Genomic DNA, 57,114 nt, shown 5'->3' with positions numbered 1-57,114 from the left:
GGGCGTGCTGGACCGGTGAATGCTTCGGCAACAGTCACGGGGGCGTTTGGAAACAACCCGGGGGAGGGCACTGTCCGGACATGCCAATTCCCACGAATGCCTACGCCCACGTCCGCCTGACCGTCACCGACATCGAGAAGTCAAGGGCCTTCTACGACGACGTCTTCGGCCTCCCCGTCGCTTTCGAACTACCGGCCGACGCCGATGAGGAGACGAAGGCCCAGCTGTGGTTCCTGTTCGGCGGCGTCATCTACAAGTTGGGTGATTCGCTCCTGGGCCTCCGTCCGGTGGGAGCCGACGAATTCGTCGAGGACCGCACCGGGCTGGACCACGTCTCTTTTGCCGTGCCGTCCCACGAGGCACTGACCGATGCCGCCGCCATGCTCGACACCCGTGGCGTCCAGCACGGCGGCGTGAAGGACATCGGCGCTGGCTACATCCTCGAGTTCCGCGACCCCGACAACATCGCCCTCGAGCTCTTTGCCCCGAAGGCCTGACCGGCCGCACGGCCTGACCCGCCGCCAGCCAGGTCGTCGACGCGCGCTCGCGGCGTCATCGGGTCCGATGACGCCGCGAGTACTCGTTCGAGGGCCCGGCTAGCAGGTCACGGTGATGTAGAAGTAGTAGCTGTTGTTGACTTCGAGGTGGGTGGTCCCGCTGATGTACCACGTGTACACGTAGACCGACGTCCCGGCGAAGGCGTAGGCGGATCCGTAGACACCCTTGCCGGAGTAGGTGTTGACCATCGGCGTGCAGTAGGAGACGTCGTTGTCGAAGGTAACCCTGTAGACGCCTGGGTTGATGACGGTCGCGGAGACGATGCCGTCGCTACCGGAGTACACACTGCCATCGGACCCGATCATGCCCTGCATCTGCTGGGTGTAGTAACCCGTCACGTCCATGAAGACGTCGGTCGGCCCACCGAAGTTGTAGATCCGGAGCGCCAGCGCGGAGTTCTTCTGGATGCTGATGTTCCCACCCGAGGCGATGCTCTGGCCCTTGGTGTAGTTGAGATTCGACGCCAGCGGCTTGGAGAGGTTCTGCGGCCAGGCGACGAGGTAGCCGTTTCGCTCGCTGTTGGTCGACCCGATGGACGCGGCTATCGCCGTTGCGCCGATCGGGATTCCGCAACCGCCGCTGGTCCCGCCCTGTGGTGCGAAGCCGAAAGTCCCCCCGACGTAATAGGTGCGGGTGGTGCCGTTGGTGAATTTGCCGCCGCCGAGCCGTGTGTCGATGATCCGGCACGGTGTGATGGCGACGTACACGGTCTCCGCCCGCGCCGGTGGCCGCGGCGAATGCGGTTGGACGGGTGGGGTCTCGGCCGGAGCAGCGTGGGCCACACGGGTCCCGCTGTCCGGCGGAGTCGGTCCGCCGTTCGGCGTTCCGGATGCCGATGCCCCGGTCAGGCCGACGGTCAGTGCTGTGGCGACTACAGCGATCACCACCGTCAGACGTGTCCACTTCTTCATGCGAACCTCCATCGTGTTGCGTTCCGGCCGGAGTCGGGACGGGCGGCCTGGACCGGTGTCTGCACCGGCCAATTCGGGCAGGTCGTGCCCACAGGGAGGGAGGACGCCAAAGCCTTGATACATGGCGCGAACAATTCGTTCGTCTACGCCTTTCATCGTTACCGGGCGTAACTATCGCCGGCGACCAGGGTGATGTTCACCCGTCGCGAGGACGCTGTTCACCGACGCCGGTGACCGAAGACCAGGGTGATCTGCCCCCTACACGTTGCGGGCGATCTCGGCGCCGATGCGTTCCAGGAGCGGCCCAGGGTGGGCCATCGATTCGTTCACATCCGGTTCGAGATCGGCGAGTGCATAGGCTGCTGTGAACCCGGCCCTGGTCAGCTGCCGTTGGCTCAGGGCCACCCGTCCGGCGACGGCGATCACCGGGACGCCGGCCGCCTCTGCGGCAGCGGCGACGCCGGCCGGGCCCTTGCCCTGCAGGGTTTGGGTATCCAGACTTCCCTCACCGGTGACGACCAGATCGGCCAGGCGCAGGTGTGCGGCGAAATCGACCATTTCCAGTACCAGGTCGATACCGGGCCGCGGAGTCGCGCCGAGCACGGCCATGGCAGCGAATCCGACGCCGCCGGCGGCACCGGCACCGGCGGTGCCGGCGAAATCTCCCGGCACGGTGTGCGCCACCACCTCGGCCCACCTGGCCAGGGCCTGGTCGAGCGCCGCAACCTGGTGCGGCTCCGACCCCTTCTGCGGACCGTAGACGGCAGCGGCGCCGGACGGCCCCAGCAGGGGGTTGTCGACGTCGCTGGCCAATACGATGCGGATTCCGGCGATGGACGGGTCGAGACCGGTCAGGTCGAGGGAGCGCGCGGACGCCAACCCGCGACCGCCGTCGTCGATCGGACGGCCGTCGCAGTCCAGGATCTGCGCTCCCAGAGCGACCAACATCCCAGCGCCCCCGTCGGTGCCGGCACTGCCGCCGACACCCATCACCACGCTTCTGGCGCCGGCGCGGAGGGCCGCCCGCAGCACCTCGCCGAGTCCTCTCGTCCCGGCTGTCATCGGAGCCGGGATCCCGCCGGGCAGGCGCGTCAGCCCACAGGCGTCGGCGAGTTCCACGACCGCCTGATCACCCCGCAGCGCGAAGGACGTCGCTACCGGCGCTCCCGTCGGACCGGCGACGATCACCTCCACCCTGCGGTAGCCGACCGCCACCGCGGCCGACACGGTGCCGTCGCCTCCGTCGGCGATGGGCAGAGCGGTCACCCTGAGATCCGGACGCACGCCCAGCAGGCCGGAGCGGAGCGAGGCAGCGACTCCGGCCGCGGAGATGCTGCCCTTGAACTTGTCAGGGGCCAAGAGGATTCGCGGCGAGGTCGTCACGCCCGGAAACCGGCGGCAGTCGGGAATTCTTCCCGACATCGGCAGGGGCAGCGGGTCATTCCTCGGTGCTGGTGACCTTCGATTCGGACAGCGCGGCGTCGATGACCAGACCGATCCCGATCCCCGCCATCCAGACATCCTTGGCGATGGCAGTTCCGCCCTGGGTCGGGCGCAGCTTTCCGTCGTGCAGACCGGGGGTGCGCACGTAGAGCCCGAGCATGCTGCCGGCAAATCCGGTCAGCGCCAGCCCGGCGAGCCCGGCCGGGGCGAGCGGCAGGAGAAGGATCGAGCCGACGGCGATCTCGCCGACGGCCAGCGCCTTCAGGAAGACGGTGGGGGAGAGCTTCGACAGGAAGGGGTATGCGCCGACAGCCATGCCGTGGATGCCGGCTGCGGTGGCCGCGTCGCCGTGCAGCTTCCCGAGCCCCGAGTTGAGGACGAACGCGCCCGCGGCGATGCGTCCCGGTGCTCGGCGGAGCTTGGCGGTCAATGACATGAGATCTCCTTCGCGGCGGCTGGACGTGCGGTCCCAGCTTGGCACATGGGTCCGCCGGCGGGGCGGGTGGTTTGCAGAGCTGCCGCCGTCTGCCGGGACCGCTCTCGGAGGCTCAGTACCCCACCGGGCTGCGCGCGACACACCGTTTCGCAGCCGCGGTAGGGGATCCGAGCGCTCAACCACCCTCGCCGGCGGCGACGGTGATGCCGATCTCATCGACGAACTGGGGCCAGAGCGGCGACGGCAGGTCGTGACCCATGCCGGCGATGGTGACGAGCCGTGAGCCGGGGATGGAGGCCGCGGTCGCCAGGCCGCCGGTGAGGTTCACCAGCGGATCGTTGGTGCCGTGGATGACCAATGTCGGAACCGAAACCCGTTTCAGTGCAGTAGTTCTGTCGGGAGCGGCCAGAATGGCGGAGAATTGACGCGTGCCGCCCGCCGGGTCGTACCGGCGGTCGTAGGCGACCCCGGCGATTGCCCTGATGCGGTCCTCCTCCGCCGGGAAGCCAATCGACCGGATCCTGCGGTACATCGCCATGCTGTTGTTGACGGCCTCCTCGCGGTCGGCGGCCGGCCGGGCCACCAGCATGGAGGCGAGGACATCGGGTCGAGGTTTCCCGACCAGCAACGATCCGGTGGTGGACGACATGGACACGAGGCTGCGCACCAGATCCGGCCGGAGCAGGACGACGTTCTGAGCGATCATCCCGCCCATCGACACCCCGACCAGGTGGCAACTCTCCCAGCCGAGGGCCTCGATCAGACCGACCGCGTCCCTGGCCATGTCGACCAAGCGGTAGGCGGGTTTCGCCAGACCGAACAGGCTCCGAAAAGGTTGAGCCGGCGCGGTGTCGAAATGGGTGGACAAGCCGACGTCCCGGTTGTCGTACCGGACCACGTGATGGCCCTGTTGCGCCAGTCCGATGCAGAAATCGTCCGGCCAGGCGAGCATCTGCGTGCCCAGCCCCATCACCAGCAGCACTGGAATGTCAGCGGGTTCGCCGAATGACTGGTACGCGATCTGAATGCCGTTGACCGTCAGGGTATCGACCGAAGGCCAAGAAGTGATGCTCATGTCTGCCAGGGTAGACATTTCGCACTGACAGGGGTTCGGGTTCCGGGGCCACGGCGTGCAGGGTGGGTTGGTCCCTGACGTGCGGCTCTGCGGAAATGCTTGGTGTCCCAATCATTGGTACACTCTGAGTATGGATGAACCAGCCACTGCCACCCAGGACGACCCGCTCGCCCTCGAGCGCCAGGTCTGCTTCGCCCTGGTGGTGGCCGCCCGCAGTGTGGTGGCGCTCTATCGTCCGCTGCTGGAGCCCATGGGACTGACCCATCCGCAGTACCTGGTGATGCTCTCGCTCTGGCAGCAGGCGCCGCTGTCGGTGAAGGGCCTGAGCCAACTCCTGCAACTGGACCCCGGCACGCTGTCCCCGCTGCTGAAACGGATGGAAGCGCAGGGACTGCTGATCCGGGCGCGTGACGGCGACGACGAGCGACTCCTGTCCGTTTCGCCGAGCGCAGCCGGCCGGGCGCTGCGCACTCGCGCCGAGCTGATTCCGGGCGCGGTGGTCGACCGACTGGGCATGGATCTCGAACAGCTGCAACAACTTCACTCCACACTGACCCAGTTCATCATCGCCGCGAACGCGGTGGAGGAGGACCTCCCGTGAATGTCGGCACCCTACTGCTGTTCGTCGGCGGGGCCATTCTGCTGGCGTTCTTCTGCAGCCTCGGGCTGATCGCCCGCATTCGCGAACACCGCATCGAAGAACGGAAAGAATTGGCGCGCAGGTCCGCGGCCGACCAGGTGATCGACCGGGTGGACGACCCCGAGTAAGCGGTACTCCGTTCGTCAGGACCCGCCCGAGGCCGCGCTGGTCGCACTGGACGTGGTGGTGGTCGGCGCGGCGGTAGTGGTGAGGGTGGCATTGCTGGTGCCTGCCGTGCTCGCTGTCGCCGCCGTGGTGGTGGCCGCCGTCGTCGTTGCCGTGATCGTCGTCGTCGTGGTGGCGGGCGTGGTGGTGGCCGCCGCGGGCGTGGAGAGAGCGATCGTGGTCGCGACCGAGGCGGCTCCGGCCAGCCCCACCAGGCCAGCGGTCAGCAGGCGGACCCTTCTTCGAAGTCGCGGACCGGTGGCGGTCCCGGGAGGCTGCGTCATGTCGATGGTCCTTTGCTCTTCTGCGTTCTCGGTCTGTTCGGCCTGACGGCCGCCCACTTGTCGTTCGCGCCGACGACTTCACCATCGGCGATCGGGCTATGCGGTAGCTGTGCGCCTGCTGAGACTCGGGTCCGGGTTCTTCGCTCCGGTTGCGATCGGTCCCGCCGAAGTGATGCCGGCCGAAGCCACGTCCACCATCGACCCACCAGGTGCCGGCGCTGCGGGCAACCGATTCGGGCGTCGCCGTGCGGCTCGCCCACGCGCAGAGTTCACCCGCCTGGACCGTTTTGCCCCCGAACGCAGGGGCATTGACAAGCGTGCCCACCGCCCGATCGCTCTCGACAGCCGCCGGTTGTCAGCTGAACCACCGGGTGTTCGTCAGGGAGGCATTCGAGGACGGTGCCGTCGGGGGACCGGTCCTCGCGTGCCGGCGCGGCACTGATCTCCTATCGCGGTGGCTTCCGGGCTCAGACGCACTCGGACTCTGGCGACATCGTCGTGACGACGGCCCCCGCATGATGGAGGCATCGTGACGGAGACCCGGCCGGAGGTTTCGGAGGTCGGGGTGCCGGACTCCACCGAACAACGTCTGGCCCAGGCCTTCTCGACCAGCGACGCCTGGACGCTGCGCGAGGTCTACGACCGGTACGGGACTCAGGTCTACCGGGTGGCGATCGCGTGCGTGAGCAACGCCGGGGATGCCGAGGAGATCACCCAGACCGTGTTCGTGGACGCCTGGCGAGCGCGGGAGACCTTCGACCCGTCGAAGGGTTCACTCGGTGGCTGGCTGATGGCGATCACCAAGCGCCGCTGCATCGATCGCCTCCGCTCGCGGGACCGCGCCCGTCGCGACGTCGCCGCAGTGGTCGCCAGGGGGGACCACGACCACGAGACACCGGGGCCGGATCAGGTGGTCGAACGGATCGTGGTGGCCGACCAGCTGGCCCGGCTTCCGCAGACCCAGCGGGCCGTGCTGCAGCTTGCCTTCTACGACGACCTGACGCACACCCAGATCGCCTCCCTGACAGGCTTGCCCCTGGGCACGGTCAAGAGCCATCTCCGTCGTGGCCTCGAACAACTTCGTCGCCGATGGGAGGTGGACGGTGGAGCATCTGGATCCTGATCAACTGGTCCTGCTCGCGCTCGGCGAGTGGAATCCCCGGAGTGCGGGGTCCGGTCGTCCGGCGCTCGGCGATGACGTCGCTCCGGACGCGCATCTCCTCGCGTGCGTCAGATGCCGGGACGAGCTTGCGCAGTTGGAGTACACCGTGCACCTGGCCCGCGAGGCGGGGGAGCTCGGTCTGCAGGCCGATGTGGTACTGCCGCAGTCCATCTGGTCCGGCATCGCCCAGGAGCTGGGCATCGGATCCTCACTGGCCGGCGAGGCCGGCGCACGCAACCCCGTCGTCGACGGCAGCACTGTCGTCGGGGCTCAGGCGATCGCTCCGGGACGTCAGTCGACGAACCGGCGGGTGTATTTCGACGAGACCGGACCGAGGAACGCCGCACGGGAGTCCACTCCGCGGTCCTACCAGGACGGGTCCGGGAGACCGGGAGCCCGGGGGAAATGGCGAACCCGCCGCGTGGCGATACGGCGCGGGCTGGTGACGGCCGCAGTGGTGGTGGCCGTCGGGATCGGGATCGGGACCGGGCTGGCCATCAACGGCCGCGACACCCCGGCGGCCGCTGTGCAGTCGCAGGCCCAGCTCGCGCCGATCGATTCCGGGTCGGCGACGTCACATGGGACGGCGGTCGTCACCCAGGGCACCAGTGGGTTGTCGCTGCACGTCACGGCTCGTCAGCTGCCACTTCGGCAGGGCTACTACGAGGTGTGGCTCTACAACCCGACCGCCGATCAGATGGTGGCGGTCGGCACGCTCGGCGCGGGCGGTGACGGCGTCTGGTCGCTGTCCTCCGCGATCGACCTGCAGGCCTACAGCGTGGTGAACGTCTCGGCCCAGGACTTCGACGGCAACCCCGCCCACAAGTCCAGCGTGCTGCAGGGCCCGCTCACCCAGTAGCCGTACGGGCAGGGCGACGGGGGCTGAACGTGGCACCTGGCGGGCGTCGGGAGACCGCCAGGTGCCACCCCCGTGTAACACGCCTCCCTCTGGAAGGCCTACTTCTAGAAGCGGCCACCGATTCCGCCGCCCCCGCCACCTCCGCCGCCGCCGCCAAATCCTCCGCCCCCGCCGAAGCCCCCGCCGCCGCCGAAACCGCCGAACCCACCACCGTGCGAGCCGCCGCCGCTCAGCAGCCCGCCGAGGATGCCGCCCAGCACCGCCCCGGTGAAGTTCCCGCCGCCACCGCCGCCACGCCCACCGAACCCGCTGCCGCCGGGACCATTCCAGCGGCCGATATCGTTCTGCGCCAGGCGCGATGCCTCGTCGGCCAATGATTCGGCCTGACGGGATTCGGCCAGCGCAGTTGCGTCATCGCTGCCGGCCAGACTCTGCGCGCTCGAGAGGTGCCGCTGCGCCTCGGCCAATCGGGTCCGCGCCTCGCTGCCGACGGCACCCCGTCGGGTGGCGATGAAGTCCTCGGCACCACTGATCTTCGCGTTCGCCGAATCGAGCGACTGACGCAGTGCGGCAGCAGAGCGCTGCTGCGTCTCCTGGGCCGAGCGGGTCGCCTCCAGGATGTCGTCCAGGGTGGCATCGGCCTCCCGAATCCGTTGCGTCGCAAGGATCGGGTCGCGCAGCCCATTGGGTCCGGCCACCGCCGCGAGGGCCGTCTCGACCTGACCGAGACGCTGCGAGATCGAGGAGCCGGCGCCCCCCGTGCCGCCCTCGCCGAAGGCTGCTTTCGCGGTGGCCAGCTCCGTCTGCACGGGAGCCAGCCGCGCCGGCAGCTGTGCTGAGGCGTCGTCCAGGTCCTTGGCCAGCATGTCGATCGCGTCGAGGAGCGTTCGGGCCTGGGTCACCGCCTCCTGCGCGCTGCGCGCCGCGATGACGGCGGGTGTGGTGTCGGCGGCGGTCGACTCCTGCGTGGCGGTGGCCGACTCCGACCGGGCGAAGTCAAGGCGATTGGTCGCCTCCGACGCGTTGGTGATGACGGTGGTGAGCGCGCTGGGCGCGTAGGTCGAGCTCAGCCGCGCCAGGGTTCCGGTGGCGTCGGCCGCGCGGGTGTCCTGGGCCTGGATGTCGCCGCTGAGTCGAGTCAGGGCGGCCGGCAGTCCGCTCTTGAGGTCGAGCATCGCGTCGAACCGATCGCTCTGGGCGTCGAGGGCGTTGTCGGCCTCGGTGCAGCGCTTGATGATCTCTTCCATCCACGCACGACGGGTGGCCTCGTCCTCGGGGATGTCGTCATCGATCTGCTGGCGGAGCTGGAAAGCCGCGGCCAGCGAGGTGCGGGCGCTCTCGAACGCCTGCCGGAACTCGGCCGTCGCAGCCACCCCGAACGTGCCCTCGGCCAGGTTCAGCTGCTGTTCGCTGCTTCGGACTGCGTTGTCCGTGGCGATCAGCAGCTGCACGCTGCGGTCGGACACCGACTGGAGCGGCTCGAGCGGTTCGGCCGGTGGGCCGGCCTTGTCCCCCGAATCGCCACCCTTGCCGCCGGTACCGGCCGGACCGTCGGCGGTCTTGGCCTTTCGGGCTCTACGGAACCACAGGTACCCGCCGACCAGCAGCACAACAAGGACGACCCAGAGGATCCAGGACTTGCTGCCGGAGCCCGAGGATCCGCCGACGGTGTTCCGTATGCCGTCTGCCGCGGCGACGGCGGCCCCGGACCAGTTGCTGGACTTCAAATCCGGGATGACGCTGTTCTGCGCAATGGTGGTCAGCTGGGCGTCGGTAGGGACCGTGCCTGCGCCGCGAAAGAAGCCGTACGCGCTGTCCTGTGTGGCGACGGCGAGCAAGACCGTGTCTGCGCCGAATCCGGAAGCCGTTGATGTTGCCTTGGCCCAGGCTTGCCCGTCCTGACCGGAGAAGGTGTCGACGTAGACCACCCACAGCTGAATCTTGTCCTCGCTGTAGAGCTTGTCGATCGCGCTCTGCACCAGGCTCGTGTTGTCGCCCAGGCTGGAATTCCGGTCGGTGATCTGGCTCGGCAGCCGGAAGGGATCGTCCGCCGAGGACGCGCCCGATCCGATCAGGAGGCCGAACAGGGCGAGCAGGACCACCAGACCGGTGCGGACTCCTGACCGGAATGACCATGATGGCAACGACATACGAGGAATCCTTCGTCAGGCTGCAGGCGGACCGTGTGGGTGCAGCCTATCGGCGCACCCGCGCTGCCGTGGGTCTGCTGACGACCGGACGCACAGTGACCGCTCCGGTGGGTTCCCGCCGCCGGTCGTGTCCGCCGGCCGCGCGTCGCCTCGACCGAACGGGTGGCCAAAAAATGCGACACGCAGGAGTATCGGCGCCGCTCTGGCTGTTCCTGATGGTCGTGCCGACGGTGTACCCGCATCAAGCCGTACTCGCCGATCCTCGCGGTGGCGACGAAGGGCAGGTACTACCTGCGTCGCACCGACGACGGCATCGACCTGCCGATGTTCGACGAGCACGCCAATCCGTCCGACGTGCACCTGAACTGCCACGTCTGCCGGATCGACTACGAACGCCCGGATATGTGCGCTTGCAAGATCCACGACGCGCACGTCTGCTCGCTGTGCCTGAGCACGACAAGGTCGGTGACCACGTGTTGCCCGCGCAGGTCTAGCCGAAGAGGCCGCTCTTGGGATTCTTGCCGGGGGCGACTGATCTGGCCCACTCGGCGAACGACTCCGGGTTCCGGGTCTGCAGCAGAACCCTTCCGGGGCCGGTGAAGTCGAAGACGAAGCCCTCGCCGGATTTCATCGACTGGATGGACCGGCCCTCCACCGCACGCCGCATGCGGAACTGGATGCCCAGGTCGTAGGCGACGACGTGCCCCGTGTCGATGACCACGGGTTGTCCAGGCTCCAGATCGAAGACGTCGATCGCGCCGTAGACGCTGACCAGGGCCTGCCCGCTGCCGGACGCCCTGATCCCGAAGCCGCCCTCACCGCCGAACAGGCTGGCCATGCCGCCCCACTGCGTGTCGATGCTGACCCCGGACGAGTTGGCGATCCAGTTGCCGCGGGCCAGGTAGTACGGCCGCTCCGGGGTGATGTCGATGGCGGCCACATCCCCGGGGAGAACGCCGGCGACGTCGACCCAGCCGCCGTCGGCCGGGGCGGTGTAGGTGGTGACGAAGAACGACTCGCCGCCCAGCACCGAGCGCCGGAGCCCGGCCATCACACCACCTTCGGCCTTCGCCGCCAGGGTGACGCCGCCCGAGTGGGCGATCATCGCGCCGGACTCGACGCGCACGCTCTCGCCCGGGCTGAGGAACATGCGGCCGACGGTGAACGACGGGTTGTGCCTGAGCTGGATCTGCATTCGTGAACGGTAACCACTGCCCGGCATCCGCCGCAGCCCACCCACCATTCCGGCGCATACCGAACTGCGCTGCGCATACGGTCCGGCCCGAATACGGGCCCCGGAGCCCAGATTCGGTCGGTTCCAGATGCGCAGGGCACTTCTGTATGCGCACAAGGGAAGGGCACGGGGGAAGGTCAGGCCCAGGGGTCGGGGAGGTGGAGCAGGACGTTGCGGTCGGTCGGTGTCCCGACCAGCACGTGCCGGGCGAGGTCCTCGGGCCGGAACTGCCAGTCGTTGGCGGCCAGCTGACGGGACAGACCGGCCATCGCCGTCGTCGACCGGAGCGACCCGGACCAGGGCAGTTCGCCGGAATGATCGACCATCGTCACCGCGACGGTCAGCGTGCCGCCGGGCGAGCGGAGGAGCTCCACGATGCGGCCCTGCTGCGGGAAGTCGATCAGGGACGGGGCTGTCACCTCCCACCAGCTGTGCCGGCCGGTGTGCGGGGTGACCCGGGTGAGGTGGGTGTGGCCGTTCAGCCACAGCACGACACAGGGGTGACCATCGAGGATCTCGGTCAGCTCCGCGGTGAGCACCCGCCTTGCGGCGGCCGGCGCCAGGCGGTCGTTGACCAGGTCGGCCAGCGTGTGGTGAGAGGCCAGCACGACGTGGCGACGCTCGCGGTCGGCGTCGGTCAGTTCGGACTCGAGCCAGACCAGCTGCGGTTCGTCGAGGCTGCCCTGCCAGCCGCCGTGCTCGTTCACCGCATCGAGCACCAACACGGTGACGCCGTCGTGGTCGTAGCGGTAGTACGCCCGCCCGCCGTGGTCCGCCGCGAAGCCATGGCCCGCTGGACGGGCGCGGGGGCCGAAGTGCGCGTCCAGGAATTCCTCGCGGGTGATGGTGCGCCGCAGCGCATCCGGCGTGATCGTCCGGACGAGCATCTCCCCCCATGCGTCGAGCCCGATCTGCTCCGTCGAGTCGACGGCGCCGCAGAACCGGGCGATCTGCTCGAGCGTCCAGTGGGCCGGTACGTCGATGGCCTTCGTGTCCGCCATCGAGGCGAGGGCGAAGTCGCCGACCGCCGGGATGTTGCCCTGCACCAACTGGTCGTGGTTGCCATGGACCGCGATCCACGGCATCGACAGGCCTGGCGAGTCGAAGGGTGCCCGGAGCGCGTCGAGCAGTCCGGGGGCATCCGGGAATCCGAACAACCGGTGCGGTCGGTCGGAGCGTGCGGACCCATCGGCCCTGACCGACGGGTCGGGGTGCCAGAAGGCCTCGTGCCAGTACCCGTGATCCGCGACACCCTCGTACCGGTCGAGGGCTCCGGAGTCGGGCACGATCCGGCCGCCGTCGAGAAGACCGATGTACCAACCCAGTTCGTTGGTCTGCGCGCTGTCGACGACGTCGCCGGTGGTGATCGCCCAGTCGATCTCGGCGCCGCCGACCGGGCCACGCCCGACGGCGTTGATCGCGTCCACCATCGCGGCGCCCACCTGCACCGTCAAGCAGTCCTGGGCGCGGTAGCTCCCGATGTGGCCCAGCGTCGGGCGGAGCGGGGAGTCCGGATCCGACCAGCGGTCGAGGAACTCCCCGCGGGCCGGTGACTGCGAGTCGCACAGGTGCAGATCCGAGAGGTGCGCGACCGTCAGCAGGGGCGCGCTGTCGGCCGGACGGCCCGCTCCCCGGATCAGTTCGGACCGCGCCACGTGCGGCTCGCCCGGCCCGGCAGCCAGCGGCCAGTACCCGAGATCCGACCGGGTTCCGCCGGTGATCGAACTGCGGTGCGTCAGGGTCACCACGGGATTATCACCGAGCGGTTCACCGCCCCCGGCAGCGCCTCAGGATGTGGTTCACCACCGTGCCGCCGTCCGAAAATTCAGTGGCAGCGCTCCGGGGTGTAGTTGCTACGGTGCCGCATGCGCATCCGTGACGAACAGCCTGCCGATCATGACGCGGTCCGTCAGCTGCACCGGGCTGCCTTCGGTGACCACGGCCCATCGGTGGCGCCGTTGGTCCATGCTCTCCGCACCATCGTCGCTGCGGGGCAGGGACTCTCGCTGGTTGCGGAACAGGAGGGGCTGATCCTCGGGCATGTGATGTTCACCCGCAGCCTGCTGGACGCCCCGGCCGCGCTCGTCCCGGTGCAGGTGCTCAGCCCGGTGGGAGTGCTACCCGCGCACCAGCGGCAGGGGATCGGCGGTGCGCTGATCCGGCGAGGTCTGCAGACCCTGAACGACAGAGCCGTCCCGCTGGTCTTCCTGGAGGGATCGCCCGACTACTACCCGCGGTTCGGCTTCCGGCCGGGCGGACCGCTCGGCTACCGCAAGCCGTCGCTCCGGATACCCGATGCCGCGTTTCAGGTCATCCGTCTGCCGGAGGCCCGGCCCTGGATGACCGGAACGCTGGTCTACTCCGAGATCTTCTGGCAGCACGACTGTGTCGGGCTGCGGGACCAGTGACTCACGGCCGATCGTGCTCCGCCACCATCTCGAGGAACAAGCGGTGGATCCGGTCGTCGGGGGTGAGTTCCGGGTGGAAGGCGGTCACCAGCACGTGCTCCGTACGGGCCGCGACCGGGCGTCCGTCCACCTGCGCCACCACCTGGACGCCGTGCCCGATGCTCTCGATCGCCGGAGCCCGGATGAAGGCGGCCGGGAACGGGCCGCCGCCCAGTCCCTGCACCTCGAGCTCGCATTCGAACGAATCCGACTGACGGCCGAACGCGTTGCGGCGCACGGAGAGCGGAATCGCGGCCAGCGGCCGCTGGTCGGCCCGGCCGTCGAGTACCCGGTCGGCCAGGACGATCATTCCGGCGCAGGAGCCGAAGGCCGGCAGCCCTGTGGCCAGGGCTGCGGTCAGCGGTTCGCGCAACTCGAAGGCGTCGAGCAGCCGGCAGATGGTGGTCGACTCCCCGCCGGGGATCACGATCCCGTCGAGATCGGCCAGGTCCGCCGGACTGCGCACCGGCCGCGTCCGCGCGCCGATCGCGTCGAGCCGGTCGAGGTGATCGCGGAAACCGCCCTGGAGCGCCAGCACGCCGATGAGCGACGCCCCGGTCACCAGCCGCGCTCGGCCAGCCGGTGGGGCACCGGGATCTCGTCCACGTTGATCCCCACCATGGCTTCGCCGAGCCCGCGGGAGACCTTGGCGATGACATCGGGGTCGTCGAAGAAGGTGGTGGCCCGCACGATGGCCTCTGCGCGGGCGAGCGGAGAACCGGACTTGAAGATGCCGGACCCGACGAAGACACCCTGGGCCCCGAGCTGCATCATCATCGCCGCGTCTGCGGGGGTCGCGATGCCGCCCGCGGTGAAGAGCACCACGGGCAGCGCGCCGGCCGCGGCGACCTCCGCGACGAGATCGTAGGGCGCCTGCAGTTCCTTGGCCGCCGCATACAGCTCGTCGGGCGAAAGGCTGGACAGACGACGGATCTCGCCGCGAATCGTCCGCATGTGGGTGGTCGCGTTCGAGACGTCGCCAGTGCCAGCCTCGCCCTTGGAGCGGATCATCGCGGCGCCCTCGCTGATCCGCCGCAGCGCCTCGCCCAGGTTGGTCGCGCCGCAGACGAAAGGCACGGTGAACCGCCACTTGTCGATGTGGTGGGTGTAGTCGGCCGGGGTCAGCACCTCGGACTCGTCGATGAAATCGACGCCGAGCGACTGCAGGACCTGCGCCTCGACGAAGTGGCCGATCCGGGCCTTCGCCATCACCGGGATGGACACGGCCGCGACGATGCTGTCGATCATGTCGGGGTCGCTCATGCGGGAAACGCCGCCCTGGGCGCGGATGTCGGCCGGAACCCGCTCGAGGGCCATCACCGCGACGGCGCCGGAATCCTCGGCGATCCTGGCCTGCTCCGCGGTGACGACGTCCATGATGACGCCGCCCTTGAGCATCTCGGCCATGCCGCGTTGCACGCGGGCCGTCCCGACGCGCCGCGCGGGCGGGTCGTCCAGTGGCGTTCGGAGGGTGGTTTCTCCCGGTAGCGATCGGGAGATTTCACCAGTAGCGCTATCATTGAGCTTCATGTCCAACGATAGCAGTGTCCAGCGGGTCGTGCGGCGGATCGACGATCTGGCTCGCGAGGCTCCCGCCGGGACGCGGCTGCCGAGCAGCCGCGAGCTGGTGGCTTCGCTGGGCGTCAGCGCGACCACCGTGCAGCAGGCGATCGCCCGGCTCTCGGCGGACGGGACCATCACCACCCGTCCCGGAGCCGGCACCTTCGTGGCGGAGCGGCGAGCGCCGGTCCGCGCCGATACCACCTGGCAGGACGTGACTCTCAGTCAGAGTCTGGTGGACACGGCCGGTCTCGACGACGTGCTGCGGTCCAGCGATCCGGGAGTGCTGCCGATGGCGGTGGGCTATCCGAGCGCTCAACTCGGTGGTGATCTCGGTCTGTCGCCGGCCCTCGCGCGGGCGTCGCGTCGACCCGGCGTCTGGGAACCACCGCCGGCCGACGGGCTGCCCGAGCTCCGCACCTGGTTCGGTCAGCAGATCGGGGTCGCCGGAGACGATGTGATCATCAGTCCCGGTACCCAGTCGGCACTCTCGACCATCTTCCGGGCGCTCGTCCCGGGCGGGGAGTCGATTCTCTTCGCCACGCCCACCTATCCGGGCGCCCTGGCCGTGGCGCGCAGTGCGGGGCTGGTCCCGGTCCCCATTCCCGGCGACGAGAACGGCATCCGCCCGGATCTGCTCGAACGTGCGCTCGAGCGGACGCACGCCAGACTCCTGTACGTGCAGCCCACCTACGCCAACCCGGACGGGAGTGTGCTGAACGACGAACGGAGGCGCGAACTACTCGAGATCGCCCACCGCCACGGGCTTTTTGTGGTCGAGGACGACTGGGCCCGGTGGCTGGGGCACGGTGATCCGGTTCCGCGGTCGTTGATCTCCGACGACGAGCACGGTCACGTCATCACGGTCTGCTCGCTGACCAAGGCCGGTGCCCCCGGACTGCGGATCGGCGCCATCGCGGCCCGCGGGCGGGTGGCCGGTCGGCTGGCCGCCCTGCGGATGGTCGACGACTTCTTCGTCTCGGGTCCGCTGCAACACGCTGCCGTCGACATCGTCACGGCCACGGCCTGGTCCACCCACGTCCGCCGGACGGCGATTGCTCTCGGCGGGCGGGCGAGGGTGCTGGTCCGCGAACTACGGGCCACCATGCCCGACTGCGCCTTCGTGCCACCGGCCGGTGGCTTGAGCCTGTGGCTGGAATTGCCTGACGCGCTGGACGAGGCCGTCTGCGTCAGAACGGCTCTCGATCACGGCGTGGCGGTGGCGCCCGGTCGCTACTACTCCATCGGGGACCAGCGGGCGCCACACCTGCGGCTGTCGTTCGCGAATCTCACGGAAGACGAGCTACCGGAGGCGGTTCGCCGTTTGGCTACGGCGCTGGGGGAGGTCGGTCAGCCGCGCCCGCTGCGCTGAGCGGACGTCTCCGTTGCTGACCGAGTGTCTCCGTCGCCGGCCGGACGCATGCAGACCAGGTCAGTCGGTGCTCCGGCCGCTGAGCACGCTGACCGTGCGGATCGGATCCTCCTCGTCACTGCCCTGCAGGGCGAGCAGCGCCTCCGTCAATGCACGTCGCGACGGTGGGACCAGCACCGATCCGCCCGGTGCCGCGAGCGTCGGCCCGGCCGCGAGGAGGCGCACACATACGAGATCGCCGACCGTGGCGCCGACCGGTGCCAGCGGTAGGGTGACGACCGCTCCGCTGTCGAGATCTTCGATGATGCAACCGGTTCCGAGTCCGGTGACGGTCGCCAGGCTGCGACGAGACGTCTGCCAGTCCACCAGCAGTTCCCGCTCGTCGTCCGGCAGGATGGTGGCCCTGGTGTCGATGAACTCGTCGAGGAGCCCGCCCTCGAACATGGCGACGTCGATCATCAACGGATCCTTCACCGCGACGAACAGAGCCTCGGGCCCTACGGCCGGGTCAACCGCGGTGGCCGCCAGTTCGATGACCAGTTCGCGCCCCGGTCCGTTGCGCACCCAGTTGGCGACCTTGTCGTACAACCAGTCCCGGCGGGCGGCCAGATCGAAGTCCGACCGGCCGAGGTGGCACTTCTTGTACTTTTTCCCGGACCCGCACCAGCAGACGTCATTGCGCCCGATGTCGGCCCTGGTCTCGCCGACGTACCGGGACACCATCGCCAGCTCGGCGTCGTCGGAAGGCACCATCGCGCGATTCAGCAACGAGACAGCCTGCGCCGCATCACCTCGGAGCGAGGCCAGCGACGCCAGCTCCCGCATGGCGGGATAGAAGTCGGCGTCCAGGTCCAGGGCGGTCCGATAGCCCGCCTCGGCGTCCTCGAAGGCCGAGAGCAGGTCGTCGCACCGCGCCACCAACCAGTGCCAGCCGGCCATCGAGCGGCGCGGGACCTCCGGCTGCAGCAGCATCAGCATGGACTTCAGCACGGTCCCGAGATGCGGGTCGCCGCCCAGTTTCTCGTCCGCGATGGCGACCACCACCATCGGCTCGGCAAGCATCATCATCGCCGGCAGCAGGTCCATCAGATCGAACTCGGGGAATTCGTCCTCGTTCTCGCCGTCGTCGGCCCAGTCGTGCAGAGCATCGTGCAGTTCGTCGACCTTGTCGATGACGAGCAGCACTGCCGCGGCCTCCCCGTTCGACAGGTCGTAGGTCTCGCAGATCCGTTCGAGTTCGCTTTCCGCGTCGGCGATCTCGGCCGCCCCGGCGAAGTCGAACCCCGCAACCGCTACCATGCCGTCCTCCTGCTCGAGTCCGATCTCCTCCAGGATCTCCGACAGCAGCGGGCCCGGTGTGGTGAAGGCTTGCGGATCACGAGCACAGACGAGGAGCAGGAACTCCTCCAAGGGCACGTCGCCGAGCACCACCTCGTCGTCCTCGAGTCCGGGATCATCCGGATCCATGATCAGTTGATCGTTCGCGAACACCTCCTGCCGGACGAGCAGCAACTCCGTCAGCCGGGGGATCACGTCGTCGGGCTCGACCGCCGCGGCCAGGTGCAGGCCGTCCGGACCGACGGAAAGCGCGACCAGAGAATCCACCGCGTATGCGTCGAGTGCGCCGTCGGACAATCGGATCACCGGGTCGAGGGTGTCGGGGTCGATGCTCTCCTTGATGGGCCGCGCGTCCAACTGGTCGAACGGTGCCGTGTCGAGCAAGGTCCAGATGCCGGCCAGATCCGGAAGGATCGAGAGCTCGCCGCGTTCCACCTCCTGCTCGTCCAGCCGATGGGTGAACACCCGGCCGGTCAGCACCCGGCTGACGTCGACCACCAACTCCGGGTCGACGATGTCGATCCGGGCCAGGGCGCTCGACGACTGGTCCCGCCAGGCCTCCTCGAACTCCTCCTCGGTCATCGGCGAACCGGCATGGCGGAGCCGGTCGAGCAGCTCGGGCACGGGCAACGAGAGGTCGTTCTGCAGGGCGCGGACGATGGCGTCGCCGTCAGGTCGAGTGGTCACGGGACCATCCTGCCGTCATCGAGAAGTCCTCGATCACCGGCCCGAGCATCGGGCCGAGACTCTCGGGAACAATCTGCCGCTGCCATCAGTTGGAAGCATCAGTAAAGTTGAGCCTGACCGACTCAAGGTGGTTTGACAGCCAGCCGGAGCCTGTCGCATGCTGGGAATCAGTACCTCAATCACCACATCACGGGCGTGCACCAACCGGCGCAGGTCCACAGGAACCCATAGCAGGAGGAACGCATGTCGCGTGCCGTCGGTATCGATCTCGGTACCACCAACTCGGTCGTCTCGGTCCTGGAAGGCGGCGAGCCCACCGTCATCGCCAACGCCGAAGGCGCCCGCACCACCCCGTCGATCGTCGCGTTCGCCAAGAACGGCGAGGTTCTCGTCGGCGAGGTCGCCAAGCGTCAGGGCGTCACCAACGTCGACCGGACCATCCGGTCCGTGAAGCGCCACGTAGGCACCAACTGGACCGTCGACATCGACGGCAAGTCGTACACCCCGCAGGAGATCAGCGCCAGGGTGCTCGGCAAGCTGAAGCGTGACGCGGAGTCCTACCTCGGCGAACCCGTCACCGACGCCGTCATCACAGTCCCCGCGTACTTCAACGACGCCCAGCGTCAGGCCACCAAGGAAGCCGGCGAGATCGCCGGTCTGACCGTGCTCCGCATCGTCAACGAGCCGACCGCGGCCGCCCTGGCCTACGGGCTCGACAAGGGCGACAAGGAGCAGACCATCCTGGTCTTCGACCTCGGTGGTGGCACGTTCGACGTGTCCCTCCTCGAGATCGGCGACGGCGTCGTCGAGGTCAAGGCCACCGCCGGTGACAACAAGCTCGGCGGCGACGACTGGGACGAGCGCGTCGTCAACTGGCTCGTCGACAAGTTCAAGGCGGCCAACGGCATCGACCTGACCAAGGACAAGATGGCCATGCAGCGCATCCGCGAGAACGCGGAGAAGGCCAAGATCGAGCTGTCCTCGAGCCAGTCCACCTCCATCAACCTGCCGTACATCACGGTCGACGCGGACAAGAACCCGCTGTTCATGGACGAGAGCCTGACGCGAGCTGAGTTCCAGCGGATCACCTCCGACCTGCTCGACCGCACCCGCACCCCGTTCCACCAGGTCATCAAGGACGCCGGCGTCAAGGTCGGCGACATCGACCACGTCGTGCTCGTGGGTGGTTCCACCCGCATGCCGGCCGTCACCGAACTGGTGAAGGAGCTGACCGGTGGCAAGGAGCCCAACAAGGGCGTCAACCCCGATGAGGTCGTCGCTGTCGGCGCTGCCCTGCAGGCCGGTGTGCTCCGCGGCGAGGTCAAGGACGTGCTGCTGCTCGATGTCACCCCGCTGTCGCTGGGGATCGAGACCAAGGGCGGCATCATGACCAAGCTCATCGAGCGCAACACCACCATCCCGACCAAGCGCTCCGAAATCTTCACCACGGCCGAGGACAACCAGCCCTCGGTGCAGATCCAGGTCTTCCAGGGCGAGCGGGAAGTGGCCGCCTACAACAAGAAGCTGGCCATGTTCGAGCTGACCGGCCTGCCGCCGGCGCCGCGCAACGTGCCGCAGATCGAGGTCACCTTCGACATCGACGCCAACGGCATCGTGCACGTCACCGCCAAGGATCTCGGCACCGGCAAGGAGCAGTCGATCAAGCTCACGGGTGGCTCCGCGCTGTCCAAGGACGAGATCGACCGGATGATGAAGGACGCCGAGGCGCACGCGGAGGAGGACAAGCTCCGTCGCGAGGAGGCCGAGGTCCGCAACCAGGCCGAGGCCCTCGTCTTCCAGACCGAGAAGTTCATCAAGGACAACGGCGAGAAGCTCCCGGACGAGCCGAAGGAGCGGGTCACCGCGTCCATCACCAAGGTGAACGAGGCCCTGAAGGGCACCGACCTCTCGGTGCTGAAGACGGCCGTCGAGGAGTTGGCGACCGAATCCCAGCAGCTGGGCGCCGCCCTGTACTCGCAGACCGCTTCCGAAGGTTCCGGCGACGCCCCCGCGGCCGACGGCTCGTCGGGCCCGCAGGAGGAAGAGATCGTCGACGCCGAGATCGTGGACGACCCGAAGCCGGACATGAACAAATGAGCCAGCAGGACGACAACAACGCAGGCCGGCCGGGAGGTGAGGAACCAGTCGTGATCAACGACAACCGCCGCATCGACCCGGAGACGGGCGAGGTGCGCAGTTCTGGTGGGTTCTTCTCCTCACCGTTCGGTCGGAAGTCCGACCCGGGAAACCCGGAGGAGGCTTCGCAGCCGATCTCGATCCAGACGGACGCCGATCTTGCGTTGGAGGCCGCCCAGCAGGAAGCTGCCGAGCGCACCTCCGACCTCCAGCGGGTGACGGCGGAGTACGCCAACTACCGCAAGCGGGTCGACCGCGATCGGGATCTGGTCGTCAAGAACGCGAAAGCTTCGGTCCTGACCGAAATGCTGACCGTCATGGACGACATCGACAACGCCGACCGTCACGGCGATCTCACGGGAGCGTTCAAGGCCGTGGCAGATCGCCTGACGGGCGTGCTGACCAAGGCCGGCCTGACGCAGTTCGGCGTGGTCGGCGACGAGTTCGATCCGGCCCTGCACGAGGCGGTCCAGTTCGCCACCTCCGCCGACGTCGCGGTGCAGACCGTGACAACGGTGATGCGGCACGGGTATTCACTGGGCGATCGGCTGGTGCGGGCGGCCGTCGTCGGGGTCACCGGCCCCGGCGAGGAAGACGAACCGGCTCCGGTTCCGAGCGACGACGCCGACGAGATCGTTGATGCGGAAGTTGTCGAGTAGCAGCACCCCCGCCACAACGTCCTTCAGAGTGGTCGCTATAGCGCGCACTTTGCAGGACGTTGCTTGGTCTACCTACAAGAAGGGAGGTTCCTGGTGAGCGCCAAGGATTACTACGAGAAGGACTTCTACGCGGCGTTGGGCGTGAGCAAGACAGCGACCGCCGCGGAGATCAAGAAGGCCTATCGGAAGCTCGCCAGGGACCTGCATCCCGACAAGAACCCGAACAACAAGCAGGCCGAGGAGAAGTTCAAGACCGTCTCCGAGGCGTATGACGTGCTGTCCGACGACGCGAAGCGCAAGGAGTACGACGAGGCGCGGGCGTCCGTCGGGTCCGGGGCGTTCCGCGGATTCGGTGGCCAGCCCGGCGCCGGTGCCGGCGGATTCGACATCAACGATCTCCTGCGCAACAGCGGCGGCGGCTCGGGTGGCGGCGGCGGGATCGGCGACATCTTCGGTGGCCTGTTCAACCGCGGCGCCACGAATACCAGGGCGTCCCGCGCCAAGCGCGGCGGCGATGTCGAGACCGAGGTGCGGATCGCGTTCACCGAAGCGGTGTCCGGAGTGACGGTTCCGTTGCGGTTGTCCGAACGCAGCACCTGTCCCACCTGCCTCGGCACCGGTGCCAAGCCGGGCACGTCGCCGCACGCCTGCCCGGTGTGCAACGGCACCGGCCTGACCACTCGCAACCAGGGCTCGTTCGCCTTCTCCGAACCCTGCACCAATTGCCGCGGAACCGGTTCCATCACTGACGACCCGTGCCCGAACTGCCACGGCGAGCGAACGGTGCAGCAGTCCCGCACCCTGACGACCCGGATCCCCGCCGGTGTCTCCGACGGCCAGCGCATCCGGCTGGCCGGCAAGGGTGACGCCGGGACCGGTGGTGGACCGCACGGCGACCTGTTCGTCGTCATCCACGTCAGCGCCCACGAACTGTTCGGCCGCAACGGCGACAATTTGACCCTGACCGTCCCGGTGACCTTCCCGGAGCTGGTGCTGGGTACCGATCTCACCGTCCCGACCCTGTCCGGGTCCGTGCGCCTGCGGGTCGCGCCCGGGACGGCGTCCGGCCGCAAGCTCCGCGTCAAAGGGGCAGGCGTCAAGCGCAAGGATGTCATCGGGGACCTGATCGTCACCGTGGAGATCGCTGTTCCGCAACGTCTCTCGCCAGAGGCCACGGCGGCGATCGAAGCTTTTGCAGCCGAGCAGACCGAGGACCCCAGGGCTGCGATCACCCGTGCGCTGCAGGCCTCTGCGGACAAGTCATGACCGGGCCGGGCGGAGCAGATGAGGGCGACGCCGGCACCCGGTCCGGATTGAAACCCCCTGGCACCAGCGGCTTCCAGGCGTTCGACATGGTGGGATTCGAGGTCGACGCGCCGCTGTTCGTCATCTCGGTGGCCGCCCAGCTCGCCGGGATGCACGCCCAGACCCTGCGTTCCTACGACCGCGAAGGCCTGGTCTCCCCTGGCCGCACCTCCGGTGGTGGGCGGCGGTACTCGCGTCGCGACATCGAGTTGCTCCGCGAGGTCCAGAAGCTCAGCCAGGACGAGGGCGTCAATCGCGCCGGGATCCGCCGGATCATCGAGCTGGAGGCCCAGGTCGACGCGCTTCGTGCGCGGGCGACGGAGCTGACCGACGAAATCCGCGCCCTGAACGCCGATCTCAACCAGTCGCAGGCCGACGCGGCGAACGCCGCAGCCAACGCCATCGCGGGATTGCGGCGAGATCTGGTCCCCTGGCAGAACACCACCACGGCCATGGTCACCTGGCGCCCCCAACGCCGCCGCGGCTGACGCATTCCATACCGCGCACATCAAGGTGCCCGGCGCATACGAAAGTGCCCGAAACTCGCTCCTCAGAGCTAGTTTCGGGCACTTTGGTATGCGCAGCCCGCCTGCAATTCGGCCGCCGCAGCTCACCCGCCGCAGCTCACCCGCCGCGGATCACCCGCCGCGGATCAGCAGGTCACGGTGAAGGTGAAGCCCCCGTCGACCAATGGCGCTGATGCCGTGCTGATGTCCCGGACGTACACGTAGGCGTAGTCTCGAAACCCATTGAAATTGGTACTGACGCTGGTGGTGGTGACGGTGCCCGTTGCCACGAGGACGCAGCCGATGACGGGCTGGTTGAACTGGACGTAGTAGTGGCCGGTGTCGATCGTCGCGTAGATCCCCGAGGTCATCACCTGGCTCGAGTGGGTGCCCAATGATCCGTCGGCGTTGACAGTGCCGGCGATCGGTTCCAGGTAGTAGCCGGTGATGTCGATGATGACGTTCGTCGTCGACCCGTGATTCCTGATGCTCAGCGACGGCTCGGTGCCGGCCGATTGCAGCGTGAACGTCGGGTTGCCGCTGATCGTCTGATGCACCGGATAGGTGATGAAGTTTGTATGCGGTTCGACAGTTCCGGCCGGATAGCCCGACAAATAGCCGGTGTTTGCGGCAGCGGTCACGGTGACGTTCGTGGTCACGCTGCTTGCGCCCGCCGGCACTCCGCAACCCCCGGAGGTTCCGCCCTGGGGAGCGAATCCACTGGCGCCGCGAATGGTGAAACTCCGGATGGCGCCGTTGACGAGCGCTCCGCCGCCCGCCCGCGTATCGGCCACCCGGCAGGGCGTCACCGGAATGTACTGCGCCTGGACGATGGCGCCGGCGTTGGTGAAGGGCTGACGAGCGCCGCCCGGTCCGTTGCCAGTGGGTCCGTTGCCGGTCGGTCCGGAGGCGGCGAAGAGGGTTTTGCCACCAACACTCTGCTCCGGCCGACCCCCGGATGCGGACGACAGGCAACTCACCCCCAATGTGACAGTGGTGGTGGAGATCAGCAGCCAGCGGTCAAACGGTTCATGAGGTGCTCCAGACGTGCGCCACTCGGGCGGCGGCGCATCCGGAACCAGAAGCGCGCTGGAGCCGGACGTGATACATCATCGGCCAGCATGTGACCGTCAGGAAGAAGTAGTTGCTGGAGTCAGCGGGAACGGCATCTCCGGTCTGGTTGATCGCCAACCGGGACACCCGCCCGTTGATGCTGACGAGCCCTTCGATCGCGAAATGTAGTAGCCGGTGACCTCGAGAATGCCGTGGGTGTTGCGACCGTGTCAATGGCCACGTCAGCGTTCCTGAATGGCCGAAGACGAACCGGCGCATACGGCTTGGACCGAAAGCCGTTCGATGGAGGCAGATTCGGCCGATTCCGTATGCGCCGGGACTTTCTGTATGCGCCCAGGGTGCGGGCGTCAGCGGCCGACTATGCCGAATATGCCGGAGAGGGTCGCTGTCCTCCACCCGGTCCCAGGCGTCGGAGAAGTCGTCCACCGTGCCGCGGGTCACGGCCTGCTCGAAGGCGTGGAGCCGGCCGAAGACAAGCCAGGTAGGCGAGCGGCGACGGCCACGAACAACGGCCACCGGTCACAACGGCAACACCGGCAACAACGGCCACCGGGCAACGACGAAGGCCACGGTCGAGGACAACGGCGGTACCGAAGATCTCGGGTACCGCCGTTGTCGTCGGACGTCTTCGCTCACGTCGGTGGGGGCCGTCAGCAGAGCCGGAGGATCAGCAGGACACGCTGACCTGGGTCGCGAAATCGGTTGGCGTGCCGGCCGGGCTGTACGTCCTGATGATGGTGTAGACGGTGTTCAGGTTCTGGGAGGTCGCGTAGCCCGGGAGGCCTCCGTAAACGGTGACCATCGGGGCGCAATTCGCGACGTCGGTGTCCCACTGGACCCGGTAGGACCCCGTGCCGAGCTGGGTGGCGCCGAGCATCCGGCTGGTTCCGGCGTAGGTGGCACCGGCGATGTTGACCAGACCTTCCAGCTGTGGAATGTAGTAGCCGGTGACGTCGACGACGACGTGGGTGTTGCCACCGTGGTTGGCGATGGTCAGTGGTCTGGCGTTACCGGCGGCCAGCGCGAAAGTCGGGTTGGCGGTCAGGTTGAAGTTCCTGTGGGTGGTGATGAAGTTGGTGATGGGAGCAATCGATCCGGTCGGATAGCCCGTCAGGTAGCCGTCGGAGACGGTGCCGGCAGCCGTGACGTTGGCAGTGACTCCGGTTGCGCCAGTGGGGATGCGGCAGCCGCCGCTTTTTCCGCCCTGCGGCGCGAAGCCGGTGGTGCCGGTGACGTAGAAGGCGCGGGACGCATTGTTGGCCATGAATCCACCGCCCTTTCGCGTGTCGGCGATCCGACAGGGAGTGACCGGTACGAAGAGGGCCTCCGACACGAGGGGTGGTCGCGGCGTCATCGGGATCACCTGTCCCACCCCGGCCGCCGACGCATGGCCGGACGACGATGGATCATCGGGGGTACCGGGTGTGGCCGCTGAAGCGGCAGAGAATGTCAGAGCCGCAGCAGTGATCGTGCCGACGACGATACTGCCGAGTCGAAACCAAGCCTTCATTGCAAACCTCCGGGTGCATCGGTCGTCGCAGCGACCGAGGCCCGGCTGAGTGCTCTTCACACTGACGTTGGACGGGCCCGAAGCACAGGAGTAGCCGACTCGCTTCTCGATACATGTAAATCAGTATTAATAATCGAGAAGCACCGCTCTTTACCCGGCAGGTCAACGGCCGAAGACGCCGGCCAGGATGTCGCCGTCCTCCACCCGGTCCCAGGCGTCGGAGAAATCGTCGACGGTGCCGTGGGCCACGGCCTGCTCGAACGCGTGCAGCCGACCGAAGACGAAGCCGGAGACGCCATCGGTGTCCGGCTCCAGGGCGAGCGCGGCGAGCCAGGCGGCAGCGGCAGCGGCATCCTGGTGCTCGCCGAGCACCTCCTGGATCTCCTCGATCGCAGCGGCGAAGACGACGGCGGCATCACCCAGGGTCGCAGAAGCCGCCTCGGCGGCATAGCGCAACGCCTTGGCGCTCTTGCGCACGTCGTGCAGACCCGGACTGCCGAACGGGTCGCCGAGAGCCTGCTCGACGAGCCCGTCGAGGTCGCGCCAGGCAGCCGACAGGTGCAGCGGCAGTTCGGTCGACGCGGACTTGGTCGCGCGGCGGGAGAACGGGGGGGTCGCGATGAAGGCGTCCAGCTCCCGGAGCATGTCCAGGTAGGGCTGCGACCGGATCAGTTCGGCCACGTCAGCCAGTGCCACGGGCAGTGCAGCCGCGAAGGCGGCGTTCATCCGGGCGGCGGCCGCGGTCGCATACTCGGTCGGTTCCTCGACCAACTGCCCGACGAGCCGTCGCTGCAGGACCTCCAGATCCCGCGCCCGGCCCAGCACCACACCGAAATCCCGGAGAGTGGTGCGCAGCGAACGGGTGGCGCCCGGTTCGAAGACGGGACTGTAGACGCTCAGCACCGAGCGCACGCGCCGGGCGGCCGCCCGGGCATCGTGCAGCGCCACCTCGGTGCCCTCACGAAGTCCCCGGTCCGCTCCGATCAGGTGGTCGCGAAGTCTCGAGAGGACGCCGGTCACCACCGGCCCGACCGAATTCGTGTGGGCAGATTTCGTCTTGCCTGCTGGCGGAGTGCGATGGGCATCCAGTGCGCGGGCGAGTTTGGACGCACTCGAGGCGGGCTTGGCGCCCGCCTGCCGGAGCAGGGCGACGACGGCGCCCAGCTGGTCACGATCGCCGGCCAGGATCTCCACCTCGAGCTCCCGCCAGCGGGTCGGCTCCGATGCGGAGAATGCTGCTACCCGTCCCGCTGTGACGCCGGCGGCGCTGTCAGCGATGGTCAGGCGCGTCGAGGTGACCTGGTCGTCGGCGACCTCGATCATGGCGGTGCCGGCGGAGTCGAGCAGGCGGCGCACGGTGCGGACGTTGCGGATTCTGGCCACCGGCCGCAGAGCCCGTCCGCGCGCGGCACCGAGCACCAGATCGGCCAGCGCCGCGGGCACGTGGGCCGTCAGCGGATCGACGTCCACCGACTCCAGTGGCAACCCGATCTCCGTCCTGGCTCCGGCCAGCGCCGGCAACTTGAGGTGCCAGCCGGCGTCCTCGCCGCCGGTGCGGTGCCGCAGGGTCAACCTCGAGCGCAGCAGGTCGAGCTCTGCGGTATCGAAGTAGACGGCGTCCAACTCGAACGTCAGTGGATCGGCGGCGCCGACCAACCCGACCGCGGTGGTCGTCCGTCGTCCCGTCAGGATCGGAAGCGCCCTGGCAGAGGGGATTTCGAGCTTCGTCTCGATCTCGACGTGCCGGGTCGGCGTCGCCGCAGATGGAGTCGTGCCGGCCCCGGCGGTGTCTTGCGAGGACTTGCTCTGCCGAGATGCCATGTGACGGTCGTACCGCACCCGCGCCCGATGACCAAATGAGCACCTGCGGCCGCCATGGACCCAATGCCGCCGCGGGCTCGGTACCCAGCCAGGCCGTCTTCGCCGCTGCTTCCGCCGGCTGGCTGGACGGGGGCGAATGGTTCGCCTCGGCGACGCACAGCTGCCGCGCCCGGGCGGCGCTGCACCGGATGGCCGGAACCGGAGCCGGCGCCCCCTGCGGGCGCTGCGGCTGCTGGCCGGCTGACGTCCCCCACTCCCCGGGCCACCGGCGCGGCAGGCCGTTCGGCCGGTCCGTCACTCGCTGCACCCCCGACTTTCGTCGTGGACGTTCCCGACCGAAGCCGCTCGTGCCGCTGCGGTGCAATCGGTGTACTGGATCCATGGCAACCACCAGCTGGTATCGGTCCGTCAGTGTGATGTCGCGTCGCCGGAGGGGTGCGACGATCGCCCTCGCACTCGCGGCCGGTCTGCTGGGCGCCGCGTGTTCGGCCACCGGCACCGCCGGTCGCGCTCCCGCTGACCCGACCACCTCCGCGACAACCGCTGACGCTTCGGCCACGACCGAAACGTCCGTCACGGGGATGTCGAGCTCAACTGCGTCGAGCTCTGGTGCATCGAGCTCTGGTGCATCGAGCTCTGGTGCGTCGAGCTCTGGTGCGTCGAGCTCAGGGTCACCCGGCAAGGGTTCGTCGAGGCAGTCCTCGAGCGCGACGCCGGCATCCTCCACAGTCTCGCTCGAGCTGCCGGCGCCGACCGGGGACTCTGCCGTCGGCACCGTGCTGGTGCACCTGCGTGACACCGAACGGGCGGATCCACTGGACCCGAAGGGCGGCAAGCGGCAACTGATGGTGCAGCTGTGGTACCCGACGGACGCCACCACCGGGCCGCTCGCTCCCTATGCACCTGCCGGTGAAGCTGCTGCGCTGCAGAAGTTCTACCCGGTGCCGGCGGGCGCGTTCACCGCGAAGACGAACAGCCATCTCGGGGCTCCGCTTGCCGGCCGGGATCATCCGGTCGTCTTCTTCCACCACGGTCTGTGCGGGTCGCGCACCGACTCGACGATCGTCGCCGAGGATCTCGCCAGCCGCGGCTACGTGGTGGTGGCGCTGGGCAACACCGGTGAATCCGCAGGGGTCGAGTTTCCCGACGGCGCGGTCGTCGGCCCGACCGATCCGGCCTACTGCCAGGCCGGCAGCGACCCGTTCAGCGCAAAGGGGGCGAAGGTGCTCGAGAAGCTGCTCGCAGTGCGGGTGGCCGATGTCCGATTCGTCGCCGACCAGTTGGCCGTGATCAGGTCTGGAAAGGACCCGGACGTCGAGGGGGCGCCGCTGCCGAAGGGTCTCGGGCTGGGGATGGACCTGACGGCGATGGGCATCTACGGGCACTCCTTCGGCGGCGGCACCGCCGCGGCGGTGGCAGCCACGGACCGCCGCTTCGTCGCCGGCATCGATCTCGACGGGTTCGCCATCGGGCCCACCGCGACCCAGGGTGTCGGCAAGCCGTTCCTGGTGGTCGGGGTGCAGCGCCACGACACCACCCTGGACCCGAGCTGGAAGACCTTCCTGCCGGCGCTGGCCGCTGAAAAGGCCTGGCACCGTTGGTATTCCCTCCAGGACTCGGGCCACTACCGGTTCATCGACCTCGGCGGCAGCATTCGGCGCTGGGGGCTCGACAAGACTCTCGAGAAGCAGGACCCCACCACCTGGGCAGAGGTCTTCGGCAACATCGACGACGCCACCAGCCAACGGATCAACCGCACGCTGGTGGGCGGGTTCTTCGACCAGTTCCTCCGCGGTACGCCGTCCGCCGTGCTCACCGACCCCACGTCGCTGCCCGACGTGCGCGATCGCCGATCAGATGGCAGGGTGAGTGCAGTCCTTTCGCCAATGGGTGCAGCCGCGGCGCGGCCTATTCTCAGGCGTGGCACTTCCGGGACAGTCGCTGGCACCGCGTTGGGTGGCGGTGCTGATCGACGTCACCCTCGCGATGCTCGCGGCAGCCGCCGGCACCTGGCGGGAGCTCGCACTGCACCCGGATCTGCTGATCACGATCCCTCGGGTGCTCGCAGTGACTGTGCAACGCGCTACTGCTGACGCGCCGCTCCCATCCGCTGTCCGGCGGGCTCGGGATCGCAGCATTGTCATTGCTCACGCCCACCTACGCGTCCTTCGCCGTTCCCTCCCAGGTCTTCGCCTTCACCGGTGATCGGCGTCGCGCCGGCGGGGTGGCCCTGTTCGCGGTGCTCACCTGGGCTGCGGGCTCGCAGGCCTGGCTGCTCACCGATCCGTACACCTTCGTCCTCATCCACCTGATCTCCGCCGTCGGCGGGCTGCTCGCCAGATCACGGGTACAACTGGCCGGCACGCTCGTCGATCGCGCCGAGCGGGCCGAACGTGAACAGGACCTGCTGGCCGAGCGTGCCGTCATCGCCGAGCGGATCCGGCTGGCCGGCGAGATGCACGATCTGGTCTCGCACCAGATCACCCTGATGGTGTTGCAGGCCGGCGTTCTGGAGGTCGGACCGGGGATCGATGACGGGACCAGGGCTGCGGCCGAACGACTGCAGGCATCCGGTCGACAGGCGCTGACCGAACTCCGCGGGCTCATCGACGTGCTGCGTACCCCGGACGAGGTCGATACCCAGCCAGCGACCCGGTCGCTGTCCGACGGCGTCCTCGAGCTGGTCACGACGGCCAGGGGCGCCGGCATGAGGATCGATCTGCAGCTCGACGGTGTCCGATCACCACAGGCAGCCGTCACCGACCCGTTCGTCGTCCACACCGCGCTGCGGGTGGTGCAGGAGGGCCTGACCAACGCGGGCCGACACGCACCCGGTCAGCCGATCGTCATCCGGGTCGCCCGACGGACTGTGGACGCCGCCGAGCAACTGCTCGCGGTGACCGTGACCAACGCCCGCGCACCGGACTCGCGCGCCGGCGATCCCGGCCGCGGTCTGCCGGTGATGCGCCGCCGGGTCGAACTACTCGGCGGTCGTCTGAGCGTGCACTGCGACGAGAAGAGTCACGAGATCCGGGTGGCGCTCCCGGTGCCCGCACATGCTGAGGACCGGAAGTGACGAATTCCCGCGGCGTCCGCAGGTGGTGCTGATGGATCTCCGGATGCCGATGGCCGACGGGATCGTCGGTACCGCCTCCATTCTCGCGCTCGATCCGGCCGCCGTCGTGGTCGCGCTCACCACCTTCGATGTCGACGACTACGTGCTCGGCGCCATGCAGGCCGGTGCAAGGGGATTCCTGCTGAAGTCGACAGCCCCCCGCGACCTGATCGCGATGGTCGGGTTGGCGGCACGGGGGCACGTGGTGATGGACGCCGGGGCATCCGCGCGGTTGGTGGCGCCGACCCGCGCGGCCCGCGAACAGGAGCGGGACGCCCGTGAGCGCTTGACCAGCCTGACCGGTCGCGAGCGGGCAGTGCTGGATCTGCTGGCGCTGGGACTGTCCAATGCGGACATCGGCACCAGACTCCTGGTGTCCGAGGCGACCGTGAAGGGGTATGTCTCGAGCCTCCTGCAGAAGCTGTTCTGCAGCAACAGAACCCAACTCGGACTGCTCGGTCGGGCCGCAGGTCCGGCCAGCCGCTGATCAGCAGCCGACCTTTTCGGGACCAAAGACCTCGACGGACCCAAGTTGAGCGGAATACACTCAACTTAGCTGCGTTGGACCGGGTAAGTACGTCACTCGGCTGGGTACGAGTGACCGCAGAGCACCCGACGATGACGGAAAGGCAGTAAGACAACACATATGAATACCGACGTTCTCACCACCAAGAGCCGCGAGGTCCTTGCCGCGGCCATCGGTACGGCGACCACCGCCGGCAATGCCACGGTGGAGCCCGCCCATCTGCTGGCGGCACTGCTCGCGACGGAAGGATCGACCGCACATGGTCTGCTGAGGGCCGTCGGCGCCGACACGGCGACGATCGCGGCCCGGACCCAGGCGATCCTCGGCCGTCTTCCGTCAGCCAAGGGCGCGACGGTCGCCCAGCCACAGCTGGCGCGAGCCGTCAGCAACATCGTGACGGCCGGCGAGCAGATCATGCGCGCGGGCGGTGACGAGTTCCTCTCCACCGAGCACCTGCTCGCTGCTCTTGCCCGGCCCGGCACCGACGTCGGCGATCTGCTGGTGGCGTCCGGAGCGACGTCGGACGCACTCGTCGAGGCCTTCCCGGTGGTGCGCGGCGGCGATCGGAAGATCACCTCCGCGGACCCGGAGGGCTCCTACCAGGCCCTGGAGAAGTACGGCGTCGACCTGACCGAGCGTGCCAGGGAGGGCGCCATCGACCCGGTCATCGGCCGCGATGCCGAAATCCGGCGAGTAGTCCAGGTCTTGTCCCGGCGCACCAAGAACAATCCGGTCCTGATCGGCGAGCCCGGCGTCGGCAAGACGGCGGTGGTCGAAGGGCTGGCGCAGCGGATCGTGGCCGGCGACGTCCCGGAATCGTTGCGGGGCAAGCGGTTGATCTCGCTCGATCTCGGCGCGATGATCGCCGGTGCCAAGTACCGCGGTGAGTTCGAGGAGCGGCTCAAGGCCGTGCTGGACGAGATCAAGGGTTCCAACGGACAGGTCGTCACGTTCATCGACGAGTTGCACACCGTGGTCGGTGCCGGCGCGACCGGCGAAGGGGCGATGGACGCGGGCAACATGCTGAAGCCGATGCTCGCCCGCGGCGAGCTGCGGATGGTCGGCGCCACCACTCTCGACGAGTACCGCACCCACATCGAGAAGGACCCGGCGCTGGAGCGTCGTTTCCAGCAGGTCCTGGTCGGGGAGCCCAGTGTCGAGGACACCGTGGCGATCCTGCGTGGCCTCAAGGAGCGCTACGAGGCGCACCACGGTGTCCGGATCACCGACGCGGCCCTGGTGGCCGCGGCGACCCTGTCGGACCGCTACATCACGGCCCGGTTCCTGCCCGACAAGGCCATCGACCTGATCGACGAGTCGGCTTCCCGGCTGCGCATGGAGATCGACTCCAAGCCGGTCGAGATCGACGAGCTGCAGCGTGCGGTGGACCGGTTGAAGATGGAAGAGCTTGCCCTGGCACGGGAATCGGATGCGGCCTCGGGGGATCGCCTGATCCGGCTACGCCGCGATCTGGCCGACCGGAACGAGCAACTGGCCGCCCTGACGGCCCGGTGGGATGCCGAGAAGTCGGGTCTCAACCGTGTCGGTGAACTGAAGAAGTCACTGGACGAACTGCGGGTGCAGGCCGATCGGGCCCAGCGGGAAGGGGACCTGGCCAAGGCTTCCGAGTTGCTCTACGGCCGGATCCCGGAGCTGCAGCGGGAACTCGACCACGCCGCCGAGGAAAACGCTGCGGAATCGGGGGAGTCGGCGCTACCGCCGATGGTGTCCGAGGAGGTCGGCCCCGACGACATCGCCACCGTGGTCGCAGCCTGGACCGGGATCCCGGCCGGCCGCATGCTCGAGGGCGAGACCGCCAAGCTGCTGCGGATGGAGGACGAACTCGCGCGTCGGGTGGTCGGCCAGTCCGCGGCCGTACGGGCGGTGTCCGATGCGGTTCGCCGTGCCAGGGCCGGGATCTCCGACCCCGACCGGCCGACCGGGTCGTTCCTCTTCCTCGGCCCGACGGGTGTCGGCAAGACCGAACTGGCGAAGGCCCTCGCCGACTTCCTGTTCGACGACGCCAGGGCCATGGTCCGGATCGACATGAGCGAGTATTCCGAGAAGCACTCGGTGGCAAGGCTTGTCGGTGCCCCTCCCGGATATGTCGGCTACGACCAGGGCGGACAGCTGACCGAAGCGGTCCGGCGTCGCCCCTACACCGTGCTACTGCTGGACGAGGTGGAGAAGGCTCATCCGGACGTGTTCGACGTCCTGCTGCAGGTGCTCGACGACGGTCGCCTGACCGACGGGCAGGGCCGGACGGTGGACTTCCGCAACGTCGTGCTGATCCTGACGTCCAACCTGGGCAGCCAGTTCATCGTCGACCCCGCACTGGATGAGAAGCAGCGCCACGACGCGGTCATGAACGCGGTCCGCAGTGCGTTCAAGCCCGAGTTTCTCAACCGTCTTGACGAGGTGGTGTTCTTCAATGCGCTCGGCATCGAGCAGATCGGCTCGATCGTCGACATCCAGGTGCGCGCCCTGGCGGACCGGTTGTCGGCGCGCCGCCTGGTGCTCGAGGTGAGCGACGGCGCCCGGGAATGGCTCGCCATCGAAGGTTTCGATCCGCTGTACGGCGCTCGCCCGCTCCGCCGCCTGATCCAGTCGGCCATCGGGGACCAATTGGCGAAGGAACTGCTCGCCGGACGGATCCGTGACGGGGAAACCGTCATGGTGGATTCGGTCGAGGGCGAATCACGCCTCGGTGTCAGTTCGATATCGAGGGTCGGCCCCGAGCAGAGGGTCTGAGAAATCAGGAAGAGTTATCCCCGTAAGGCAGTGTGGTCAACCGGATCCACAGCTTCGATTGCCTTCGAATTGAGGCTGATGCCATCCTTCTGTCGTTCGGGACCGAACCACCGGTACCCGGCGTCCCAGATTGACAGCAGGGCCGCGACCCCGACCGCCGTGCCCCCGTCGGTCGGGACGCCGGGCCGGGTACCGTTGTGGAACAACGCATTTCGTACATCAGGAACAACAGTTCCAGCAGCAGGTCCCAGTGACGGAAGAGGATTTCATGAAGGACAGCGCCACCACCATCGCCACTCGATTGGCTGATCTCGCTGCGACCGCTATCGGGGGTCCTCTGCCCATTCGGGTGCGCGCGTGGGACGGCAGCGAGGCCGGTCCGGACGTCGGGCCCGTGCTGGTGCTCAACTCCCGCCGTGCTTTGCGCCGGCTGCTCTGGTCGCCGGGCGAACTGGGCCTGGCCGAGGCCTACATCTCCGGTGACGTCGACGTCGAGGGTGACCTGGCGCAGGGTCTCTCGTCGGTCTGGAACGCGGCCAAGGACGGCAAGGTCGGTCGGCCCAGGATCAAGGTGACCCAGTGGCCCGGTCTCGCACTGGAGGTGGCCAAGCTCGGTGTCGTCGGGCTCCGCCCGCCGGCGCCTGGCCAGGCGGCGTCCCTCAGGGGCCGCAGGCACTCCCGCGACCGGGACCGGGCGGCGATCGCGCACCACTACGACCTGTCGAACGACTTCTACGAGTTGCTGCTCGACAAGTCCATGGCCTACTCGTGCGCCTACTACGTCGACGGTCCCGGCGGTGACCTGGGCGAGGCCCAGAACGCCAAGCTCGACCTGATCTGTCGCAAGCTGGGGTTGTCGGAGGGTCGCAAGCACCTGGACGTCGGCTGTGGATGGGGATCGCTGATCTGTCATGCCGCAGAGCACTACGGCACCTACTCGACCGGGGTCACCCTCTCCCGCCAGCAGTACGAGTACGTCACCAAGCGGGTCGCCGACGCCGGTCTGTCCGACCGCGTCCAGGTCCGTCTGGCCGACTACCGCGAGCTCGATTCCGGAGCAGACGACGGGCAGTTCGACGCCGTCTCGACCATCGAGATGGGCGAGCACGTCGGCGATGCCGAGTACCCGGCCTTCGCCGGCATCCTGCACCGGGTGCTGCGCCCGGGCGGTCGCGCGCTGGTGCAGCAGATGTCCCGTGGCGAGAACGCCCCGGGGGGCGGCGCTTTCATCGAGACCTACATCGCCCCCGACATGCACATGAAGCCCCTTGGCACCACGGTGTCCCTCCTGGGCGGCGCCGGACTCGAGGTACGCGACGTTCATGCCCTGCGCGAGCACTACGACTGGACCGTGCGGGCCTGGGCCGAGACGCTCGAGAAGCAGTGGAGCAGGGTCGTCGAGATGATCGGCGAGGTCGGCGCCCGCGTCTGGCGTCTGTACCTGGTCGGCGGAGCCCTTGCGTTCGCGGAGAATCGGATGGGTGTAGACCAGATCCTGGCGGTCCGTCCGGATACCGCCGGTACCGCCTCGATGGAACCGTCACGGAAGGTCTGGGAATTGTGAGTTTTCCCGTTGCTCACCTGTTCGTCGTGCTGGGCAGCAGCCTTCTCGCCGTCGCGGTGCTGATGGCGATCTCCTTCGCCATCGGCGCCGCCACCGGCAAGTACTCGATCATCGACGCCATCTGGGGTCCCGGTTTCGTGGTGATCGGCATCGTGTCCTTCCTGGTGTCGGCCGGTGGAAACTACGGCGATCCCACCCTGCGCTGGGTGGCGCTGGCGGCGGTGGCGATCTGGGGCCTGCGGCTGGGCGGCTACATCCTGCTCCGCAACCACGGTCTGCCCGAGGATCCGCGCTACGTGAAGATGCTCGAGGGTCACAGCAAGTTCATGATCGTGCGCAAGGTCCAGGTCCCGCAGGGCGTGATCATGTGGTTCGTGTCGATCCCGGTCCAGGTGGCCATGTTGCTGCCGTCGCCGGCTCTCTGGCTCGTCTGGGTCGGCGCGCTGGTGTGGCTCGTCGGCATCACCTTCGAGGGCATCGGAGACGCGCAGCTGGCCAGATTCAAGTCCGATCCGGCCAACAAGGGCAAGCTGATGAAGACGGGTCTGTGGCGATACACCCGTCATCCCAACTACTTCGGGGATTCCGCAGTCTGGTGGGGCCTGTTCCTGATGGTCGCCTGGACCTGGATCGGCCTGCTGACGGTGCTCTCACCAATCCTGATGACCTACCTGCTGGTCGCGAAATCGGGAAAGGCCCTGACCGAGAAGCGAATGGCCAAGTCGAAGCCGGGATACGCCGAATACGTGAACAGCACGTCCGGTTTCTTCCCACTCCCACCCAAGAAGGGCGCCGTGACCGCGTGAAGACGATCGAAGAGGGCTCCATCGCAGAGGATTTCGAACTCCCCGACCAGACCGGGACGAAGCGCAAGCTCTCCGAATTGCTGACGGCCGGACCGGTGGTGCTGTTCTTCTACCCCGCCGCGATGACGAGTGGGTGCACCGCCGAGAGCTGCCATTTCCGTGATCTGGCGGCGGAGTTCGCGGCCACCGGGGCACAGCGGGTCGGGATCAGCGCCGACTCGGTGGACAAGCAGGCCGAGTTCGACCGCATCAATTCTCTCGGCTATCCGCTGCTGTCCGATCCCGATGGCACGGTGGCCACCTCGTTCGGGGTGAAACGGCGATTCATCACCCCGGTCAAGCGGGTCACCTTGGTGATCGGTACCGATCGGAAGATCCTCAAGGTGATCAGCAGCGAGATGTCCATGCAGACGCACGCCGACAACGCTCTGAAGTACCTCCGGGAGAGCAAGGCCGCCTGACGGCTGGGCGGCCGCCGCTGGGCCCCCATCGGTGAGCATCGGTGAGCACCGATGATCACCGGTGCCCCGGAGACAGGGGATACCGTCGAGGGCATGCCCACTGCCTTGGTCACCGGCGCGACCGCCGGCATCGGAGCCGCCTTCACCCGCCACCTGGCCGCCTCCGGCCACCGCCTGATCCTGGTCGCGCGGGACGAGCAGCGGCTGCGTGAGTGCCGGGCGACCCTGCTCTCCTTCGGCTCGCCCGACGTCGAGTTCCTCGTCGCCGACCTCACCGTCCCGAGTCAGCGGGCCCAGGTGTCGGAGCGACTCGCGCGCGGTGACGTCGACCTGCTGATCAACAACGCCGGCTTCGACGTCGGCAAGGATTTCCTGGAGGCCACCGAGGCGGACCTCCTCGCCCAACTCGAGCTCAACGTCACCGCCGTGGTCACGCTGACCAGGGCGGCGCTGCCGTCGATGGTCGCTCGCGGACACGGCGGCGTGATCAACGTGGCGTCGACGGCCGGCCTGATCCCCGGGCGCGGCACCACCTATGCGGGGTCGAAGGCCTACGTCATCAGCCTGAGCGAGGGCCTCGCCATGTCGCTGGCCGGTACGGGTGTCCGAGTCCAGGCGCTGTGCCCTGGTTTCGTCCGCACCGAGTTCCACCAGCGGGCCGGGATCAACATGTCCGCGGTCCCCTCGAGCGCCTACGTCGACATCGACGAGCTGGTCGTCACCTCGCTCCGGGACCTCCGCCGGAACAAGATCCTCTCGGTACCCGGCCGCCTCTACAGCTCGATGGCCGTCGCCGTCCGACTGCTCCCTCGGGGGCTCGTCCGTCGATATACGGCCAGGGTCAACAACTCCGGACGCACCTGACCCCGGCAGTAGGTCCGGTCAGACGCCCAGATGCCGCAACAGTGCGGCGAGCACGTCGTCGGTGGCCTCGATGTGCGGCGAGTGACCGACGTCGGGAAGGACGACTTCCTCGTACTGCCCGCCCGACGACTGGTAGGCGTCCAGCACGGACCTGGTCTGCCCGATCATCGGCTGCGGCGGTACCCGGTCGATGCCGGGGTAACCCGGAATCGCGCCGAGCGCACCAAGCTGCGCCAGGTCGAAGATCGAGCTGTCCGAGACTATCTGGTCCGCCTCACCTCGGATCCACAGGATCGGCGGCCGTGGGCTGATGTCGACGATGCCGGACAGATCCAGGAACGTCGGCGACATGGTGTTCAGCACGCCGCGTCGCCCCGGCGCGACACCCGGCCAGGTCTCCGACGGCACCGAATCGCCGGGGTAGTTGTCGTCACCGATGCTGGTGGACAGCATCGAGCGGAGGTAGAGGGCCTCGTCCTCGCCGTCCCAACCCGGTGCGACGTAGAACTTCCGCAGGATCGTCAGGGGAGACGTCGGGCCGTCGCTCTCGTCCGTGTCGTCCAGGGCCCTGACGAAGTCGGCGTTCGCAGTTCCGCCGCCCGATCCGGCCCCGTCCGGGGCCACGAGCGCGCCGTCCAGACCGGTGGTGCCGCCGAAACCGAAGGGGGACACCGGGTTGAGCAGGGTCAGCGACGTCACCGCAGCGGGCCGATCGATGGTCATCTGCATCACCACGCCCCCGCCCATCGACCAGCCGACCAGGTCGACCTGCTCCAGACCCAGCGCGTCGATCGTTGCCCAGACGTCGTCGGCGAAGTCCCGGAGCCCGCGGGAGGCGTCCACCGGCGCCGTGTCGGTCCCGCCGAACCCCCGCAGGTCGACGGCGATCGGTCGGACGTGGTGTGGCAGGCGGGACATCAACGGGAAGAAGAACAACGACGACGAGACGTTGCCGTGGACGAAGACGACCGGCCGCCCTTCCATCCGGCTCGCCACCTCACGGACGCAGACCGCCGGTCCCGGCGTGCTGATCATGTTGACGGCGATGTTCGGATACTCGGCCACTCGTGGTCCTCTTCCGTTGGACAGTGCGACAGGTCTCGATCAAATCAGGCCCCGATCAAACCAGGACGGGTGCCGGGCTGCGCCAGCGGATGTGCCAGGCTTGCCCGGTGAGCCTCGAACCATCATCCGCCGGATCGCCCCCGGCCCCTGTTCCGGACGCCGCGGCCAAGGTCAGGCTGGCCGAATTGGTCGGCGAACTTGCCGTCGTGCATGGCCGCGTGACCCTGTCCTCCGGTCGTGAGGCGGACTACTACGTCGACCTGCGCCGGGCCACCCTCCATCACGAGGCCGGCCCGTTGATCGGGGTGCTACTGCGCCAGCTGACCGCCGACTGGGACTTCGCATCGGTCGGCGGCCTGACGCTTGGTGCCGACCCGGTGGCGACGGCGATCATGCACGCGCCCGGGCGACCGATCGACGCCTTCGTGGTCCGCAAGGCGACCAAGGCCCACGGGATGCAGCGCCAGATCGAGGGTCCCGACGTCGTCGGGAAGCGGGTACTCGTGGTCGAGGACACCACCACCACCGGGGCCTCGCCGATGCAGGCGGTCAAGGCGCTGCGCGTGGTGGGCGCACACGTGGTCGGGGTGGCGACGATCGTCGACCGGGCCACCGGCGCCGACCAGGTGCTGGCCGACGAAGGCCTGATCTACCGGTCGCTGCTCGGACTCTCGGATCTGGGGCTGGGCTGAGCATCGAGGATCCGGGTGCGTTCGACCAGACTGGTGCGTCCCGCGTGCCTGGTGCGTCTCGGGAGACGGCACGGCCCGACGATCCGGACGAGGCCGGCCCCACCGAGTGGACCGCCGTCCCCGAAGTCGGCGTCGGGCCACATCCGGAGCCGTGGCCGCTGGACGGGAAGTACGACCCGGAGCTCCTCGCGGCCGGCGATCGACGCAACGTCGTCGACGCCTATCGGTACTGGCGCCGGGAGGCGATCGTCGCCGACCTCGATCTCCGTCGCCACCCCTTCGAGGTGGCCATCGAGAACTTCGGCCACGACCACAACATCGGCACCGTGGTCCGCACTGCCAACGCCTTCGCGGCCGCGCGCGTGCACATCGTCGGTCGGCGGCGGTGGAACCGGCGCGGCGCGATGGTCACCGATCGCTACCAACACCTGGAGCACCAGGCCGACATCGCCGGCCTGGCGGAGCACGCCGCCCGCAGCGGACTGGTGGTGGTCGCCGTCGACAACGTGCCGGGTTCGGTGGCGATCGAGACGGTCGAGCTGCCCCGGAAATGCCTGCTGCTCTTCGGATCCGAGTCCGAAGGGTTGACGTCCGAGGCGAAAGCCCTTGCGGTGATGACGGTGTCGATCGCCCAGTTCGGCTCGACGCGTTCGATCAACGCGGGTGTCGCGGCCGGGATTGCGATGCACGCCTGGGTCCGGCAGCATGCCGACCTCGACCGCTCCTGGTGAGGCAGCTGGCCTGGTGAGGCAGCTGGCCCGGTGAGGCAGCTGGCCCGGTGAGGCAGCTGGCCCGGTGAGGCAGCTGGCCTGCTGAGGTCGGCGGGCGTCAGGCAGACGCGGCGTGATTCGCGGCGGGCTCACGCCCGCAACAGGTCCGGGACGATAGATTTCCCCGGTGAACCTCGACGTCTCGACCATCAAGAGCACCGCCATGTGGGTGCTCATCGCGATCGCCGTCATCGGGCTGGTACTGGCGATCATCATCAAGAAGATCATCGGCAAGATCATCACGTTGGTGCTGGCCGCCGTCATCGTCTTCTTCGGCTGGCAGCAGCGGTCCAAGGTCGTCGACTTCGCCAACAGCTCCGCCAAGAGTGCGCAGAGTTCCGTCTGCTCCTCGCATCCCAAGTTCTTCGGGATCGACGTCACCTACCCGGGCTGCTGACCGCCGGCCCCGCGCAGACGTGAACGTCGACACCGCCGTCACCTGGCTGACCTGGCTGCTGGCCGGCGTCGGCGCCATCGGGGTGGTGCTGCTGGTCTTCGTCAGACGGTGGGCCGGCCGGCTGGTGGTGATCGGCATCGCGGCTCTACTGCTGGTGGTGTTCTTCGCCGTCCGTCAGCAGATCTCGTCCATCGCCGTCGACAACCCGGCGCCGCTCTGCAACGGCGGCGTCAGCTACTTCGGCGTCCAGCTCACCGGCCCCGACGTGCTCTGCACGAAATTCCGGCTGCCGTAGGCATTCTTCGTCGCGAGCCTCGGTCAGGTGGTCTTGGTGGTGCGCCGGCGGGAGCGCAGGTGCATCAGGGCGGGAACCGCCGAGACCAGCACCACCACGACGACGGCGCCGATCAGGATGACGTCCACGTTGTCGGCGATGAACGGGATCTGTCCCAGGAAGTAGCCGGCGACCGTCACGCCTGCCACCCAGATCACACCACCGATGGCGGAGTAGACCGTGTAGACGCGGGTGTTCATCTTCGACGCCCCGGCCATCACGGTGGCCACGGTGCGGACGACCGGAACGAAACGGGCCAGGATGACGGCAACCTTGCCGTACTTCTCGAAGAACGCGGCCGACTTCTCCACGTACTCCTTCTTGAAAAATTTTGCGTTCGGCCGGTCGAAGACCAGCGGCCCGGCCTTGTAGCCGATGGCGTAGCCGACCATGTTCCCGACGAACGCCGCCACCACCAGAATCACGATGGCCACGAAGATGTTGACGTGGAAGGTGCCCTTCGCGACCAGCAAACCGGAGATGAACAGCAGCGTGTCGCCGGGCAGGAAGAACCCGATGAGGATGCCGCACTCGGCGAAGATGATGAGGGCGATGCCCAGCAGGGCCCACGAACCCATCGAGTTGACGAGGCCCTCGGCGTTCAGCCAGGACGGGAGGACGCTGGCAAGTTCGGTGGGATTCACCGGGATGACGATACCGGGCCCAATCTGGGAATTCTGTGAGTTCGCTGGGGTCCGGCCATGATCGATGCCGCAGGTAGCGGCCGATCCAGCGAACGATTGACGGTGCCCGACAAGGGCTGCGGAGCCTTCAGGACTACCGTTGTTCCATGACGATGATCGAGACGGAAATCACGACGATCCTTCCCGAGCTGCGGGCCGCGCTGAGCCCGGAGCGGGTGATCGCCGACCCGGACGTGACCATCTCCTACAGCCGCGACATGATGCCGCTGGCGCCCAGCGGTCGTCCGCTCGCGGTGGTGCTTCCCCTGAATACCGCCGAGGTGGCCGAGGTGGTGCGAATCTGTGCAGCGGCCGGCGTGCCGATCGTTCCGCGGGGGGCCGGGTCCGGTCTGACGGGCGCCGCCAACGCCGTCGACGGTGCCGTCACGATGGTGATGACGAAGATGAACTCCATCCTGGAGATCGACGAGCCGAACCGGCTGGCGGTGGTGCAGCCCGGTGTGGTGAACCTCGACCTCCGCAAGGCGGTGGAATCCCGCGGCCTGTTCTACGCCCCGGACCCGTCCTCCTACGACTGGTGCACCATCGGCGGCAACCTCTCCACCAACGCCGGCGGGCTGTGCTGCGTCAAGTACGGGGTGACGACCGACGCCGTCCTCGGGTTGGAGGTGGTCCTGGCTTCTGGCGAGATCCTGCGGACCGGCCGCCGGACGGTCAAGGGAGTCGCCGGCTACGACCTGACCAAGCTGTTCGTCGGGTCCGAGGGGACCCTGTGCATCATCACCGAGGCCACTCTCGCGCTGCGGCCCAAGCCGGCCGCCCCGGTGACGCTGGTGGCGGCGTTCGCCAGTGCCGAGGACGCCGGCGATGCGGTGTCGGGGGCCGTCGCGGCCGGTCTGGTGCCGTCGCTGCTGGAGATCATGGACGCCACCTGCATCAAGGCGGTCGAGGCGAAGACCGGCGTGGAACTGCTCGGCGGCGGCGAGACGCCGGCGGCGATCCTGCTGGGCCAGTCCGATGCCGGCGGCGCGGCGGGCCGGACGGAGATGGATCTGCTGGAGCAGGTCTGCCTGGGTGCCAGAGCCACCTTCGCCTACGTCACCGCGGATCTCGCCGAGGGACGGATGTTGTTGCAGGCCAGGCGGGATGTGCTCCCGTCGCTCGAACTGCTGGGCACCTGGCTGACCGACGACGTGAGCGTGCCGCGGACGCAGATCGCCGCCCTGATCGCCGCCTGCGAGGCCATCTCGGAGGAGGTTGGCCTGACCATCGGCGTCGTCGGTCACGCCGGCGACGGCAACATGCACCCGACGATCGTCTACGACGCGTCGGACGCCGTGCAGACGCAGGCCGCCGAGCGGGCCTTCGGCCTGATGCTCGACGCCGGCCGGGCGCTCGGTGGCACCGTCACCGGCGAGCACGGCATCGGCCGCATCAAGCAGGGCTTCCTGGCCGCCGAGATCGGGGAGCTCGGAATCGACGTGCACCGCAAGATCAAGAACGCTCTCGACCCGCAGGGCCTTTTCAACCCGGGCTCGATGTTCCGGTCCTAGCCCCGCGTGCCGGAGAGAGCCGCGGGGAGACGTCATCGTCCTGAGCTGACCGACGGATCAACCCGCACCGACGCCGCCAGTGTCGCGATGTCCAGGTCCGCCAATTTCTCGACCTGCTGACCCGAGACGAGGACACCGAGTCCACGGTCGAGGAGCAGGCTGCCGTCCTTCGGGCCGGTGCCGACCTGCACGCTCATCCCGTCGACATCCACCATCTGGTTGCTGCCTGTTTCCCTAGCGCTCAGGCCCTTCCCGGGATAGACAGCGGCATTGAGGCACGCCGAGATCGCACCGCTGGAGAAGATGTCGTTGGTCCCGACAGGGCACAGGTAGATGGATGCGCTGTCCAGCGCGCCCGCGTGACCGAGCTCCTGGATGCCCTCGGCCGTGTAACCGGGCAGGCTGACCCCGACGACGACGTGCCGGGCGAAGACGGTGGGCCGTTCGAGCAGGCCGGCTGCGAAGGCGAGCAGGGTCTTGTCGTCCTGCCCACCGACCCAGGCATGGGCGAATCGGCCGTCCGTCAACTCCCAGGTGAGCCAGCGATCGCCGCCGAAGATACCCACCCACGCCGTATCCGAACGGTGGGTGAGCGTTGCCGCATGCCCGGCGACAGAGACCGACGTGGTCGACGCCACGGCCGTGGTCGAAACCCGTTGTGGCGCAGGCACTGACGGGGAACCGGCGATGGATTGGGCCGAGCTGGACGCGCCCTGTCCGTTGCCCGGGATGGCTTCGGTCGCATTGATCACGTACCCGCGTTCCACCGGGGTGCCTCCGGGAGTCTGGAGAGACCCGAGATCCGGTGCAGCCGAGGACTTCGGACCGGCGGCGAAGGTCCAGGCGACGAACAGGCCGGAATCGTCGAGCTGCCAGAAGACGGTGTCATCGGCGGCCGGGGGGTCCACGGTGGGGGCCACCGGCGACACCACCTGGCCGTCATCGCTGAAGGGCGTCAACGTCGAGCCCTGTGGGATGACGACGGGACGCCCGTGCTGCTGCCACTCGGGAGTGGCGGCAGCCGGGCTGGAGCTGAGGCCGATCTTGCCGGCAATGCTGATACCGCCTGCGATGACGATGACGGCCACGGCCGTTGCGAGCAGCGCGACCACTCTGACCCGCTTCTGCCGCCGGGCGAAACCGACCCCGACTGCAGCGCGGATGGAGGCGGAATCCGGTGGGTCCGCTGCCATCTCGTGTAGTTCCTCGTCCAAGCCCGGGTACGTCATGACTCCTCCGCAGACATCGTTGGGTGGCTGGTAGTGGCCTTCGAGCCGGTGTGGCTGATGGGCCGGGTGTGTTCGGCGCCGGGCATCTGGTTCCTCGGGGCCGATCGAAGACTGGTGAATCCGCGGGAGATGTAGGTGCGCACGGCCCCGGCCGAACAGGACAGCAGCTCCGCAATCTCTGCGTCCGGCAGGTCCAGGTAGTGGCGCAGCACGATGGCGGCGCGCTCCTGTCGCGGTAGCGACCCGAGCAGCGTGTGCAGTTCGGACCGGTCTTCGACGCGGCCGACTGCCGCGCTGTTCACCATCTGCGGCAACGACTCCGGGCTGGTGGTCCGGAACATCCTGGCCGCCCAGGATCGGCGTTCCTCCAGGAACTGGTTCGTCACCATCCGTCGGACATAGGCCAGCGGCCGGTCCATCTGGCCGATCCGCCGCCAGTGCACCTGCACCTTGATCAGCGACTCCGCCAGCGTGTCGTGGGCCTGCTGTCGATCCCCCGTGAGCACTCGGGCGTACCGCCCGAGACCATCGAGTTCGTTGTCGAGGAATTCTTCGAACGTCATCGAGCCCCCTTCTGCGTTGAAGGCTTCATCAATCCTTCGTGTCATGCAGAGAATGAAGCTCGAGCCACTTTTGTAGCGTCGCGGCCGGAAGGTTTTCAGGTCAGCAGGCTGATCAGTCCGACCGTGGTTCCGGCGAGCAGGCCGACGATCGCCGCGATCAGCAGAATCTGCACCACCGTGAGGGACGGTCGGCGGCCGACGGCTCCGGACGGTTCCCGCGATTCCTTCCCACCGCCGGCCATGGCCCGGAGTGCCTGGGTCAGCACCCGTTCCGGGTCCGGCCCCTGGCCGGACGGGTCGGGTGGGGTCACCGCGCCCTCATGATGTCGCCCAGCTTGGCGACGGCGCGGCTGGCGGTCGACTTCACGGTGCCCTTGGAGAGCCCGGTGGCCTCGGCGATCTCTGCCTCGGACAGCCCGCCGTAGTACCGGAGCACCAGCACCTCGCGCTGCCGGGGGGCGAGGTCGCCGAGGGCCGAGACGACGGCCTGGTGTTCGGCGGTCAGCAGCGCCAGGGACTCGGCCGACCGTGCCGTGCCCGGGTGCGGAGGCACGTAGGCGCGTGCCGTCCGGCGCCGGCGGAGCATCGATCGGGACCCGTTGACGACGGCCGTCCGCAGATAGCCGATGGCCGCGGCGTTGTCCCGCAGTCCTGCCCAGTTGCGGAACAGCCCGGCGAAGGCCTCCTGGACGACGTCCTCGGCGCTGGCCTGATCGTCCACCAGCAGGATGGCGAGCCGCACCATGCCCATCCGGTGAGTGCGGTAGATGTCGTCGATCGTCACGTCGGCGTTGACCGGTCGTGCGGCGAGCGCAGGCGTCGGAGTGGCGCCCGGCAGGGTCGAGGTGGGGCCAGCGGCCGGACTTCCGGCCGGACCGGTGGGCATCGGGACGGCGTAGTCGGGGTTCAGCTGCGCGAGCGTGCCGAGGGTTCGCTCCACCGCGGACTCGGTCCACTGGTCGTCCGCCGTCATCGCCTCTGACTCCTTCGGAAGGCGCCGATGAACGGCGCTGTCGTCCTCACCCGCGACGGGCGCCGCGTTGTGCAGTTCGATCCTGACACGGCGGGAGTGCCCCGGTGCAGGGTTCGGGTGAGCAACGCTTGATCGCTCTGGGCCGTCAGGCCCCTTTCGGGGTTGTTCCCGCAGGTCAATCGGGCACACTCACGCCCGATTCATAGCTGGTTCATGTCCGATTTCAGCATGAGCCGCGACCAAAACGTGATCCGTCATTCTCTTGGGTTACGCAATCGTTACGGGCGGATCACCACCTGGGCTTGCAAACCGGCGTTGAAAACGCTTTCATTGCCCTTGTTGTGAGCACCCTCACATCGACTTTCCCCCAAGAAACGGAGGTCGGCCGAGTGTCACGTACGTCGGCTAACAAGGCGATGGTCACCATCGCAGGCATCAGCGCACTAGCGTTGATCATCACCGCATGTGGTAGCAGCAGCAGCACGGCGCCTGCCGCCAGCAGCACCCCCAGCACGTCGGCCCCGGCGGTCTCCGCGCCCTCCAGCGCGGCTCCAGCTACCAGCGCAGCGCCTGGTTCGTCCACCGCCCCCACCTCGAGCAGCACTGGCAGCGGCCCGGCCGTTGCTGGTGACGACGCGACGTACTGCGACACGATCAAGAAGGACTGGCCGAACATCACCGGCAAGCAGGTCAGCATCTATGCCGGTATTTCCGGTGACGAGGGCAAGCAGCTGGAGGCGTCCTGGAAGGACTTCACCACCTGCACCGGCGCTACGGTCACCTACAAGGCCGACAAGAACTTCGAACAGCAGATCGTGGTCCAGGCCAAGTCCGGCAACGCCCCGAACCTCGCGTTTGTCCCGCAGCCCGGCCTGCTGGCCACCCTGGTCGCGACCGGCAAGGTCGTCGAGGCTCCCGCTCAGGTCGGCGCCAACGTCGACAAGTACTGGGACAAGGGTTGGAAGACCTACGGCACCGTCGGTGGCAAGTTCTACGCGGCCCCGCTGGGCGCCAGCGTGAAGTCGCTGGTCTGGTACTCGCCGAAGATGTTCAAGGCCAAGGGCTACACGGTTCCCACCACCTGGGCCGAGATGATCGCCCTGTCGGACAAGATCGCCGCTGATCCCGATGGCATCAAGCCGTGGTGTGCCGGAGTCGAGTCCGGTGTCGCCACCGGCTGGACGGCCACTGACTGGCTCGAGGAGGTCGTCCTGCGTCAGGCCGGCCCCGACGTCTACGACCAGTGGGTCGCCCACAAGGTCAAGTTCTCCGATCCGCCCATCGCCAAGGCCCTCGCCACGGTCGCCACGGTCTGGAAGAACGAGAAGTACGTGAACGCCGGTATCGGTGACGGATCCGTCGCCTCCATCGCCACCACCAACTTCGCTGACGGCGGCCTCCCGATCCAGGGCGGCAAGTGCTACATGCACCAGCAGGCCTCGTTCTACGAGACCAACTTCAAGGGCACCCCTGACGTCTCGGAGAACGGCGACATCTTCGCCTTCTACCTCCCGGCCATGGGCGACCAGTTCGGCAAGCCGGTCGAGGTCGCGGGCGAGTTCGTCGCTGCCTTCTCCAGCAACCCCGAGGTGCAGGCGTTCCAGTACTACCTGACCACCTCGCACTGGGCCAACAACCAGTCGAAGAACTCCAAGTCGCGCATCTCGGCCAACAAGGGCCTGGACATCAAGAACGTGGCTGATCCGATCAACAAGCTGTCGGTCTCGATCATCCAGGACCCGAAGACGGTCTCCCGCTTCGACGCCTCCGACCTGATGCCGGCCGCCGTCGGCTCCGGTGCCGAGTGGAAGCAGCTGACCAACTGGATCACCGGTACCGATGACGCCAGCGTCCTCTCCCAGATCGATTCGGCCTGGCCGACCAGCTGACGCTGATCGACCGGTCCAGATCATGCACGACGGCGAGTCAGAGTTGACGAGCCAGTAGGCCACAGGCAGGCGCACCCGACCACAACTGGGTGCGCCTGCCTGCGGTTTCGCAGATCGATCCGATCCCCAACCGCAGCTCTTCAGGGCGTCCGCTGGACAAATTCTGGTGGGGCCCCGATTCAATTCCATGGAATCTTGATTGGAGGAACGTTGAGTACTTCAACACCTACCCGGACGGATGGGCAGCCTCCGGCATTCGTGCCGGAACAGAACCGTCCCGCTCGGGTGATGGGCTGGCTGACGCCGGTCGTCTGGTTCGTCGTCGCGTTCATCATCGGTGTCATCGTCTGGTCCGGAACGAGTACGACGAGCGGCGACGGCAAGGGTTTCCTCTACAACACCGGCCAGCAGTTCACCCACGGCTGGTTCGTGGAGATGATCTTCCACCCCACCTCGGTGGCTCAGAAGATCGTGGTGATGTTCCTGGTCATCATCCTGTTCGTGGCGGTGATGGGTCTGATCCTCTGGCTCGTGGATCATGCCCGGGTACCCAACGGCACAGTCGTCGCAGGTTTCCTCGGACCGGCGGTGGCGGCCCTCGCCGGCGGGTTGCTCTACCCGGCCATCAGCACGATCATCGCCTCGTTCCGCAAGGTCGACGCGGCAGGTAATCCGGCCGGTTTCAACGGTTTGGCGAACTACACCCACTTCTTCAACGCGGCCAACGCACCGATCTTCTACAACACGATTGCCTGGATCATCGTGGTTCCGGTGTTCGCCACGGTGTTCGGGCTCGTGTACGCGGTGCTCGTCGACCGCACCCGGTTCGAGGCTGCGGCGAAGGCTCTCATCTTCCTGCCGACCGCCATCTCGCTGGTGGCCGCAGCAGTCATGTGGCGCTACGTCTACTACCAGCCCACCACCCAGGGCAACGGGCAGGTCGGCCTGCTCAACTCGATCTTCAGCGCCTTCGGTGGTACTCCGCAGAACTGGCTGATCAAGTTCCCGGTCAGCACGGGCGCGATGATCGTCGTGATGATCTGGATCCAGGCCGGTCTGGCCATGACGCTGCTGTCCGCCGCCATCAAGGCGGTGCCGGATGACATCGTCGAAGCTGCACAGATCGACGGGGCCACCGGTATGCGGCTGTTCCGCAGCATCACCATCCCGACCATCCGGCCGACCCTGGTCGTGGTCATCACGACCATCGCCATCGCCTCCCTCAAGACGTTCGATCTGGTGAACGTCATGGGCAACGGCATCACCAAGAACGACATCCTGGCCAGCGCCTTCTACTCCAACATCGCGAGCAACCAGCCCGGCCTGGCCGGTGCTCTCGCCGTGATGATCTTCATCCTGGTGTCGCCGGTGATCGTGTTCAACGTTCGACAGATGAAGAAGGCGGACGACAACCGATGACGACCATCACCCCCATCCTCGTCAATCCGGAACCGGAGCTCACCGGGCGCAAGCTCAAGGCACAGCTACGGGCCGCCGACGCCAAGACCAAGCTCACCTCGCCGTGGGCCTCCGGTCTGGCCATCGTGATCGCGATCGCCTGGACCGTGCCGACCATCGGACTGCTCGTCAACTCGGTGCGTGGGCCGGCCACGGTCAACGGGAACCCGGCCGCCGCCAGCATCACCAGTGGCTGGTGGCACTTCTTCAAGGGTTCGTCGTTCACCTTCAGCAACTACTCGAATGCCTGGACGGGCAACGGGAACACCTCGCCGCTGTCGAGCTATCTGCTCAACAGCATCGTGGTGACCCTGCCGGCGGTGTTCATCCCGATCGCGTTGGCCCTGCTGGCCGCCTACGCCTTCGCCTGGATCGACTTCAAGGGCAAGAATTTTCTCTTCGTCGCGATCTTCGCCATGCAGATCGTTCCGATCCAGGTGGCCCTGATTCCCCTGAACACGATCTACACCAAGTTCGGGCTCAACGCCGGATTCTGGTCGATCTGGTTGTCGCACACCATCTTCGGTCTGCCGCTGGCCATCTTCCTGCTGCACAACTTCATGAAGGAGATTCCGGCGTCCCTCATCGAGGCTGCGCGGGTCGACGGTGCCGGACACGTCAGGATCTTCATCCAGGTGCTGATGCCGTTGCTGGTCCCGGCCATTGCCTCGTTCGGCATCTTCCAGTTCCTGTGGGTCTGGAACGATCTACTGGTGGCGCTGACCTTCTCGAGCGACAACACGGCTCCGATCACCAAGGGCATCCAGGGTCTGACGACGCAGTTCCAGTCGTCGGCCGACGTCATCCCGGCGGCCGCGATCATCGCCATGATCGTTCCGCTTGCTGTGTTCCTCGGCCTGCAGCGCTTCTTCGTCCGCGGTCTGCTCGCGGGCAGCGTCAAGGGCTGATCCGATGGCCGACAGCGGGCTGGCCCCGATGATCGGCATCGTCGAAGTAGCAGCACTGGCCGGCGTCTCGCCGGCAACGGTGTCACGGGCACTCCGGGGTCTCCCCGGGGTGTCCGTGACGACCCGGGAAAATGTGGCCAGAGCCGCCGAGTCGCTCGGCTACGTCGCCTCGCCCTCGGCGGCGGCGCTGACCACCGGACGCACCTGCGCGATCGGGGTGCTCGCCCCGTGGATCTCCCGTTGGTTCTTCAGCGCTGTCATCGAGGGTGCCCAGGAAGTGGTGGGGGAGCAGGGTTACGACACCCTGCTGTACCCGTTGGGTGCGAACGCCGGGCCGGTGGCCAAGGTGGTGGTCAACACCAGGGCCCTCCACAAGCGGGTCGACGGCGTGCTCGGCCTCAACGTGCCGCTCGGTCTCGAGCCGCTGTCGTTGAACGACCTGCGCATCCCGCTCGTCACCGTCGGATCGATGCTGCCGGGTGTCTCCGGAGTGCTGGTCGACGACGTGGAGGTTGGGTACTCCGCAACCACCCACCTGATGGCCATCGGTCACCGGCGGATCGCCTTCCTCGGTCGGGATCCCGACGACATGTACGGATTCACCGTCGCCGCAGACCGTGAACGCGGTTACGTGAAAGCCTTGCGAGAGCAGAGGATCTCCGTCGATCCCGCGCTGATCGGCGTCACCGGGTTCGCCATCGAGGCCGGGGAGCAGGCCCTGATGAAGTTGTGGGCCGCGTGCGGTAACCAACTTGCCCGGATGCCCACCGCGGTCTTCGCCGTCTCCGACGAGGTCGCCATGGGCGTGATCTACGCAGCCCGTCGGCTGTCGATCCGGATCCCCGAGGACCTGTCCGTCATCGGCGTGGACAACCACGACATGTCGTACCTCTTCGACCTGACGACCATCGGTCAGCCGGTCCGGGAGCAGGGGCGTATTGCCGCGTTGATGCTGCTGGACCACGTGCGCACATCTGAACCGTCGGCACCCAAGGTGGTGCGGATGAACCCGGGCCTGATCGTGCGCGCAACCACCGGTCCGCCACGGGTTCCGATCAGCTGACGAGGACCTTCTGGGCCTTCAGCGGCGCGAGGGCCGAGTTGCGCCGGCGGTCCCGCAGCAGCGAGTACGACACCATGACGGCACCGGACGAGGCCAGCAGCACCCCGACCCACATCGTGCCGGTCAGGCCGAACCCGGCCTTGATGACGTAGGCGCCGCCGGCCGCACCGATCGCGTTGGCCACGTTGAACGCGCCCTGGTTGGCGGCGGACACCATGCTGCCGCCGGTACCGGCCGCCTCGATGATCCGGTTCTGGACGATGGGGCCGAGGGCGAACGCGACGGTCCCGAAGGCCACCAGGGTGATGGTGGCGGTGACCGAGTTGTGCGACGTGATGGTGAACAACGCGAGCAGCAACGCGACGACGGCCAATCCCACGGCGACGGCCTTCATGCCCCAGCGGTCGCCGGCCCAGCCACCCAGCAGGGCGCCGGCGGTGGTGCCGAGTCCGAAGAACACCAGGACCAGGGTGACGCCGTTCTCGCTGACACCGGCCAGATCCGTCATGATCGGGCTGATGTAGCTGTAGACGGCGAACAGTGAACCGAAGCCGATGGTCGTCACGCCGAGCCCGAACCACACCGATCGGCGTCGGAAGGCGCCGAGTTCGGCGCGCAGGTCGATGCGGATGTCGTCGTCGGGGAGCCAGGCGCGCACCGCGACCATCGTCAGGACGCCGATCACCGCGATGACGGCGAAGACGATCCGCCAGCCGAAGTGCTGACCGAGCCAGGTGGCACCCGGTACCCCGACGACGTTGGAGATGGTCAGGCCCAGGAACATCAAAGAGATTGCCCTGGTTGCCCTCTCGGGTGCCACGGTGCGACGGGCGGCAATGGCGCCGACGCCGAAGAACGACCCGTGGGCCAGTGCGGTGATCACCCGGGCCGCCATCAGTACCCCGTAGGACGGGGCCACCGAGGAGAGCGCATTCCCGACGATGAACACCCCCATCAGGCCGATGAGGGTCTGCCGGGTGGTCCACCTGCTGGACAGTGCGGTGAGCGTCGGAGCGCCGAGCATCACGCCGATCGCGTAGGCGGTGATGAGCAGGCCGACAGCCGGAATGGTGACGTCGAGGCCCGCGGCGATCTGCGGGAGCAGACCGATGACGGCGAATTCGGTGCTGCCGATGGCGAAGGCGCCGATGGCGAGTGCGACGAGGACGCGGGGCATTGCGGTCTCCTGGTGCTGACAGGTCTGATCGTGTGAGCTGGACGGACGCTGCCGATGGGGCCTGATGCTGCTGCCGGCGTGGCGCACCGTCCGTGGGACCGCGATGTCCGACCCTGATTGTGCGCCTGTCGAAGCATCTTGTCGAATCGTTTCGATAGATCGGCGCAACGTCGGGCATCGCCGACGGACCTGTCCCGGTAGGCGATAATCAGCCCGCAGATCAGACCACCAGGCGCAGGCCGTCCGGCCGCTGCCCCGAAAGGATCCTCATGCCCCTCGCAACTCCCGAGACCTACGCCGCCATGCTCCAGCGGGCCAAGGACGGCGGCTATGCCTACCCCGCGATCAACATCACCTCCTCGGAGACCATCAACGGCGCCATCAAGGGCTTCGCCGACGCCGGCAGCGACGGCATCATCCAGGTCTCCACCGGTGGCGGCGAGTTCGCCTCGGGCACGTCCGTCAAGGACATGGTCGTCGGCGCCGTGGCGCTGGCCGAGTTCGCCGCCGTGGTGGCCGCCCGGTACGACGTCACCGTCGCCCTGCACACCGACCACTGCCCGAAGGACAAGCTCGACACCTTCGTCAGGCCGCTGCTGGCCATTTCTGCAGAGAGGGTCAAGAACGGCGGGCTCCCGCTGTTCCAGTCCCACATGTGGGACGGGTCGGCCGTGCCGCTCGACGAGAACCTCGTCGTGGCCAAGGAACTCCTGGAATTGACCAAGGCGGCCAACGTCATCCTCGAGATCGAGGTCGGCGTGGTCGGTGGCGAGGAGGACGGCGTCGCGCACGAGATCAACGACAAGCTCTACACCTCGCCCGACGACTTCATCGCGACCGTCGAGGCGCTGGGTGCCCCGGAGGCGAACAACTACATCGTGGCCGCGACCTTCGGCAACGTGCACGGCGTCTACAAGCCGGGCGGGGTCAAGCTGCGCCCGTCCGTCCTGAAGGAGGGCCAGGACGCGCTGGCCGCGCACCTCGGCCTGGCCGCCGGCTCCAAGCCGTTCGCCCTGGTCTTCCACGGTGGATCCGGTTCGTCCGCGGAGGAGATCGCCGAGGCCGTCTCCTACGGCGTCGTCAAGATGAACATCGACACCGACACCCAGTACGCCTTCACCCGTCCGCTCGTCGGCCACTTCTTCCAGAACTACGACGGCGTGCTGAAGATCGACGGCGAGGTCGGCAACAAGAAGGCGTATGACCCGCGTTCGTACCTGAAGCTGGGGGAGGCCGGCCTGGCCGCCCGGGTGGTCGAGGCCTGCCAGCAGCTCGGCTCGGCCGGCACCTCCACAGGCAAGTAGGTCCCCCTGGTGGCACCTGACGGTCATTGATGGCCGTCAGGTGCCGGCAGCACCGGTCGGAGCCACCATGACGAACGTTCCGGTGAACGCCCCGATCACCGCAACCGCGGCTCCGGGCAGCGGGATCCGGATGGCCTTGCCGTCGCCCCGGCCGTAGCCGCCGAGGCCGATGGAACTGCCCCAGCCCCAGCGCTCCCCGCCTCCCGTGATGGCGTCGGCCCGTCGACCGGAATGCAGCAATCGTCGCCGCCGGCGGCAGCCCGGGCACCAGTGCGGGGGTGGGTGAGGGCCCGTCCGCGATCGAACCCATGGGAAACCTCAGCAGGGAACGGGTTCCGCGGTGGAACTCCGGGTCCGGGTCTTCGCGGTCGCGAGCACCGATCCCAGGATGACGAGCGGGAAGCCGATCGCCACCCCCACGGTGAACTTCTCGCCCAGCACGAGTACGCCGAGGCAGATGGCGACGGCCGGGTTGATGTAGGTGATCACCGTGGCGCGTGCCGGTCCGGCCTCGGCGATCAGCGCGAAGAAGACCAGGAAAGCGACCGCGGTGCACACCACGGCGAGCCCGACGACCGACCATCCGGCTGCGGCCGAGACGTGGTCCGGACGCAACCACACCGCGAACGGTGCGAACACCACGGTCGCGACGACCAGCGAGGCGGTGACGACCCCCATGGGTGGTAGGTCGGCCAGCTTGCGGTTGATGATGATCGGGCCGATCGCGTAGCCGATGGCCGTCAGCATCACCGCGCCGACGGATGCCAGGTCGTCGAGGTGGACGTCCAGACCCACCAGGGTGACGACGCCGGCCAGGCCGACCCCGAGGCCGATCAGCCGCCTCGCGTCGAACCGGTCCCGGCCGAGGGTGACGAGGACGACCGCGGCGATCAGCGGGACGACGGCCAGCAGCAGGCCGGCGGTGGAGCTCGTCAGGCGGGTCTCGGCATGTCCGAGCAGCCACCACGGGCCGATGATCTCGACGGCTGTGTAGAGGAGGAGCCACCTCCAGCGGGCGACGACCGGACCCAGCGCTCGCTGTCGGAGGGCAATCGGGAGCAGGATCAGCGCAGCCAGGAAGGTGCGGCCGAAGGCGACGACCACCGGATCGAGTTCGGTGACGGCCACCTTGATCATCAGGTAGGGCACACCCCAGATCAGGCTCAAGGCGGCAAAGAGGACCCAGCCACGCCGCGTCATGACGCCTTCCTTCCTGCAGGGGATTCGTCGGAAACGGTAGTCCATCCGACGGTCCGACGGCCAGCAAGATTTTCTGCCGCATATCGTCCGGTCGGACTGTCTGATCGCCGGTGAACGCTGCGTTTCCGGGCGGGCCCCGGCCTGGCGAACGAAGAATGACACGTTTGTGATTTCAAGAATCTGTGCGTGTCCTGCGTGGGATGGATGACTCATTGCGGGAACATTGGGTTTGCTGGGTGTCTTGTGACTTGTGGGACTGGTGAACTACGGTGAGGCGGTACTCCGTTTGGGGTACCCGCCGGTGGTCGTGGCTCCCCGCTCCGCATACCCCGGCGTCGGGTCAGGTCTTCACGGAGGTCGAGCGGGGGCGCGGTCGACGGCGGTGTCGTGCAAGGGGAAGAGGCATCGCCGCGATGCATACGAGCAGGGCGTAGTCGGCTGACCGGTACCTTCGGCCAACCGATGACAGCAACCCGGAAACGGGCTGAATCCGCCCTGTCCGGATGCGTCGCATCTCGATGCGTTCGTGCGGCCGGACTGGGACACACCCGTGCGCAGAGCGCTGGCTTTCGGCACCATCGTGGCGGCGATCTTCGCCGGCATCACCGTCTTCGCGTCCGGCTCGGCCGCCGCGGACCCGTCGGCCTCGGACTGGGCCTCGTTGCGCCAGTGTGAATCCGGCGGCGACTACAGCATCAACACCGGCAACGGCTACTACGGGGCGTACCAGTTCGACCTGTCGACCTGGCAGTCGGTTGGCGGATCCGGCTCGCCGGCGGACGCCAATGCCTCCGAGCAGGACTACCGGGCGCTCTACCTCTACCGCATGCGCGGCTGGGGACCATGGGTGTGTGCGTCCCTGGCCGGGTTGAGCGAGGACTCCAGTGCCAGCTCGGGCGTGGTGCCGACCCGCGCCGACAGTGCCTACATCAGCGGGGGCGGCACCAGCACCTACACCCCGGTTCCGACCAGCTCCTGCAACGTCGGCACGTCGAACCCGCCGGCCTGGGGCGGCAAGAACTTCGCCCTCGGCACCACCTACCGCGGGCTCGTCTGCTGGCAGAAGCAGATGGCCGGCCGCGGCTACAACTTCACCGGCACCGGCTACTTCGGGTCGCACACGCTGGTCGCCTTGCACGAACTGCAGAGCAGGTACGGCATCCCGCAGAGCAACATCATCGACGCCCGCACCTGGGCTGCGGCCTGGGGGCAGACCACAGCGCCGGCCCCGACGAAGCCCAAGCCCACCGCCCCGAAGCCCACGACGCCGAAGCCGACCACGCCGCCGGCGTCATCCGAGGGGGTCTGGCCCGGCCTGACCACGGCGGCTTGCCATGTGGGGGCCAAGAAGGCTCCGGCCTGGCCGCAGGAGTCCTTCACCATGGGCGCCTACGACAGGAACCTGGCCTGTTGGCAGATGCAGATGGGCCACCGCGGGTACGACCTGAAGGGTGTCGGCTACTACGGTGCCAGAACGCTGGCGGCCGCCAAGAACATCCAGAACCGCAACAAGCTCGGCGGCACCGGTCTGATCGGTCCGAAGACCTGGAAGTTGGCCTGGGAAGGCAAGGTCTGACGAGTGTCCTCCGTCACAGTTTGATCACCGTGAGTGATAGATGGCGGGCAATCAACAAATTCTTGGGATCCACCGAAGAAACTGCCCTGGATCGGTAACATCTTTTACTGCTAGGGCGACGAACTAGAAGTATCCGCCGAGCAGGCGCTCCAGACGCCCGTTCTCCACCCCATGCCCGGGAGGAGAACGGAGCCCGAGAGGCCCAAGTCATGCCGACTTGGGCCTCTCTGCTGTCCGGAGCCAGGTCGGATCCCTTGACCTTTTGATTACCCTTCGTAGCGCCACCGCCATGCCGGACGAACTCGGCAGGTCGGGGCGCCCTTGCACTGCTGCCGGCTTGTCAGGCGAAGAGCGGTGGCAGCGCGAAGAACATCACCAGTGACCAGGTGACGTGGGTGAGGATCGGCGCCAGGATTCCACCGGTCGCCCGCCTCTCGAGCCCCAGGACGAGCCCGAGGGTCAAGGCGGCGAAGACCAGCATGAAGTTGCCGGTGGCCAGCGTGGCCAGGGTGTAGACGATCGTCGAGATGAGCACCGGGCGCTTCCGCCCGATCGCCGCGAACAACGCTCCGCGGAAGAAGACTTCCTCGGCGACACCGTTCAGCAGCGCGATCAGCAGTACGACCGGGGTCGAGCCGAAGCGAGCGTGGGCGAGCACGGAGTTGACCAGGCGATGGACCGGCCCGATGTCGCGGACGATCAGCGCGCCGACGACGAAGACGGCACCGGCCGCCAGACCCAGCAGGACGGGAACGACGATGGGGCGCCGAATCCCACGCGGCGAGCCCTCCCAGCCCAGGTGGAGCGGGCCGGAGGCGAACCCGCCGGCCACCCAGAGGGCCGCCAGACCCAGGGTCAGCGGGTAGAACGCCGGATCGGCGGGTCGCACCGACAGCGAGA

54 protein-coding genes and 1 pseudogene (1 of these 55 running past the window's edge) are annotated in these 57,114 nt (G+C 67.9%); 31 read left to right on the top strand and 24 right to left on the bottom strand.

Annotated elements, in window-relative coordinates; all coding sequences use genetic code 11:
- Positions 1-80: 80 nt before the first annotated feature.
- Entirely contained in the window at positions 81-497 is a 417-nt protein-coding gene (locus ABIB25_RS07990) for a VOC family protein (protein WP_354527892.1), read from the top strand.
- A 99-nt stretch (positions 498-596) separates the two neighbouring features.
- On the opposite strand, the gene ABIB25_RS07985 is transcribed toward ABIB25_RS07990, so the two are convergent.
- The 4 genes from ABIB25_RS07985 to ABIB25_RS07970 form a co-directional block, all read right to left on the bottom strand.
- On the bottom strand, positions 597-1,469 hold the full coding sequence (locus ABIB25_RS07985; RefSeq protein ID WP_354527891.1) for a hypothetical protein: 873 nt from the start codon (positions 1,467-1,469) through the stop codon (positions 597-599).
- A 258-nt stretch (positions 1,470-1,727) separates the two neighbouring features.
- Positions 1,728-2,891 carry a glycerate kinase gene (locus ABIB25_RS07980; RefSeq protein WP_502919764.1) on the bottom strand — a complete coding sequence of 388 codons (1,164 nt, stop codon included), beginning with the start codon at positions 2,889-2,891 and terminating at the stop codon, positions 1,728-1,730.
- 16 nt (positions 2,892-2,907) lie between these two features.
- Positions 2,908-3,348, bottom strand: a complete 441-nt coding sequence (locus ABIB25_RS07975; RefSeq protein WP_354527889.1) for a hypothetical protein — start codon at positions 3,346-3,348, stop codon at positions 2,908-2,910.
- A 175-nt stretch (positions 3,349-3,523) separates the two neighbouring features.
- Positions 3,524-4,423, bottom strand: coding sequence for an alpha/beta fold hydrolase (locus ABIB25_RS07970; protein WP_354527888.1), 900 nt, complete (start codon positions 4,421-4,423; stop codon positions 3,524-3,526).
- 130 nt (positions 4,424-4,553) lie between these two features.
- Here ABIB25_RS07970 and ABIB25_RS07965 point away from each other — a divergent pair, with 130 nt between their 5' ends.
- Positions 4,554-5,024 (top strand): MarR family winged helix-turn-helix transcriptional regulator, encoded by a 471-nt coding sequence (locus tag ABIB25_RS07965; protein ID WP_354527887.1) that lies wholly within the window; start codon positions 4,554-4,556, stop codon positions 5,022-5,024.
- Entirely contained in the window at positions 5,021-5,191 is a 171-nt protein-coding gene (locus tag ABIB25_RS07960; protein ID WP_354527886.1) for a hypothetical protein, read from the top strand. Before ABIB25_RS07965 ends, ABIB25_RS07960 begins: the two co-directional genes overlap by 4 nt.
- Before the next feature lie 15 nt (positions 5,192-5,206).
- On the opposite strand, the gene ABIB25_RS07955 is transcribed toward ABIB25_RS07960, so the two are convergent.
- A complete protein-coding gene (locus ABIB25_RS07955) occupies positions 5,207-5,512 on the bottom strand; it encodes a hypothetical protein (protein ID WP_354527885.1) in 306 nt (101 codons plus the stop codon).
- 529 nt (positions 5,513-6,041) lie between these two features.
- Here ABIB25_RS07955 and ABIB25_RS07950 point away from each other — a divergent pair.
- Together ABIB25_RS07950 and ABIB25_RS07945 are read left to right on the top strand one after the other, a co-directional pair.
- A complete protein-coding gene (locus ABIB25_RS07950) occupies positions 6,042-6,635 on the top strand; it encodes an RNA polymerase sigma factor (RefSeq protein ID WP_354527884.1) in 594 nt (197 codons plus the stop codon).
- The gene (locus tag ABIB25_RS07945; RefSeq protein WP_354527883.1) at positions 6,577-7,533 is read left to right on the top strand and encodes an anti-sigma factor domain-containing protein; all 957 of its coding nucleotides are present in this window, start codon (positions 6,577-6,579) and stop codon (positions 7,531-7,533) included. Before ABIB25_RS07950 ends, ABIB25_RS07945 begins: the two co-directional genes overlap by 59 nt.
- 104 nt (positions 7,534-7,637) lie before the next feature.
- Here ABIB25_RS07945 and ABIB25_RS07940 read toward each other — a convergent pair whose 3' ends face one another.
- Positions 7,638-9,683 (bottom strand): TPM domain-containing protein, encoded by a 2,046-nt coding sequence (locus ABIB25_RS07940; RefSeq protein ID WP_354527882.1) that lies wholly within the window; start codon positions 9,681-9,683, stop codon positions 7,638-7,640.
- 255 nt (positions 9,684-9,938) lie between these two features.
- Here ABIB25_RS07940 and ABIB25_RS07935 point away from each other — a divergent pair.
- Positions 9,939-10,177 (top strand): annotated as a pseudogene (locus tag ABIB25_RS07935) (hypothetical protein); the annotation flags it as partial.
- Here ABIB25_RS07935 and ABIB25_RS07930 read toward each other — a convergent pair.
- The gene (locus tag ABIB25_RS07930; protein WP_354527880.1) at positions 10,174-10,878 is read right to left on the bottom strand and encodes a TIGR00266 family protein; all 705 of its coding nucleotides are present in this window, start codon (positions 10,876-10,878) and stop codon (positions 10,174-10,176) included. The pseudogene ABIB25_RS07935 and the gene ABIB25_RS07930 sit on opposite strands and share 4 nt — an antisense overlap.
- A gap of 176 nt (positions 10,879-11,054) precedes the next feature.
- Positions 11,055-12,662, bottom strand: coding sequence for a TIGR03767 family metallophosphoesterase (locus ABIB25_RS07925; RefSeq protein WP_354527879.1), 1,608 nt, complete (start codon positions 12,660-12,662; stop codon positions 11,055-11,057).
- A gap of 120 nt (positions 12,663-12,782) precedes the next feature.
- On the opposite strand from ABIB25_RS07925, the gene ABIB25_RS07920 reads away from it, so the two are divergent.
- Positions 12,783-13,325, top strand: coding sequence for a GNAT family N-acetyltransferase (locus ABIB25_RS07920; protein WP_354527878.1), 543 nt, complete (start codon positions 12,783-12,785; stop codon positions 13,323-13,325).
- Between the two features lies 1 nt (position 13,326).
- On the opposite strand, the gene pdxT is transcribed toward ABIB25_RS07920, so the two are convergent.
- Both pdxT and pdxS read right to left on the bottom strand, forming a co-directional pair.
- Positions 13,327-13,926 carry a pyridoxal 5'-phosphate synthase glutaminase subunit PdxT gene (pdxT, locus tag ABIB25_RS07915; protein ID WP_354527877.1) on the bottom strand — a complete coding sequence of 200 codons (600 nt, stop codon included), beginning with the start codon at positions 13,924-13,926 and terminating at the stop codon, positions 13,327-13,329.
- Entirely contained in the window at positions 13,923-14,894 is a 972-nt protein-coding gene (gene pdxS / locus ABIB25_RS07910; RefSeq protein ID WP_354527876.1) for a pyridoxal 5'-phosphate synthase lyase subunit PdxS, read from the bottom strand. Before pdxS ends, pdxT begins: the two co-directional genes overlap by 4 nt.
- Here pdxS and ABIB25_RS07905 point away from each other — a divergent pair.
- Entirely contained in the window at positions 14,893-16,296 is a 1,404-nt protein-coding gene (locus ABIB25_RS07905; protein ID WP_354527875.1) for an aminotransferase-like domain-containing protein, read from the top strand. The two genes, pdxS and ABIB25_RS07905, sit on opposite strands and share 2 nt — an antisense overlap.
- Positions 16,297-16,356: 60 nt before the next feature.
- Here the strand turns inward: ABIB25_RS07905 and ABIB25_RS07900 are convergent, their stop codons facing one another.
- Positions 16,357-18,321, bottom strand: a complete 1,965-nt coding sequence (locus ABIB25_RS07900) for an SEC-C metal-binding domain-containing protein (RefSeq protein WP_354527874.1) — start codon at positions 18,319-18,321, stop codon at positions 16,357-16,359.
- A gap of 243 nt (positions 18,322-18,564) precedes the next feature.
- Between ABIB25_RS07900 and dnaK the strand changes: the two genes are divergently transcribed.
- The 4 genes from dnaK to ABIB25_RS07880 all read left to right on the top strand — a co-directional run bounded on the left by dnaK (position 18,565) and on the right by ABIB25_RS07880 (position 22,909).
- On the top strand, positions 18,565-20,418 hold the full coding sequence (gene dnaK / locus ABIB25_RS07895) for a molecular chaperone DnaK (protein WP_354527873.1): 1,854 nt from the start codon (positions 18,565-18,567) through the stop codon (positions 20,416-20,418).
- Between the two features lie 50 nt (positions 20,419-20,468).
- Positions 20,469-21,116 (top strand): nucleotide exchange factor GrpE, encoded by a 648-nt coding sequence (grpE, locus tag ABIB25_RS07890; protein ID WP_354527872.1) that lies wholly within the window; start codon positions 20,469-20,471, stop codon positions 21,114-21,116.
- Positions 21,117-21,209: 93 nt separating this feature from the next.
- On the top strand, positions 21,210-22,382 hold the full coding sequence (gene dnaJ, locus ABIB25_RS07885; protein WP_354527871.1) for a molecular chaperone DnaJ: 1,173 nt from the start codon (positions 21,210-21,212) through the stop codon (positions 22,380-22,382).
- Positions 22,383-22,468: 86 nt separating this feature from the next.
- Positions 22,469-22,909, top strand: coding sequence for a heat shock protein transcriptional repressor HspR (locus ABIB25_RS07880; RefSeq protein WP_354527987.1), 441 nt, complete (start codon positions 22,469-22,471; stop codon positions 22,907-22,909).
- A 164-nt stretch (positions 22,910-23,073) separates the two neighbouring features.
- Here the strand turns inward: ABIB25_RS07880 and ABIB25_RS07875 are convergent, their stop codons facing one another.
- The 3 genes from ABIB25_RS07875 to ABIB25_RS07865 form a co-directional block, all read right to left on the bottom strand.
- On the bottom strand, positions 23,074-23,907 hold the full coding sequence (locus ABIB25_RS07875) for a hypothetical protein (protein WP_354527870.1): 834 nt from the start codon (positions 23,905-23,907) through the stop codon (positions 23,074-23,076).
- Between the two features lie 761 nt (positions 23,908-24,668).
- Positions 24,669-25,355 carry a hypothetical protein gene (locus tag ABIB25_RS07870; RefSeq protein WP_354527869.1) on the bottom strand — a complete coding sequence of 229 codons (687 nt, stop codon included), beginning with the start codon at positions 25,353-25,355 and terminating at the stop codon, positions 24,669-24,671.
- 318 nt (positions 25,356-25,673) lie between these two features.
- On the bottom strand, positions 25,674-27,332 hold the full coding sequence (locus ABIB25_RS07865; RefSeq protein ID WP_354527868.1) for a CYTH and CHAD domain-containing protein: 1,659 nt from the start codon (positions 27,330-27,332) through the stop codon (positions 25,674-25,676).
- Positions 27,333-28,108: 776 nt separating this feature from the next.
- Here ABIB25_RS07865 and ABIB25_RS07860 point away from each other — a divergent pair.
- From ABIB25_RS07860 to ABIB25_RS07825, 8 genes are all read left to right on the top strand, one after another.
- The gene (locus ABIB25_RS07860; protein ID WP_354527867.1) at positions 28,109-29,425 is read left to right on the top strand and encodes an alpha/beta hydrolase; all 1,317 of its coding nucleotides are present in this window, start codon (positions 28,109-28,111) and stop codon (positions 29,423-29,425) included.
- A gap of 44 nt (positions 29,426-29,469) precedes the next feature.
- Positions 29,470-30,408, top strand: coding sequence for a sensor histidine kinase (locus ABIB25_RS07855; protein WP_354527866.1), 939 nt, complete (start codon positions 29,470-29,472; stop codon positions 30,406-30,408).
- Complete coding sequence (locus ABIB25_RS07850) at positions 30,389-30,934, top strand: LuxR C-terminal-related transcriptional regulator (protein ID WP_354527865.1); 546 nt, start codon at positions 30,389-30,391, stop codon at positions 30,932-30,934. The genes ABIB25_RS07855 and ABIB25_RS07850 overlap by 20 nt, the downstream gene beginning before the upstream one ends.
- Before the next feature lie 159 nt (positions 30,935-31,093).
- Complete coding sequence (gene clpB, locus ABIB25_RS07845) at positions 31,094-33,724, top strand: ATP-dependent chaperone ClpB (RefSeq protein ID WP_354527864.1); 2,631 nt, start codon at positions 31,094-31,096, stop codon at positions 33,722-33,724.
- 268 nt (positions 33,725-33,992) lie between these two features.
- On the top strand, positions 33,993-35,288 hold the full coding sequence (locus tag ABIB25_RS07840; protein ID WP_354527986.1) for a class I SAM-dependent methyltransferase: 1,296 nt from the start codon (positions 33,993-33,995) through the stop codon (positions 35,286-35,288).
- Positions 35,285-36,094 (top strand): DUF1295 domain-containing protein, encoded by an 810-nt coding sequence (locus tag ABIB25_RS07835; RefSeq protein ID WP_354527863.1) that lies wholly within the window; start codon positions 35,285-35,287, stop codon positions 36,092-36,094. Before ABIB25_RS07840 ends, ABIB25_RS07835 begins: the two co-directional genes overlap by 4 nt.
- A gap of 5 nt (positions 36,095-36,099) precedes the next feature.
- Positions 36,100-36,555: a peroxiredoxin gene (locus ABIB25_RS07830; protein WP_354527985.1), complete on the top strand. Its 456-nt coding sequence runs from the start codon at positions 36,100-36,102 to the stop codon at positions 36,553-36,555.
- Between the two features lie 93 nt (positions 36,556-36,648).
- Complete coding sequence (locus ABIB25_RS07825) at positions 36,649-37,419, top strand: SDR family NAD(P)-dependent oxidoreductase (protein ID WP_354527862.1); 771 nt, start codon at positions 36,649-36,651, stop codon at positions 37,417-37,419.
- An 18-nt stretch (positions 37,420-37,437) separates the two neighbouring features.
- Here ABIB25_RS07825 and ABIB25_RS07820 read toward each other — a convergent pair whose 3' ends face one another.
- Positions 37,438-38,454, bottom strand: a complete 1,017-nt coding sequence (locus ABIB25_RS07820) for an alpha/beta hydrolase (RefSeq protein WP_502919768.1) — start codon at positions 38,452-38,454, stop codon at positions 37,438-37,440.
- Positions 38,455-38,660: 206 nt separating this feature from the next.
- On the opposite strand from ABIB25_RS07820, the gene pyrE reads away from it, so the two are divergent.
- The 4 genes from pyrE to ABIB25_RS07800 all read left to right on the top strand — a co-directional run bounded on the left by pyrE (position 38,661) and on the right by ABIB25_RS07800 (position 40,638).
- Complete coding sequence (gene pyrE, locus ABIB25_RS07815; protein ID WP_354527984.1) at positions 38,661-39,176, top strand: orotate phosphoribosyltransferase; 516 nt, start codon at positions 38,661-38,663, stop codon at positions 39,174-39,176.
- A 44-nt stretch (positions 39,177-39,220) separates the two neighbouring features.
- Positions 39,221-39,907: a TrmH family RNA methyltransferase gene (locus ABIB25_RS07810; RefSeq protein ID WP_354527860.1), complete on the top strand. Its 687-nt coding sequence runs from the start codon at positions 39,221-39,223 to the stop codon at positions 39,905-39,907.
- Positions 39,908-40,073: 166 nt separating this feature from the next.
- The gene (locus tag ABIB25_RS07805; RefSeq protein ID WP_354527859.1) at positions 40,074-40,343 is read left to right on the top strand and encodes a hypothetical protein; all 270 of its coding nucleotides are present in this window, start codon (positions 40,074-40,076) and stop codon (positions 40,341-40,343) included.
- A 19-nt stretch (positions 40,344-40,362) separates the two neighbouring features.
- Positions 40,363-40,638, top strand: a complete 276-nt coding sequence (locus ABIB25_RS07800; RefSeq protein WP_354527858.1) for a hypothetical protein — start codon at positions 40,363-40,365, stop codon at positions 40,636-40,638.
- A 23-nt stretch (positions 40,639-40,661) separates the two neighbouring features.
- Here ABIB25_RS07800 and ABIB25_RS07795 read toward each other — a convergent pair whose 3' ends face one another.
- Entirely contained in the window at positions 40,662-41,321 is a 660-nt protein-coding gene (locus ABIB25_RS07795; RefSeq protein ID WP_354527857.1) for a DedA family protein, read from the bottom strand.
- A gap of 146 nt (positions 41,322-41,467) precedes the next feature.
- Between ABIB25_RS07795 and ABIB25_RS07790 the strand changes: the two genes are divergently transcribed.
- The gene (locus ABIB25_RS07790; protein WP_502919763.1) at positions 41,468-42,874 is read left to right on the top strand and encodes an FAD-binding oxidoreductase; all 1,407 of its coding nucleotides are present in this window, start codon (positions 41,468-41,470) and stop codon (positions 42,872-42,874) included.
- Between the two features lie 32 nt (positions 42,875-42,906).
- Here ABIB25_RS07790 and ABIB25_RS07785 read toward each other — a convergent pair whose 3' ends face one another.
- The 4 genes from ABIB25_RS07785 to ABIB25_RS07770 all read right to left on the bottom strand — a co-directional run bounded on the left by ABIB25_RS07785 (position 42,907) and on the right by ABIB25_RS07770 (position 45,639).
- Positions 42,907-44,103 (bottom strand): hypothetical protein, encoded by a 1,197-nt coding sequence (locus ABIB25_RS07785; protein WP_354527856.1) that lies wholly within the window; start codon positions 44,101-44,103, stop codon positions 42,907-42,909.
- The gene (locus tag ABIB25_RS07780) at positions 44,100-44,666 is read right to left on the bottom strand and encodes a sigma-70 family RNA polymerase sigma factor (RefSeq protein WP_354527855.1); all 567 of its coding nucleotides are present in this window, start codon (positions 44,664-44,666) and stop codon (positions 44,100-44,102) included. Before ABIB25_RS07780 ends, ABIB25_RS07785 begins: the two co-directional genes overlap by 4 nt.
- Positions 44,667-44,761: 95 nt before the next feature.
- On the bottom strand, positions 44,762-44,977 hold the full coding sequence (locus ABIB25_RS07775) for a hypothetical protein (RefSeq protein ID WP_354527854.1): 216 nt from the start codon (positions 44,975-44,977) through the stop codon (positions 44,762-44,764).
- Positions 44,974-45,639: an RNA polymerase sigma factor gene (locus ABIB25_RS07770; RefSeq protein ID WP_354527853.1), complete on the bottom strand. Its 666-nt coding sequence runs from the start codon at positions 45,637-45,639 to the stop codon at positions 44,974-44,976. Before ABIB25_RS07770 ends, ABIB25_RS07775 begins: the two co-directional genes overlap by 4 nt.
- A gap of 416 nt (positions 45,640-46,055) precedes the next feature.
- Here ABIB25_RS07770 and ABIB25_RS07765 point away from each other — a divergent pair, with 416 nt between their 5' ends.
- From ABIB25_RS07765 to ABIB25_RS07750, 4 genes are all read left to right on the top strand, one after another.
- Entirely contained in the window at positions 46,056-47,528 is a 1,473-nt protein-coding gene (locus ABIB25_RS07765; RefSeq protein ID WP_354527852.1) for an ABC transporter substrate-binding protein, read from the top strand.
- A gap of 258 nt (positions 47,529-47,786) precedes the next feature.
- Positions 47,787-48,947 carry a carbohydrate ABC transporter permease gene (locus tag ABIB25_RS07760; protein WP_354527851.1) on the top strand — a complete coding sequence of 387 codons (1,161 nt, stop codon included), beginning with the start codon at positions 47,787-47,789 and terminating at the stop codon, positions 48,945-48,947.
- Positions 48,944-49,894 carry a carbohydrate ABC transporter permease gene (locus ABIB25_RS07755; protein WP_354527850.1) on the top strand — a complete coding sequence of 317 codons (951 nt, stop codon included), beginning with the start codon at positions 48,944-48,946 and terminating at the stop codon, positions 49,892-49,894. The genes ABIB25_RS07760 and ABIB25_RS07755 overlap by 4 nt, the downstream gene beginning before the upstream one ends.
- Positions 49,895-49,898: 4 nt before the next feature.
- Entirely contained in the window at positions 49,899-50,957 is a 1,059-nt protein-coding gene (locus ABIB25_RS07750) for a LacI family DNA-binding transcriptional regulator (RefSeq protein ID WP_354527849.1), read from the top strand.
- On the opposite strand, the gene ABIB25_RS07745 is transcribed toward ABIB25_RS07750, so the two are convergent.
- Entirely contained in the window at positions 50,950-52,221 is a 1,272-nt protein-coding gene (locus ABIB25_RS07745) for an MFS transporter (protein ID WP_354527848.1), read from the bottom strand. The genes ABIB25_RS07750 and ABIB25_RS07745 overlap by 8 nt on opposite strands.
- A gap of 182 nt (positions 52,222-52,403) precedes the next feature.
- Between ABIB25_RS07745 and fbaA the strand changes: the two genes are divergently transcribed.
- Positions 52,404-53,438 carry a class II fructose-bisphosphate aldolase gene (fbaA, locus tag ABIB25_RS07740; protein WP_354527847.1) on the top strand — a complete coding sequence of 345 codons (1,035 nt, stop codon included), beginning with the start codon at positions 52,404-52,406 and terminating at the stop codon, positions 53,436-53,438.
- Between the two features lie 36 nt (positions 53,439-53,474).
- Here the strand turns inward: fbaA and ABIB25_RS07735 are convergent, their stop codons facing one another.
- Together ABIB25_RS07735 and ABIB25_RS07730 are read right to left on the bottom strand one after the other, a co-directional pair.
- A complete protein-coding gene (locus tag ABIB25_RS07735) occupies positions 53,475-53,678 on the bottom strand; it encodes a hypothetical protein (protein ID WP_354527846.1) in 204 nt (67 codons plus the stop codon).
- A gap of 78 nt (positions 53,679-53,756) precedes the next feature.
- A complete protein-coding gene (locus ABIB25_RS07730) occupies positions 53,757-54,638 on the bottom strand; it encodes a DMT family transporter (RefSeq protein WP_354527845.1) in 882 nt (293 codons plus the stop codon).
- 550 nt (positions 54,639-55,188) lie between these two features.
- On the opposite strand from ABIB25_RS07730, the gene ABIB25_RS07725 reads away from it, so the two are divergent.
- Positions 55,189-56,214, top strand: coding sequence for a transglycosylase family protein (locus ABIB25_RS07725; protein WP_354527844.1), 1,026 nt, complete (start codon positions 55,189-55,191; stop codon positions 56,212-56,214).
- 340 nt (positions 56,215-56,554) lie between these two features.
- Here ABIB25_RS07725 and ABIB25_RS07720 read toward each other — a convergent pair whose 3' ends face one another.
- Positions 56,555-57,114: the 3' portion of a CPBP family intramembrane glutamic endopeptidase gene (locus tag ABIB25_RS07720; RefSeq protein ID WP_354527843.1), read on the bottom strand. Its footprint extends 238 nt past the window's final position; the window shows 560 of its 798 coding nt (coding positions 239-798); its start codon lies beyond the right edge, outside the window; it ends in the stop codon at positions 56,555-56,557.

The organism is Nakamurella sp. UYEF19 (genome assembly GCF_040546275.1).
In the GTDB taxonomy this organism is placed as follows: domain Bacteria; phylum Actinomycetota; class Actinomycetes; order Mycobacteriales; family Nakamurellaceae; genus Nakamurella.
Note: the sequence above shows the minus strand (reverse complement) of the source record. Positions and strands in the feature narration are given on the sequence as shown.

Coding starts and splice junctions, on each gene's coding strand:
- ABIB25_RS07765 (WP_354527852.1), top strand. CDS start 46,056: ATGGTCACCATCGCAGGCATCAGCGCACTAGCGTTGATCATCACCGCA.
- ABIB25_RS07755 (WP_354527850.1), top strand. CDS start 48,944: ATGACGACCATCACCCCCATCCTCGTCAATCCGGAACCGGAGCTCACC.
- ABIB25_RS07930 (WP_354527880.1), bottom strand. CDS start 10,878: ATGCAGATCCAGCTCAGGCACAACCCGTCGTTCACCGTCGGCCGCATG.
- ABIB25_RS07820 (WP_502919768.1), bottom strand. CDS start 38,454: ATGATCAGCACGCCGGGACCGGCGGTCTGCGTCCGTGAGGTGGCGAGC.
- pdxS (WP_354527876.1), bottom strand. CDS start 14,894: ATGAAGCTCAATGATAGCGCTACTGGTGAAATCTCCCGATCGCTACCG.
- ABIB25_RS07985 (WP_354527891.1), bottom strand. CDS start 1,469: ATGAAGAAGTGGACACGTCTGACGGTGGTGATCGCTGTAGTCGCCACA.
- ABIB25_RS07940 (WP_354527882.1), bottom strand. CDS start 9,683: ATGTCGTTGCCATCATGGTCATTCCGGTCAGGAGTCCGCACCGGTCTG.
- ABIB25_RS07865 (WP_354527868.1), bottom strand. CDS start 27,332: ATGGCATCTCGGCAGAGCAAGTCCTCGCAAGACACCGCCGGGGCCGGC.
- ABIB25_RS07790 (WP_502919763.1), top strand. CDS start 41,468: ATGACGATGATCGAGACGGAAATCACGACGATCCTTCCCGAGCTGCGG.
- fbaA (WP_354527847.1), top strand. CDS start 52,404: ATGCCCCTCGCAACTCCCGAGACCTACGCCGCCATGCTCCAGCGGGCC.
- ABIB25_RS07955 (WP_354527885.1), bottom strand. CDS start 5,512: ATGACGCAGCCTCCCGGGACCGCCACCGGTCCGCGACTTCGAAGAAGG.
- ABIB25_RS07785 (WP_354527856.1), bottom strand. CDS start 44,103: ATGACGTACCCGGGCTTGGACGAGGAACTACACGAGATGGCAGCGGAC.
- ABIB25_RS07980 (WP_502919764.1), bottom strand. CDS start 2,891: ATGTCGGGAAGAATTCCCGACTGCCGCCGGTTTCCGGGCGTGACGACC.
- ABIB25_RS07920 (WP_354527878.1), top strand. CDS start 12,783: ATGCGCATCCGTGACGAACAGCCTGCCGATCATGACGCGGTCCGTCAG.
- ABIB25_RS07840 (WP_354527986.1), top strand. CDS start 33,993: ATGAAGGACAGCGCCACCACCATCGCCACTCGATTGGCTGATCTCGCT.
- ABIB25_RS07870 (WP_354527869.1), bottom strand. CDS start 25,355: ATGACGCCGCGACCACCCCTCGTGTCGGAGGCCCTCTTCGTACCGGTC.
- ABIB25_RS07825 (WP_354527862.1), top strand. CDS start 36,649: ATGCCCACTGCCTTGGTCACCGGCGCGACCGCCGGCATCGGAGCCGCC.
- ABIB25_RS07730 (WP_354527845.1), bottom strand. CDS start 54,638: ATGACGCGGCGTGGCTGGGTCCTCTTTGCCGCCTTGAGCCTGATCTGG.
- ABIB25_RS07970 (WP_354527888.1), bottom strand. CDS start 4,423: ATGAGCATCACTTCTTGGCCTTCGGTCGATACCCTGACGGTCAACGGC.
- ABIB25_RS07990 (WP_354527892.1), top strand. CDS start 81: ATGCCAATTCCCACGAATGCCTACGCCCACGTCCGCCTGACCGTCACC.
- ABIB25_RS07905 (WP_354527875.1), top strand. CDS start 14,893: ATGTCCAACGATAGCAGTGTCCAGCGGGTCGTGCGGCGGATCGACGAT.
- ABIB25_RS07750 (WP_354527849.1), top strand. CDS start 49,899: ATGGCCGACAGCGGGCTGGCCCCGATGATCGGCATCGTCGAAGTAGCA.
- ABIB25_RS07780 (WP_354527855.1), bottom strand. CDS start 44,666: ATGACGTTCGAAGAATTCCTCGACAACGAACTCGATGGTCTCGGGCGG.
- ABIB25_RS07965 (WP_354527887.1), top strand. CDS start 4,554: ATGGATGAACCAGCCACTGCCACCCAGGACGACCCGCTCGCCCTCGAG.
- ABIB25_RS07975 (WP_354527889.1), bottom strand. CDS start 3,348: ATGTCATTGACCGCCAAGCTCCGCCGAGCACCGGGACGCATCGCCGCG.
- dnaK (WP_354527873.1), top strand. CDS start 18,565: ATGTCGCGTGCCGTCGGTATCGATCTCGGTACCACCAACTCGGTCGTC.
- clpB (WP_354527864.1), top strand. CDS start 31,094: ATGAATACCGACGTTCTCACCACCAAGAGCCGCGAGGTCCTTGCCGCG.
- ABIB25_RS07850 (WP_354527865.1), top strand. CDS start 30,389: ATGCTGAGGACCGGAAGTGACGAATTCCCGCGGCGTCCGCAGGTGGTG.
- ABIB25_RS07880 (WP_354527987.1), top strand. CDS start 22,469: ATGGTGGGATTCGAGGTCGACGCGCCGCTGTTCGTCATCTCGGTGGCC.
- ABIB25_RS07770 (WP_354527853.1), bottom strand. CDS start 45,639: ATGACGGCGGACGACCAGTGGACCGAGTCCGCGGTGGAGCGAACCCTC.